Source organism: Citrobacter sp. Cpo126 (genome assembly GCF_030332445.1).
In the GTDB taxonomy this organism is placed as follows: domain Bacteria; phylum Pseudomonadota; class Gammaproteobacteria; order Enterobacterales; family Enterobacteriaceae; genus Citrobacter; species Citrobacter portucalensis.
The window spans coordinates 114,229-171,899 of the sequence record NZ_JAOWHT010000027.1 but is presented as its reverse complement, the minus strand read 5'-3'; the positions used below and the strand labels follow the sequence as shown (position 1 = coordinate 171,899).

52 protein-coding genes and 7 tRNA genes (1 of these 59 running past the window's edge) are annotated in these 57,671 nt (G+C 52.0%); 13 read left to right on the top strand and 46 right to left on the bottom strand.

Going from position 1 to position 57,671, the window contains the following annotated elements:
• The 4 genes in view from citF to citC are tightly spaced (at most 9 nt apart) and all read right to left on the bottom strand, a layout consistent with a single transcriptional unit that may run on beyond the window.
• Window positions 1-1,445, bottom strand: partial view of a citrate lyase subunit alpha gene (gene citF / locus OGY17_RS05880; RefSeq protein ID WP_057067702.1) — the 5' portion only. It extends 88 nt beyond the left edge of the window; the window shows 1,445 of its 1,533 coding nt (coding positions 1-1,445); it begins with the start codon at window positions 1,443-1,445; the stop codon falls past the left edge of the window.
• A gap of 9 nt (window positions 1,446-1,454) precedes the next feature.
• Window positions 1,455-2,363 carry an aldolase/citrate lyase family protein gene (locus OGY17_RS05875; protein ID WP_003831275.1) on the bottom strand — a complete coding sequence of 303 codons (909 nt, stop codon included), beginning with the start codon at window positions 2,361-2,363 and terminating at the stop codon, window positions 1,455-1,457.
• Window positions 2,360-2,656 (bottom strand): citrate lyase acyl carrier protein, encoded by a 297-nt coding sequence (gene citD / locus OGY17_RS05870; RefSeq protein WP_003831276.1) that lies wholly within the window; start codon window positions 2,654-2,656, stop codon window positions 2,360-2,362. Before citD ends, OGY17_RS05875 begins: the two co-directional genes overlap by 4 nt.
• A complete protein-coding gene (gene citC, locus OGY17_RS05865) occupies window positions 2,653-3,729 on the bottom strand; it encodes a [citrate (pro-3S)-lyase] ligase (protein WP_003831277.1) in 1,077 nt (358 codons plus the stop codon). The genes citD and citC overlap by 4 nt, the downstream gene beginning before the upstream one ends.
• A 391-nt stretch (window positions 3,730-4,120) precedes the next feature.
• On the opposite strand from citC, the gene dpiB reads away from it, so the two are divergent.
• Together dpiB and dpiA are read left to right on the top strand one after the other, a co-directional pair.
• Window positions 4,121-5,782: a sensor histidine kinase DpiB gene (dpiB, locus tag OGY17_RS05860; RefSeq protein ID WP_008784080.1), complete on the top strand. Its 1,662-nt coding sequence runs from the start codon at window positions 4,121-4,123 to the stop codon at window positions 5,780-5,782.
• On the top strand, window positions 5,751-6,431 hold the full coding sequence (dpiA, locus tag OGY17_RS05855; protein ID WP_003831279.1) for a two-component response regulator DpiA: 681 nt from the start codon (window positions 5,751-5,753) through the stop codon (window positions 6,429-6,431). Before dpiB ends, dpiA begins: the two co-directional genes overlap by 32 nt.
• A gap of 116 nt (window positions 6,432-6,547) precedes the next feature.
• On the opposite strand, the gene dcuC is transcribed toward dpiA, so the two are convergent.
• The gene (dcuC, locus tag OGY17_RS05850) at window positions 6,548-7,933 is read right to left on the bottom strand and encodes an anaerobic C4-dicarboxylate transporter DcuC (RefSeq protein ID WP_003022136.1); all 1,386 of its coding nucleotides are present in this window, start codon (window positions 7,931-7,933) and stop codon (window positions 6,548-6,550) included.
• Between the two features lie 462 nt (window positions 7,934-8,395).
• On the opposite strand from dcuC, the gene pagP reads away from it, so the two are divergent.
• Both pagP and cspE read left to right on the top strand, forming a co-directional pair.
• On the top strand, window positions 8,396-8,959 hold the full coding sequence (gene pagP / locus OGY17_RS05845) for a lipid IV(A) palmitoyltransferase PagP (protein ID WP_003831280.1): 564 nt from the start codon (window positions 8,396-8,398) through the stop codon (window positions 8,957-8,959).
• Window positions 8,960-9,148: 189 nt separating this feature from the next.
• Window positions 9,149-9,358, top strand: a complete 210-nt coding sequence (cspE, locus tag OGY17_RS05840) for a transcription antiterminator/RNA stability regulator CspE (protein ID WP_000034825.1) — start codon at window positions 9,149-9,151, stop codon at window positions 9,356-9,358.
• Window positions 9,359-9,410: 52 nt separating this feature from the next.
• Here the strand turns inward: cspE and crcB are convergent, their stop codons facing one another.
• Window positions 9,411-9,794 (bottom strand): fluoride efflux transporter CrcB, encoded by a 384-nt coding sequence (gene crcB / locus OGY17_RS05835; RefSeq protein ID WP_003831281.1) that lies wholly within the window; start codon window positions 9,792-9,794, stop codon window positions 9,411-9,413.
• A 90-nt stretch (window positions 9,795-9,884) separates the two neighbouring features.
• On the opposite strand from crcB, the gene OGY17_RS05830 reads away from it, so the two are divergent.
• The gene (locus OGY17_RS05830) at window positions 9,885-10,673 is read left to right on the top strand and encodes a deaminated glutathione amidase (protein WP_126955860.1); all 789 of its coding nucleotides are present in this window, start codon (window positions 9,885-9,887) and stop codon (window positions 10,671-10,673) included.
• Window positions 10,674-10,801: 128 nt separating this feature from the next.
• The gene (gene tatE / locus OGY17_RS05825) at window positions 10,802-11,005 is read left to right on the top strand and encodes a twin-arginine translocase subunit TatE (protein WP_003022699.1); all 204 of its coding nucleotides are present in this window, start codon (window positions 10,802-10,804) and stop codon (window positions 11,003-11,005) included.
• A 98-nt stretch (window positions 11,006-11,103) separates the two neighbouring features.
• On the opposite strand, the gene lipA is transcribed toward tatE, so the two are convergent.
• The 10 genes from lipA to OGY17_RS05775 form a co-directional block, all read right to left on the bottom strand.
• Window positions 11,104-12,069: a lipoyl synthase gene (gene lipA, locus OGY17_RS05820; protein ID WP_003022702.1), complete on the bottom strand. Its 966-nt coding sequence runs from the start codon at window positions 12,067-12,069 to the stop codon at window positions 11,104-11,106.
• A gap of 206 nt (window positions 12,070-12,275) precedes the next feature.
• Window positions 12,276-12,917, bottom strand: coding sequence for a lipoyl(octanoyl) transferase LipB (lipB, locus tag OGY17_RS05815; protein WP_003831286.1), 642 nt, complete (start codon window positions 12,915-12,917; stop codon window positions 12,276-12,278).
• Window positions 12,918-13,031: 114 nt separating this feature from the next.
• Complete coding sequence (ybeD, locus tag OGY17_RS05810; RefSeq protein WP_003022706.1) at window positions 13,032-13,295, bottom strand: DUF493 family protein YbeD; 264 nt, start codon at window positions 13,293-13,295, stop codon at window positions 13,032-13,034.
• Window positions 13,296-13,401: 106 nt separating this feature from the next.
• Window positions 13,402-14,613 (bottom strand): D-alanyl-D-alanine carboxypeptidase DacA, encoded by a 1,212-nt coding sequence (gene dacA, locus OGY17_RS05805; RefSeq protein ID WP_003022711.1) that lies wholly within the window; start codon window positions 14,611-14,613, stop codon window positions 13,402-13,404.
• 142 nt (window positions 14,614-14,755) lie between these two features.
• Window positions 14,756-15,865: an endolytic peptidoglycan transglycosylase RlpA gene (gene rlpA / locus OGY17_RS05800; protein WP_128316850.1), complete on the bottom strand. Its 1,110-nt coding sequence runs from the start codon at window positions 15,863-15,865 to the stop codon at window positions 14,756-14,758.
• A gap of 10 nt (window positions 15,866-15,875) precedes the next feature.
• Window positions 15,876-16,988: a peptidoglycan glycosyltransferase MrdB gene (mrdB, locus tag OGY17_RS05795; protein WP_003022718.1), complete on the bottom strand. Its 1,113-nt coding sequence runs from the start codon at window positions 16,986-16,988 to the stop codon at window positions 15,876-15,878.
• A gap of 2 nt (window positions 16,989-16,990) precedes the next feature.
• Window positions 16,991-18,892: a peptidoglycan DD-transpeptidase MrdA gene (gene mrdA, locus OGY17_RS05790; protein WP_003831292.1), complete on the bottom strand. Its 1,902-nt coding sequence runs from the start codon at window positions 18,890-18,892 to the stop codon at window positions 16,991-16,993.
• 30 nt (window positions 18,893-18,922) lie between these two features.
• Window positions 18,923-19,390, bottom strand: a complete 468-nt coding sequence (rlmH, locus tag OGY17_RS05785; protein WP_003022725.1) for a 23S rRNA (pseudouridine(1915)-N(3))-methyltransferase RlmH — start codon at window positions 19,388-19,390, stop codon at window positions 18,923-18,925.
• A gap of 3 nt (window positions 19,391-19,393) precedes the next feature.
• Complete coding sequence (gene rsfS / locus OGY17_RS05780) at window positions 19,394-19,711, bottom strand: ribosome silencing factor (RefSeq protein ID WP_003022728.1); 318 nt, start codon at window positions 19,709-19,711, stop codon at window positions 19,394-19,396.
• A 254-nt stretch (window positions 19,712-19,965) separates the two neighbouring features.
• Window positions 19,966-20,577, bottom strand: a complete 612-nt coding sequence (locus OGY17_RS05775; RefSeq protein WP_286588022.1) for an adenosylcobalamin/alpha-ribazole phosphatase — start codon at window positions 20,575-20,577, stop codon at window positions 19,966-19,968.
• Between the two features lie 96 nt (window positions 20,578-20,673).
• Between OGY17_RS05775 and cobD the strand changes: the two genes are divergently transcribed.
• The gene (cobD, locus tag OGY17_RS05770) at window positions 20,674-21,768 is read left to right on the top strand and encodes a threonine-phosphate decarboxylase CobD (RefSeq protein WP_286606607.1); all 1,095 of its coding nucleotides are present in this window, start codon (window positions 20,674-20,676) and stop codon (window positions 21,766-21,768) included.
• Here cobD and nadD read toward each other — a convergent pair.
• From nadD to leuS, 4 genes are read right to left on the bottom strand one after another with little or no spacing between them, the layout of a single operon-like run.
• Window positions 21,743-22,384, bottom strand: coding sequence for a nicotinate-nucleotide adenylyltransferase (nadD, locus tag OGY17_RS05765; protein ID WP_100247219.1), 642 nt, complete (start codon window positions 22,382-22,384; stop codon window positions 21,743-21,745). The genes cobD and nadD overlap by 26 nt on opposite strands.
• A gap of 1 nt (window position 22,385) precedes the next feature.
• Window positions 22,386-23,417, bottom strand: a complete 1,032-nt coding sequence (gene holA, locus OGY17_RS05760) for a DNA polymerase III subunit delta (RefSeq protein WP_032942687.1) — start codon at window positions 23,415-23,417, stop codon at window positions 22,386-22,388.
• Window positions 23,417-24,013: an LPS assembly lipoprotein LptE gene (gene lptE / locus OGY17_RS05755; protein WP_286606605.1), complete on the bottom strand. Its 597-nt coding sequence runs from the start codon at window positions 24,011-24,013 to the stop codon at window positions 23,417-23,419. The genes holA and lptE overlap by 1 nt, the downstream gene beginning before the upstream one ends.
• Window positions 24,014-24,027: 14 nt before the next feature.
• Complete coding sequence (leuS, locus tag OGY17_RS05750; protein WP_095533124.1) at window positions 24,028-26,610, bottom strand: leucine--tRNA ligase; 2,583 nt, start codon at window positions 26,608-26,610, stop codon at window positions 24,028-24,030.
• A gap of 235 nt (window positions 26,611-26,845) precedes the next feature.
• Here leuS and OGY17_RS05745 point away from each other — a divergent pair, with 235 nt between their 5' ends.
• A complete protein-coding gene (locus tag OGY17_RS05745) occupies window positions 26,846-27,328 on the top strand; it encodes a zinc ribbon-containing protein (protein ID WP_003022748.1) in 483 nt (160 codons plus the stop codon).
• 96 nt (window positions 27,329-27,424) lie between these two features.
• Here the strand turns inward: OGY17_RS05745 and rihA are convergent, their stop codons facing one another.
• From rihA to miaB, 10 genes are all read right to left on the bottom strand, one after another.
• Complete coding sequence (gene rihA, locus OGY17_RS05740) at window positions 27,425-28,360, bottom strand: pyrimidine-specific ribonucleoside hydrolase RihA (protein ID WP_008784092.1); 936 nt, start codon at window positions 28,358-28,360, stop codon at window positions 27,425-27,427.
• 116 nt (window positions 28,361-28,476) lie between these two features.
• Window positions 28,477-29,202 carry a glutamate/aspartate ABC transporter ATP-binding protein GltL gene (gltL, locus tag OGY17_RS05735; RefSeq protein WP_003022754.1) on the bottom strand — a complete coding sequence of 242 codons (726 nt, stop codon included), beginning with the start codon at window positions 29,200-29,202 and terminating at the stop codon, window positions 28,477-28,479.
• The gene (gltK, locus tag OGY17_RS05730; RefSeq protein WP_003831315.1) at window positions 29,202-29,876 is read right to left on the bottom strand and encodes a glutamate/aspartate ABC transporter permease GltK; all 675 of its coding nucleotides are present in this window, start codon (window positions 29,874-29,876) and stop codon (window positions 29,202-29,204) included. Before gltK ends, gltL begins: the two co-directional genes overlap by 1 nt.
• Window positions 29,876-30,616, bottom strand: coding sequence for a glutamate/aspartate ABC transporter permease GltJ (gene gltJ, locus OGY17_RS05725; RefSeq protein ID WP_003831316.1), 741 nt, complete (start codon window positions 30,614-30,616; stop codon window positions 29,876-29,878). Before gltJ ends, gltK begins: the two co-directional genes overlap by 1 nt.
• Before the next feature lie 159 nt (window positions 30,617-30,775).
• Complete coding sequence (locus tag OGY17_RS05720; protein ID WP_286606603.1) at window positions 30,776-31,684, bottom strand: amino acid ABC transporter substrate-binding protein; 909 nt, start codon at window positions 31,682-31,684, stop codon at window positions 30,776-30,778.
• A 412-nt stretch (window positions 31,685-32,096) separates the two neighbouring features.
• Window positions 32,097-33,635 carry an apolipoprotein N-acyltransferase gene (lnt, locus tag OGY17_RS05715; protein ID WP_008784094.1) on the bottom strand — a complete coding sequence of 513 codons (1,539 nt, stop codon included), beginning with the start codon at window positions 33,633-33,635 and terminating at the stop codon, window positions 32,097-32,099.
• 24 nt (window positions 33,636-33,659) lie between these two features.
• Window positions 33,660-34,538: a CNNM family magnesium/cobalt transport protein CorC gene (gene corC / locus OGY17_RS05710; RefSeq protein ID WP_003022770.1), complete on the bottom strand. Its 879-nt coding sequence runs from the start codon at window positions 34,536-34,538 to the stop codon at window positions 33,660-33,662.
• Window positions 34,539-34,696: 158 nt separating this feature from the next.
• Window positions 34,697-35,170 (bottom strand): rRNA maturation RNase YbeY, encoded by a 474-nt coding sequence (gene ybeY, locus OGY17_RS05705; protein WP_048214688.1) that lies wholly within the window; start codon window positions 35,168-35,170, stop codon window positions 34,697-34,699.
• Complete coding sequence (locus tag OGY17_RS05700) at window positions 35,167-36,213, bottom strand: PhoH family protein (protein ID WP_003022776.1); 1,047 nt, start codon at window positions 36,211-36,213, stop codon at window positions 35,167-35,169. Before OGY17_RS05700 ends, ybeY begins: the two co-directional genes overlap by 4 nt.
• Window positions 36,214-36,419: 206 nt before the next feature.
• On the bottom strand, window positions 36,420-37,850 hold the full coding sequence (miaB, locus tag OGY17_RS05695; RefSeq protein WP_003831327.1) for a tRNA (N6-isopentenyl adenosine(37)-C2)-methylthiotransferase MiaB: 1,431 nt from the start codon (window positions 37,848-37,850) through the stop codon (window positions 36,420-36,422).
• Between the two features lie 145 nt (window positions 37,851-37,995).
• Between miaB and ubiF the strand changes: the two genes are divergently transcribed.
• Complete coding sequence (gene ubiF / locus OGY17_RS05690; protein WP_286606601.1) at window positions 37,996-39,171, top strand: 3-demethoxyubiquinol 3-hydroxylase; 1,176 nt, start codon at window positions 37,996-37,998, stop codon at window positions 39,169-39,171.
• A gap of 120 nt (window positions 39,172-39,291) precedes the next feature.
• Here ubiF and OGY17_RS05685 read toward each other — a convergent pair.
• From OGY17_RS05685 to nagB, 12 genes are all read right to left on the bottom strand, one after another.
• Window positions 39,292-39,366, bottom strand: a tRNA-Gln gene (locus OGY17_RS05685).
• A gap of 36 nt (window positions 39,367-39,402) precedes the next feature.
• Window positions 39,403-39,477 (bottom strand) — tRNA-Gln (locus OGY17_RS05680).
• Between the two features lie 43 nt (window positions 39,478-39,520).
• Window positions 39,521-39,597, bottom strand: a tRNA-Met gene (locus OGY17_RS05675).
• 21 nt (window positions 39,598-39,618) lie between these two features.
• A tRNA-Gln gene (locus tag OGY17_RS05670) sits at window positions 39,619-39,693 on the bottom strand.
• Window positions 39,694-39,731: 38 nt separating this feature from the next.
• A tRNA-Gln gene (locus tag OGY17_RS05665) sits at window positions 39,732-39,806 on the bottom strand.
• 23 nt (window positions 39,807-39,829) lie between these two features.
• Window positions 39,830-39,914: transfer RNA gene (locus tag OGY17_RS05660), tRNA-Leu, on the bottom strand.
• 8 nt (window positions 39,915-39,922) lie between these two features.
• Window positions 39,923-39,999: transfer RNA gene (locus OGY17_RS05655), tRNA-Met, on the bottom strand.
• Between the two features lie 223 nt (window positions 40,000-40,222).
• Complete coding sequence (gene asnB / locus OGY17_RS05650) at window positions 40,223-41,887, bottom strand: asparagine synthase B (RefSeq protein WP_008784099.1); 1,665 nt, start codon at window positions 41,885-41,887, stop codon at window positions 40,223-40,225.
• 251 nt (window positions 41,888-42,138) lie between these two features.
• A complete protein-coding gene (nagD, locus tag OGY17_RS05645) occupies window positions 42,139-42,891 on the bottom strand; it encodes a ribonucleotide monophosphatase NagD (protein ID WP_003022792.1) in 753 nt (250 codons plus the stop codon).
• A 166-nt stretch (window positions 42,892-43,057) separates the two neighbouring features.
• Complete coding sequence (gene nagC / locus OGY17_RS05640) at window positions 43,058-44,278, bottom strand: DNA-binding transcriptional regulator NagC (RefSeq protein WP_008784100.1); 1,221 nt, start codon at window positions 44,276-44,278, stop codon at window positions 43,058-43,060.
• An 8-nt stretch (window positions 44,279-44,286) separates the two neighbouring features.
• Window positions 44,287-45,435 carry an N-acetylglucosamine-6-phosphate deacetylase gene (gene nagA / locus OGY17_RS05635; RefSeq protein WP_003831339.1) on the bottom strand — a complete coding sequence of 383 codons (1,149 nt, stop codon included), beginning with the start codon at window positions 45,433-45,435 and terminating at the stop codon, window positions 44,287-44,289.
• 61 nt (window positions 45,436-45,496) lie between these two features.
• On the bottom strand, window positions 45,497-46,297 hold the full coding sequence (gene nagB, locus OGY17_RS05630) for a glucosamine-6-phosphate deaminase (RefSeq protein WP_003022803.1): 801 nt from the start codon (window positions 46,295-46,297) through the stop codon (window positions 45,497-45,499).
• A gap of 342 nt (window positions 46,298-46,639) precedes the next feature.
• Here nagB and nagE point away from each other — a divergent pair, with 342 nt between their 5' ends.
• The 4 genes from nagE to OGY17_RS05610 all read left to right on the top strand — a co-directional run bounded on the left by nagE (window position 46,640) and on the right by OGY17_RS05610 (window position 52,669).
• Window positions 46,640-48,589, top strand: a complete 1,950-nt coding sequence (gene nagE / locus OGY17_RS05625) for a PTS N-acetyl glucosamine transporter subunit IIABC (protein ID WP_008784102.1) — start codon at window positions 46,640-46,642, stop codon at window positions 48,587-48,589.
• Window positions 48,590-48,776: 187 nt separating this feature from the next.
• The gene (gene glnS, locus OGY17_RS05620) at window positions 48,777-50,444 is read left to right on the top strand and encodes a glutamine--tRNA ligase (RefSeq protein WP_008784103.1); all 1,668 of its coding nucleotides are present in this window, start codon (window positions 48,777-48,779) and stop codon (window positions 50,442-50,444) included.
• A 436-nt stretch (window positions 50,445-50,880) separates the two neighbouring features.
• Window positions 50,881-52,287 (top strand): chitoporin ChiP, encoded by a 1,407-nt coding sequence (gene chiP, locus OGY17_RS05615; RefSeq protein ID WP_008784105.1) that lies wholly within the window; start codon window positions 50,881-50,883, stop codon window positions 52,285-52,287.
• A gap of 49 nt (window positions 52,288-52,336) precedes the next feature.
• On the top strand, window positions 52,337-52,669 hold the full coding sequence (locus OGY17_RS05610) for a ChiQ/YbfN family lipoprotein (protein WP_008784106.1): 333 nt from the start codon (window positions 52,337-52,339) through the stop codon (window positions 52,667-52,669).
• A 50-nt stretch (window positions 52,670-52,719) separates the two neighbouring features.
• Here OGY17_RS05610 and OGY17_RS05605 read toward each other — a convergent pair whose 3' ends face one another.
• The 4 genes from OGY17_RS05605 to tcuR all read right to left on the bottom strand — a co-directional run bounded on the left by OGY17_RS05605 (window position 52,720) and on the right by tcuR (window position 57,622).
• Entirely contained in the window at window positions 52,720-54,015 is a 1,296-nt protein-coding gene (locus OGY17_RS05605) for an MFS transporter (protein WP_008784107.1), read from the bottom strand.
• 53 nt (window positions 54,016-54,068) lie between these two features.
• Complete coding sequence (gene tcuB, locus OGY17_RS05600) at window positions 54,069-55,208, bottom strand: tricarballylate utilization 4Fe-4S protein TcuB (protein WP_267441608.1); 1,140 nt, start codon at window positions 55,206-55,208, stop codon at window positions 54,069-54,071.
• Window positions 55,195-56,598, bottom strand: coding sequence for an FAD-dependent tricarballylate dehydrogenase TcuA (gene tcuA / locus OGY17_RS05595; RefSeq protein WP_267441609.1), 1,404 nt, complete (start codon window positions 56,596-56,598; stop codon window positions 55,195-55,197). Before tcuA ends, tcuB begins: the two co-directional genes overlap by 14 nt.
• A gap of 97 nt (window positions 56,599-56,695) precedes the next feature.
• Window positions 56,696-57,622, bottom strand: a complete 927-nt coding sequence (gene tcuR, locus OGY17_RS05590) for a tricarballylate utilization LysR family transcriptional regulator TcuR (RefSeq protein WP_043015590.1) — start codon at window positions 57,620-57,622, stop codon at window positions 56,696-56,698.
• Window positions 57,623-57,671 lie beyond the last annotated feature (49 nt).

Genomic DNA, 57,671 nt, shown 5'->3' with positions numbered 1-57,671 from the left:
CATGGCTGACCGGTGAGCTGCTGTGCACGTTCGCGCAGCCATTCAATGGACACCACTTTCATACCGGCTTCTTTCAGACGTTCTGCCAGTTCCGGACGTGCAGGGTTGACGGCGATACCGTGGTCAGTGACCAGAATGTCAACGCTGGAGCCTGGGGTTACGCAGGTCAGCACGTTATCAACCAGGGTCGGGATGCGTCCGCGAACCAGCGGCGCGACGATGATAGACAGCGCAGCGGCAACCGCGGTATCGCAGTGACCGCCGGATGCGCCGCGCAGTACGCCGTCAGAACCGGTCAGTACGTTGACGTTGAAGCTGGTATCAACTTCCAGCGCGCTGAGCACCACGACGTCCAGACGATCGACGGATGCGCCTTTTGAGCCCCAGTTGGCATACTGGTTGGCACTGATCTCAATGTGGTTTGGATTGCGGGCCAGCGATTCTGCGGCGTTACGGTCAAAACTCTGAACGTCCAGCAGTTTGCGAATCAGGCCTTTTTCGTGCAGGTCAACGATGGTAGCGGTAATGCCGCCCAGCGCGAAGTCGGCACGGATATCGCGGCTGCGCATTTTGTCTTCCAGGAAACGCGTAACGGCCAGAGAAGCGCCGCCGGTTCCTGTCTGCAGTGAGAAGCCTTCGTTGAAGTAGCCGGAATTAGCAATGACCTCAGCCGCGCTACGGGCGATTAACAGTTCACGCGGGTTGGTGGTCATGCGGGTCGCATCGGCACCAATTTTGTCCGCATCGCCGACCTGATCGATCTGCACGATCAGATCTACCTGATCCTGCGTAATGCTGGCCGGGTTATGCGGATAGGTCAGCAGCTGTTCAGTCAGCAGGACAACCTGTTTCGCGTTTTCGGCGTCTACGCGGGCATAGCCCAGTGAGCCGCAGCACGCTTTACCGGTATAACCGTTGGCGTTGCCAAACTGGTCGCAGGACGGCACGCCGAGGAACGCCACATCAATGCTGAGCTCGCCACTTTGCACCAGGTGCACACGGCCACCGTGGGAGTGAATTTGTACCGGTTCGGCTAGCAGGCCACGTGAGATTTCTTCCGCCAGCGGGCCACGCAGACCGGAGGTATAAATGCGGCTAACCACGCCCTGACGGATGTGCTCAACCAGTGGAGCATGGCAGTCGCTCAGAGAGCTGGAGGCCAGCGTCAGATTTTTAAAGCCCATATTGGCGATGGCGTCCATCACCAGGTTAATCGTCAGATCGCCACCGCGAAAAGCGTGATGGAAAGAGATGGTCATACCATCCTGTAAACCAGAACGACGAATGGCGTCTTCCAGGTTAGCGCACAGCTTTTTGTCGCGCGGTTTTTGCGCCTGCAATTCTACTTTTGCGGTGCTCTGATAAGCGGAAAGCTCACTTTCTGCATGACGGCTCCAGGTCGCCACGCGATCCTGGCGTTGAGACTGTTCGATTTTCTGCGTCATTTTTTTGCCTTATTCTTCGCGAATGCCGGAAAGTTCTGCACGGGAGATAACCAGAAGGGCGCGCTCGATAACCGGGCTGTCGACCATTTTGCCGTTCAGGGAAACTACGCCACGACCTTCGCGAGCAGCGGCTTCAGCGGCTTCCACAACCAGACGGGCGTGAGCCAGTTCTTTGCGCGTTGGGGCGTACAGGTTGTGCAGGAGTTCGATCTGGCGCGGGTTGATGAGCGATTTGCCGTCAAAACCCAGTTGCTTGATATGTGCGGCTTCGTGCAGGAAACCCGCTTCGTTGTTGGCATCGGAATACACGGTGTCGAACGCCTGAATACCGGCAGAACGTGCAGCCTGCAAAATAGAGCAGCGGGCAAACAGCAGTTCAGTACCTTCCGGTGAGCGCTCAGTGCGCAGGTTACGTACATAGTCTTCCGCACCCAGGGCAATACCGATCAGACGTTCGGAAGCATGGGCAATTTCTACCGCGCGGGTAATGCCTAACGGCGATTCGATGGCGGCTAACAGACCGGTGCTGCCTGGCTCACGGCCACAGGCGTTTTCGATACGCAGAATTTCGCTTTCGATGTCGATGACATCCTGCGCGGTATCGGTCTTCGGTAAACGTACGATGTCAGCACCGCCACGTACCACGGCTTCAAGGTCGTTGATACCCCATTCGGAGTCGAGGGCGTTTACACGCACGATGGTTTCAACGTCGTGATACAGCGGATGCTGCAGCGCGTGGTACACCATGCGGCGAGCGGTATCTTTTTCACGCAACGCGACGGAGTCTTCCAGGTCGAACATCAGTGCATCTGCCGGGTAGATGAACGAGTTGCTGACCATGGCGGCATTGGCGCCCGGTACGAACAACATGCTGCGGCGAGTACGAGTTTTACGTTGTTGCAAAGATTCGGAAATCACTGGCAATCCTCCCATGGCAGTGCCGGAATACCGCCAGCGCGGGCCAGTAGTGCTTCCAGTCGCGCACGTAAAATGCAGTCCAGTGCGCCTTTATCATCAACATTCAATTGCACGCCGCGTACGTTGTAGCGGGACAGAACGTCCAGAATGGTGGCCCGGATGGCATCACCGAACTGCTTTTCGACGCTACTGTTAACCTGCAGGTCAATATCCTGCGAATCGAGTGGGGCGATGCGAATCATCACATCACCGGACTCGAGTGTGCCTGCGACGGCTGCCTGGTTTATTTTCATTTTTCACCTGTTGCTAATGCGGGGGTATTTTGGCGGACTGCCGCACCCGATGAGGCTCGCTCAACCATGCTTTGCAGATACTGCAGCGTGGCGTCAGGGACCAGGGATGCGATAGCCGTGAGATCTTTTTTAACCAGCAGCTTGCGCACCCAGGAGGCGGAAATCGGCATCTCCTGGAAGCACAGCCGCTCAATTTCCACCAGTTCAATCGGCGGGGCGGGAAGCGTTGGGGTCTCCAGCCAGTAACGCATGTCGTTGTTATACTGGGAGGTGACGGTGCAATACGGCTCAGTACCGACGAAGCGGTGCGTGACGCCGAGAGCCGGAGCCAGATACTGGCGGAAGATTTTCAGGTCTATTTCGGTGTAGCAGTGGTTAATAACGCTCTGTTCTTTGATGAAGTAACACGGGAACGTGGCGCGGGAAATGATGTACTCCGAACCGCGATGCACGGTTAAACGTGGAATGTCTTTTGTTCCTTTAAGCACCAGATCCAGGCGGTCTTCATACGGAAAACGTGAGGTATCTTCTTTCACCAAAAACAGATGCAGCCAGTCACATTGCGCGGCCGCCTGTTGGATCAGAAAACGGTGTCCGTTGGTGAAGGGGTTGGCGTTCATGACGATACAGCCAATTTTTTTCCCATCATGACGCTGTTTTGCCAGTGATTCGGCGTAGCGTTTCAGACGTGTGGTGCTGTTTTCCATCAATACCATAATGCCGGGAACGCTGGTGAGCGTAGAAAAACCGCACTGTTTAAACAGCGATTCGTACTCGGTTTTGGTATAGATGAAGAGGTGCGTACAATGGCGTTCATAGGCAAGGTTGATTAACTCAGTCGCCAGCGTCAGCGCTAAACCCTCGCCGCGGACAGATTCACAGATTGCGACACACTTAATAATATTCCCAGCGATACCACCGCAGGCAATCAGACGGTCGTCACGGGTGACGGTGATAAATACTTCGACGGTCGTATCTACGCTCAAATCATTCTCTTTCAGAAATTGCGCGATAGCCGCCATCTTTTTATTTTCTGAGCGTTTAACTTGCGTGAATATATTATTACCGAACATAGTGAATAGAGCCCCGATGCTATATTTGTTACTGGGTTTCTGTTTTTGTTGCTCTGTTTAGCAACCTGATAACGTTTTGTTTGCAATTGAAGGGAATGGTTTTTTATTACGGAGTATTTCTTTTTTTCCCTGCTGCATACATCGTAAGGGGTATTTTGGAGGTAATTTTTGATTTATTTCACAATAAGTTAGAAGGTTTTAATGTGTTTTATGGTTTTAAGTTTTTTAATTAATTTAACCCTAAAATAAGGTGTGGTTTTAATTTGTTTAATTGATTTAAGGTGGGGAATCTGCAACGATCTTGTTTTATACCATAACGTGTAAATAGAACATTTTAATTACAACTACAATGAGAAATTAGTTTTAGTTAACGTCGGTGAGGAAAAATGTGATGGCAGAACAGAAAAATAAAACACGGTTTCCTTTTTTCCGCAGTCTGGCGTTTCCTTTACGTATCTTTCTGCTCATTCTGGTCGTTTCTGTTTTTATCATCGCCGCCCTGGCACAATACTTCACCGCCAGCTTTGAAGATTATCTGGCAACGCATGTCCGCGATATGGCAATGAATCAGGCCAAAATCATCGCCTCTAACGACAGTATCATCACGGCGGTTAAGCATCGTGATTACAAGCGGTTGGCGACGATTGCCGACAAACTGCAGAGCGGAACTGACTTCGACTATGTGGTTATCGGGGATACCAACTCCATTCGTCTATATCATCCGAACCCGGAAAAGATTGGCTATCCGATGCAGTTCACCAAACCCGGTGCGCTGGAAAAAGGCGAGAGCTACTTTATTACCGGTAAAGGGTCTATCGGGATGGCAATGCGCGCTAAAACGCCCATCTTTGATGACGATGGCAAAATCATTGGCGTAGTCTCAATTGGTTATCTGATCAGCAAAATCGATAGCTGGCGATCGGACTTCTTACTTCCGATGGCCGGCGTGTTTATCCTCCTGTTGCTGGTACTTATGCTGCTCTCCTGGTTTTTCGCTGCCCATATTCGTCGGCAGATGTTGGGTATGGAACCGAAACAAATTGCGCGTGTGGTACGTCAGCAGGAAGCGTTGTTCAGTTCGGTATATGAAGGATTGATTGCCGTGGATCCTGATGGATATATCACCGCAATAAACCGCAGTGCGAGGAAAATGCTGGGGCTGTCTTCACCTGGGAGAAAGTGGCTTGGAAAACCGGTGAGTGAGGTGGTTCAGCCAGCGGACTTTTTCACCCAACAGATTGCGGAAAAACGACAGGACGCGATGGTCAACTTTAATGGACTGAGCGTTATCGCCAACCGTGAGGCGATTCGCTCCGGTGACGAACTGCTTGGGGCAATCATCAGTTTTCGTAGTAAAGATGAAATTGCTACTCTTAATGCGCAGTTAACGCAAATCAAACAGTATGTAGAGAGCCTGAGGACGCTGCGTCATGAGCACCTGAACTGGATGTCGACCATCAATGGTCTGCTGCAAATGAAAGAGTATGACAAGGTTCTGGCCATGGTGCAGGGAGAATCCCAGGCGCAACAGCAACTGATTGACAGCCTGCGCGGCGCGTTTGCCGATCGTCAGGTAGCCGGTCTGTTGTTTGGCAAGGTGCAGCGCGCGCGGGAACTGGGTCTCACCATGACTATTGTTCCGGGCAGCCAACTGCATCAACTCCCCGAGGGGCTGGATAGCACAGAGTTTGCAGCAATTGTTGGCAATCTGCTTGATAATGCATTTGAAGCGAGCTTGCGCACCCAGCAAGGCAACAAGGTCGTCGAACTCTATTTGAGCGATGAAGGGGATGACGTGATCATCGAAGTTGCCGATCAGGGATGCGGTGTGCCGGAAGCATTGCGTGAAAAAATATTTGAACAGGGTGTGAGCACCCGTACCGATGAACCAGGTGAACATGGCATCGGTTTGTATCTTATTGCTAGTTATGTGAGGCGCTGTGACGGGGTGATTACGCTCGAAGATAACTCCCCCTGCGGCACCTTATTTTCTTTATTTCTTCCGAAAGTGAAAAAAAACAATGACGGAACCATTAACGCTATTGATCGTTGAGGATGAAACGCTACTGGCGGAAATGCATGCTGAATATATCCGCCATATACCCGGCTTCAGCCAGATTTGGCTGGCGGGTAATCTTGCGCAGGCGAGGATGATGATTGAGCGTTTTAAGCCCGGTTTGATTCTGCTCGATAACTACTTGCCGGACGGCAAGGGAATTACCTTATTGCATGAGCTAACCCAGGCGCGTTATCCGGGCGGTGTGGTGTTTACCACGGCGGCCAGCGACATGGAAACAGTCTCCGAAGCTGTGCGCAGCGGCGCGTTTGATTACCTGGTCAAACCCATTGCCTACGAGCGACTGGGGCAGACCCTGACGCGTTATCAACAGCGTCGACGCATGTTGGCGGGTAATGATAGCGCCAGTCAAAAGCAGATAGATGAGATGTTTAATGCCTACGCGCGGGGCGAGCCGAAAGGGGATTTACCGACTGGGATTGATGCCTTAACGCTGAATGCAGTGCTGAAATTATTCGCCGATCCGACGGTACACCATACAGCAGAAACGATCGCCCAGGCGCTCACCATCAGCCGAACGACTTCCAGACGCTACCTGGAGTACTGTGCCAGCCGTCATTTGATTATTGCGGAGATTATTCACGGTAAGGTGGGTAGGCCGCAGCGTATCTATCACGGCGGCTAAATGCTGATTTCTGACGTAGGCCGGATAAGATGCTTTAGCATCGACATCCGGCAACGTTGCAGTCGAAATGCCGGATGCGGCGTGAATGCCTCATCCGGCCTACATTTCTCTGAGTATCAGCCGCCAACGACGGCTGAAGAAGAACCTGGTACCATCACTTCAGTTGCGATAATCACAACCAACAGCCCAACCAGAACTGGAACCGAAGTACGTTTCACCACTTCGAACGGAGAAATCTTCGCCATACCTGCAACAGCAACCACCACGCCGGAGACCGGGGAGATTGTGCGTCCAAGGTTTGACGCCTGCAGCATCGGGATAACAAGGTAAGCTGGGTTAATGCCGGAGGAATGCGCCAGCTTAGGGATCATCTCAACGAAGGCATAGAACGGAGCGTTACCGGAACCCGTAGTCATTGCCGCCAGCATAGTCAGGATCACCAGCACCATCATCAGAATAATGCTCGCCGAACCAAACGAGGTGGCGATAGAAATCAGACTCTGAATAAAGCCGATTGTGCTCAGGCCCTGAGCAAAAACACCCGCAGCGACTAACAACATCACCACGTTAGCAAAGGCATCCGCCATGCCACGGTAAGCGACTTCCAGACCAGAGAAAACCTTTTGGGTGTTGAACCCACGTACGAACTCCAGAATAGCCGCGATGAGCATGCACAGAACCAGAATCGTAATGATATGCAGCTGTGGACCCCATTTACCATCAAAAATCAGGACGCCAACAATCGGAGTAAACGGCAGAATGGCGTAAAATGACGGAGCAGTCGTGGTGATTTCAGCCACATCTAACATTTCATGAGAAATGTTCTCTTTTTTATCCAGAAAACGCTGCCAGAAAAAGTGGGCAATCGCCATAGCAATGATGGCGGCAATGGAAATTGGCAGCGTGGTTTTAAAGGCGAAATCGATCAGCGGCATTTCCGCAGCTTTTGCCGCCAGCACCACATCACCGGATGTTGGTGAAAGAATAATTGCAGCAGGGGAGGCACAAATGGCCGCTGCGGCGCCACGGCTGATCCCAACGTTAACCATGACCGGGAACAGTGTTGCCATCAGCAATACGCCCAGACCGGTTGCTGACGAAACCGCCAGTGACATCAGGCAGGCGACAAAATAGGCGGCAATCATTAGCAGATAAGGAGAGTTGATGTATTGCAGAGGCTTGGAGGCCAGCTTAACGACCATATCGTTCGCGCCAATGTGGGTCATATAAGCGGCAAAACCACACAGCATCATGATCATCATGCCGAGATCGCCACCACGGCTCATCAGCAAAATTTTAATATATTCAACAATGTCTGTTGCCGTATAGCCCGTTGATGCCGCGCTGGACGGCAAAACTTTATGCCCCATCAGCGCACTGATAATCAGCAAAACCAGACCACCAACAAACAGTACGCCTGTCGCGGAATAACCTTTAATGATGTAGCGCGCTACACCCACAATAACCACAACCCCAATAAGGAGTTCAATAAATGTCAACATCGTTTCCCCTGTCGCATTGCTGCCCAGAAAGTAAAAAAACTAAAAAAAGTAAAAAGTGGTGACAGAATGTGCCTAATAAACCGATAACTCTTGCTGATTAAAATCAATAAAAATACGGATTCAAGCGATGGTTAAGCCGTTTTTTCAGCATCGCGGTTTAAAAAAGAATCTCACAATAAGAAACTGTGAAGCGCAGCGCTGATGTGTGTGTTTTGTGGCAATGATGAATGTTAATTGTTAATTTATTGTGATGATATTTAACTTTTTTCGCAGGAAAGAACAATTTATTGGCAATAAAGAGAAAATAGTTCCTATTAGATGGCTCAATAAACTCATGGATAATTATCTTAAAAATTATAGGCTGAGGATTATTCTGATTTTTTAGCTGCGCATTTTTGTTAAGCTAACATTAAGGTTGGGTTTGCTACAATTAATAATAAATCCCAGGATGGTAATTAAGTTGTGATTGTCGCTAAACGATATTTTCTCATTTTTTCATTTCTTTTTATTCAGTTAGCTTTCATTCCCCAGGGCGCTGCTGAAGATAAAGGCTGGTTCGCTACTTTTAAAGACAACGTCAGTGAAACCTGGCAGCAGCCAGAACATTATGATCTGTACGTGCCGGCTATTACCTGGCATGCTCGTTTTGCTTATGATAAAGAAAAAACGGATCGCTACAATGAACGCCCATGGGGGGCGGGCTTTGGTCAATCCCGTTGGGATGATAAAGGTAACTGGCACGGGCTTTATATAATGGCCTTTAAGGATTCCTACAATAAATGGGAACCTATTGGTGGTTATGGCTGGGAAAAAACCTGGCGACCGCTGGCAGATGAAAATTTCCATACCGGACTTGGTTTTACCGCCGGTTTTACCGCGCGCGATAACTGGAACTACATTCCGGTTCCCGTGCTGTTACCGCTGGCATCGATAGGGTATGGTCCGGCAACGTTCCAGATGACCTACATTCCGGGAACGTACAACAACGGTAACGTCTACTTTGCATGGATGCGTTTCCAGTTTTGATGGACTACCTGTATTGTTAGGTGGATTATTAAAAAGTCTTTTAAAAACAGTGCGATATTAACTTTAACTGAAAAATAACGCGACATTTATCACTTTTTGATAAAGTTCGACTGGACAAAGTCCACCACAATTGTTGTACTGATACCCGACACAGCATTTGTGTCTATTTTTCATGTAAAGGTAATTTTGATGTCTAAGATTAAAGGTAACGTTAAGTGGTTTAATGAGTCCAAAGGATTCGGTTTCATTACTCCGGAAGATGGCAGCAAAGACGTGTTCGTACACTTCTCTGCAATCCAGACCAATGGTTTTAAAACTCTGGCTGAAGGTCAGCGTGTAGAGTTCGAAATCACTAACGGTGCCAAAGGCCCTTCTGCTGCAAACGTAATCGCTCTGTAAGCATACGACAGCAAGCATTCAAAACCCGCTTAATTGCGGGTTTTTTTTCGCTTCAGTGCGCGGGAGAGGCCGAAACCAGCCAGAATGCCAGGGCGGTCATCGCAAATGATCCCAACAGATTAACCAGTACATTCACCATAGCCCAACCAAAGCGTCCTTCCTGTAGCAAAAACACCACCTCAGCTGAGAAAGTGGAAAACGTTGTTAGTCCCCCGCAAAAGCCAGTGGTAATCAGTACCTTCCACATTGGATCAATGTTAGTCATGCGATTAAACCACGCCAGACCCATACCAATGATAAATGCGCCAAGTAAGTTTGCAGCCAGCGTACCGAATGGGATGGCCTGATGTAGCGGGTTAAACCTCATGCTCAACATCCATCTTGCTACACTACCTGTACCACCACCGATAAAAACCGCTAAAAGGAGTTGTAACACTGCATAATCCTGCTATTTGATTGTATATAGGATGAGTGTAACGCTGAATAATCGTGGTTGGCGAGCCTAACAATGTTTTCTGGAGGGAATATGTTCGTTGCAGCAGGGCAATTTGCCGTGGGACCTTCATGGGAAAAAAATGCAGAAACCTGCGTCTTATTGATGTCACAGGCTGCAGGAGAGGGGGCGTCGCTGCTGGTATTACCGGAGGCGCTTCTGGCCCGTGACGATCTGGACCCAGACCTGTCAGTGAAATCAGCTCAACTGCTGGAGGGCGGATTTTTGACGCGCTTGCTGCGAGAAAGCGCGCAAAACGAGATGACGACAATCCTGACGATTCATGTTCCTTCTGTGCCAGGCCGGGCGTTTAACATGCTGGTGGCGCTACGGGCAGGTCAGGTCGTGGCCCATTACGCTAAATTACATCTCTATGATGCCTTTTCGATTCAGGAGTCACGAAATGTGGATGCAGGGGACGCCATAGCGCCGCTGCTGGACGTAGACGGGTTAAAAGTAGGGTTAATGACCTGTTATGATCTGCGCTTTCCTGAGTTGGCGCTGGCGCACGCATTGCAGGGAGCGGAAATTCTTGTCTTACCCGCAGCCTGGGTTCGGGGATCGCTTAAAGAACATCACTGGGCTACGCTTTTGGCGGCAAGAGCGTTAGATGCGACGTGTTACTTGATTGCGGCGGGAGAGTGCGGTAACAAGAATATCGGCCAAAGCAGGGTCATCGACCCCTTTGGTGTGACCATTGCTGCTGCGGCAGAAACGCCCACGCTAATTATGGCCGAGGTTTCCGCCGAGCGGGTGAGGCAGGTTAGGGCACAACTCCCGGTGTTAAGTAACCGACGCTTTGCGCCACCGCAATTATTATGACGTTTTTTTAAACAAGGCTTGATTCACCTTGTTACAGATTGCTATTGTGTGCGCGCGTCGAAAGGCCGTTAATATTCTCAGGTTAATATGGCGCTTTATGCAGCCTGGTTTAAGTCAAGAAGGTATCTATGGGTGAGATTAGTATTACCAAACTGCTGGTGGTTGCCGCACTGGTTGTTCTGCTGTTTGGTACCAAGAAGTTACGTACACTGGGTGGAGACCTGGGAACGGCAATCAAGGGCTTCAAGAAAGCAATGAACGACGATAATGCCGATGCTAAGAAAGATGCTGATGGTAGCGTTCAGGCTGAGAAGCTTTCTCATAAAGAGTAATGTCAGGAGCATGATGCTCATACTGCATACTCTGCATGAAAAAAAACCGGCAATTTGCCGGTTTTTTTATTGCTGATATGTAAGTGAGTATTACACGATTACTTCACTTCCAGCCCTTTGGCCTGCATGTCAGCATGGTAAGAAGAGCGAACGAATGGACCGCAGGCTGCATGGGTAAAGCCCATTGCCATAGCTTCGGCTTTCATCTCATCGAACTCATCCGGGCTCACATAGCGTTGAACCGGCAGGTGATGGCGGCTTGGCTGTAAATACTGCCCCAGCGTCAACATAGTTACACCATGACTGCGCAGGTCACGCATGACCTCAATGATTTCCGCATTGGTTTCGCCCAGACCGACCATCAGACCTGATTTAGTCGGAATCTCCGGGTGCGCTTCCTTGAAACGTTCCAGAAGCTTCAGTGACCAGTTGTAGTCAGCCCCGGGGCGTACATTGCGATAAATACGTGGTACGTTTTCGAGGTTGTGGTTAAACACATCCGGCGGGGTGGCCGTGAGGATATCCAGCGCACGATCCATACGACCACGGAAGTCAGGCACCAGCGTTTCGATTTTAATCGACGGGCTTTTCTCACGAATAGCGGTGATGCAGTCAGCAAAGTGCTGAGCACCGCCGTCACGCAGATCGTCGCGGTCAACGGAGGTAATGACGACATAGCGCAGCGCCATGTCAGCAATCGTCTGAGCAAGTTTTAACGGCTCGTTAGCATCAGGAGCAACCGGACGGCCATGGGCAACGTCACAGAATGGGCAACGGCGGGTACAGATTGCGCCGAGGATCATAAAGGTTGCAGTTCCGTGATTGAAACATTCAGCCAGGTTAGGGCAGGAAGCTTCTTCGCAGACAGAGTGCAGGCCATTTTTGCGCATTGCCGCTTTGATGCCCTGGATGCGAGTGGAGTCCGCTGGCAGTTTTATTTTCATCCATTCCGGTTTACGCAGCAGGGCTTCACGCTCTGTTGCCACATTTTTTACCGGGATAAGAGCCATCTTATCGGCATCGCGGTATTTAACACCGCGTTCCATCACAATGGGTTTACTCATAGCTTGCGTGTTCCAGTTGCGAATTACGAAGGAAAGCGTTTCAATTCAAGGGAATGTTGCATTTATCAACTATTTTTGAATTAGTGATACGCAGTATATCATTGAAACGGGCCAGAAAGCAGCCTGACAGGCTGGCAAAATGTAAAATAGTTGTTGTTTTGTGCCATTTGCCACAACATATGCCGTGGCAAAGTATGCGCGTATTTTCAGTCCGCGATGTACTCGTGCGGTGGGTTACCCAACAGCGCCAGAATGTTGGCCAGCAGCCTTGGGCGAATGCTCTCGGTAGTGGCGGTGCTATCCCACTGCGATACCTTCGCCATTTCCATTCCGGCATAACCACAAGGATTGATACGCAGGAAAGGCGACAAGTCCATATCCACATTGAGCGCTAAGCCGTGAAATGAACAACCTTTACGAATACGTAACCCCAAAGAGCAGATTTTCTTCTCTCCAACGTATACGCCTGGCGCATCGGCTCGCGGGTGGGCGTCAATACCGATTTCCGCAAGGGTATTCACAACGGTTTGCTCCAGCAGCGTAACCAGTTCGCGAACGCCAAGTTTACGACGCTTCAGGTTCAACAGCACATACATGACCTGCTGGCCCGGCCCGTGATAAGTCACCTGACCGCCACGATCGCTCTGGATCACCGGAATATCTCCCGGCATCAGTACGTGCTCTGCTTTACCTGCCTGACCCTGGGTAAAAACAGGATAATGCTCTACCAGCCAGATTTCGTCATAACTGTTTTCATCGCGGGTATCGGTGAATTCGTGCATGGCCAGAGAAACTGGCTCGTAAGGTTGAAGACCGAGCTGGCGGACAAGAATTTTATCCTGATACAAAACGGCATCTCCGTAGATACTCACATAGAGTAGAGAATATAAAAGAGGGGAAAAAGTATATCACAGGAGGGAGGGGTTACCCGAGCGGGGATGCAGCGGGTAACCAACAGGTTTTTACAGCACCATGCGAACGATATCGATATTGCCTAATTCTTCGTACAGCGTTTCAACCTGCTCAATGTGTGTAGCAGTAATAGTGATTGAGACCGAGTGGTAGTTGCCTTTGCTGCTCGGTTTTACCGTCGGAGAGTAATCACCTGGCGCATGGCGCTGTACCACTTCAACCACCTGATCAACCAGCTCAGGCAACGCCTGCCCCATTACTTTGTAAGTAAATGGAGTAGGGAATTCAAGCAGTTCGTTAAGTTTGGTTTTCATGTCAGCTCCGGCGTTACATCAATAAATAATAACTCCCACAGCGCGTGGGAGTTATCTGGATACCTAGTATATGGGGACGTAAATCACACTTTCAAGTGTTCGATTTTTAGCCAAACCAGTGATGGAACATTAATTTAATGTAATCAATGATTTTCCCAAAGAAGTTGCCTTCAGGGATTTCCTGCAGGACTACCAGCGGGCGCTGCTCAATGGTTTTGCCATCCAGCTGGAAGTTGATGGTGCCGACAACTTGGTTTTTCTGCAGCGGTGCGTGCAGTTCTGTGGTGTTCAGCACATAGCTTGCTTTCAGATCTTTCATGCGGCCGCGCGGAATAGTCAGGTAGACATCTTTATCTACGCCTAACGATGCACGATCGGTATTACCAAACCAGGCGGGCTCTGAAGCAAACTCTTTACCGACTTTCAGTGGGTTCACGGTTTCAAAGAAACGGAAGCCCCAGGTCAGCAGTTTTTTACTTTCGGTTTCACGACCTTTATAGGTGCGGCCACCCATGACGGCGGAGATCAGACGCATCTGACCTTCGGTTGCGGATGCAACGAGGTTATAGCCAGCCTTGTCGGTATGACCGGTTTTGATACCGTCGACATTCAGGCTGTTATCCCACAGCAGGCCGTTACGGTTTAACTGACGGATGCCGTTAAAGGTGAACTCTTTTTCTTTATAGATAGAGTATTCGTTAGGCACGTCGCGAATCAGCGCCTGACCAATCATCGCCATGTCGCGAGCCGAGCTGTATTGACCGTCAGCATCGAGACCATGAACGGTCTGGAAGTGGGTGTTTTTCAGGCCCAGCGCGTTCACATAGCTGTTCATCAGACCGACGAAAGCATCCTGGCTACCGGCTGCGAAGTCCGCCATTGCCACGCACGCGTCATTCCCGGATTGCAGGTTGATACCACGGATAAGCTGAGAAACAGGAACCTGCATGCCAGGTTTCAGGAACATCAATGATGAACCTTTAAAGACCGGGTTACCTGTAGCCCAAGCGTCATTGCCGACGGTGACCAGATCGGTTTCTTTGAATTTCCCGGCTTTCATCGCCTGGCCGATGACGTAGCTGGTCATCATTTTGGTCAGACTGGCGGGATCGCGGCGAGTGTCAGCGTTCTGTTCTGCCAGAACTTTACCTGAATTGTAATCAATCAGGATATATGACTCCGCATCGATCTGCGGAACACCCGGGATCATGGTTTTAATATTCAGGTCATCGGCATGGGCAGCAGAGAGAGAAGCTGCGCAGAGAGCCGCGGTGAGCGCCATACGCTGCACGAAACGAGCGGAAAAAGTGGTCTTCATGGTCTGAACTACGACGTCCGTGATGAAATTAAAAAAAGTGCCCTACTATAGCAAATGCAAAACGGGCAGGCATCTGACTTTCCGCGTGACTTTGTTAATGTCATTTACAGAAACTGACAGTTCAGATACCCGATTTACGTTATTACACGCCGGTGATGAAGGACTGTAATTGCGCCTCGGCTTGAAGACGCTGCTGCAATGTGGAGGCTTCAGCTTTGCTGGCGAACGGCCCCATCTGGATACGCCAGACTGCGCCGTTTTGTACCACCCGACCTGGGACGCCAAATTGCTGGCTTAAACGTTTTTGATACTGCTGCGCACGCGACTGCTCGCTGACTGCGCCAACCTGAACCACGTAGCGTCCGTTGGCTACTGCCGCTGGCGCAGGTGCTGCGACGGCGGCTGGTGTTGCTGCTGGTGCGGTTGGTGTTACCGGTGCGGTGGTGGTCGGTTGCGGAGCCGGAGGCGGCTCGCTACCTTCCAGCACGCCTGCAGCGAGCGTGGTCGGCGCACCGAGGAATCCACTGCTGTTCACTGGCGCACCGGTTGTATCATCGCTTTTCAACGTGGAATTGCTGATCGGACGAATATCGCCTTGCGGCTGACCCGCATCCGATGGCGCAGGCATGCTGCCCATATTGCCACCGCCGCTTAAATCAGGACGCGCGGGCAGGGCATAGGTTTGTTTCGCTACCGTGGTACAAGCCATTCCCGGCCCGGACAATGAACCATCCTGGGCGACGATGATCGGGTCGATACGCACTTTGGTATTGTTGGAGGTATTCAGACGGTCGGCTGCTGCACGTGAAAGTGAAATCACGCGATCGTTGCCATAAGGGCCGCGATCGTTAATGCGCACGACAATCATCCTGCCATTTGCCAGGTTAGTTATTCTGGCATAGCTTGGGACTGGCAGCGTCGGATGCGCTGCGGTTAACTGCATCGGGTCGAACGCTTCACCAGACGCGGTTAAGTTGCTTCCGGGTTCCGCATCATAGATAGCGGCAAGCCCTGCCTGGCTAAAGCGGGAAGGGTCCTGGACGATTTTGTAGCTCTTACCATCACGCTGATAGTCCTGATTCGCCGTTGGGTTCAGGGGTTCAAAGCGCGGATCGGCCCCGCTGATTTCAACAATCGGACCATTACACACCGCAGGCTGCGGCGCGACAGCACCCTGTTGCTGACCATCATCACTCGAACACGCCGCGAGCATTCCTGCTGCGATGCAGATACCAAGCCACTGCTTACGCATTGCGTACCCCTTACACGCTTTTCGACAACATTTTTCTATGGGTATGGATCGACATAACAATCCCGAACCCAGCCATCAGCACGATAAGTGCCGAGCCTCCGTAACTAACCAGTGGGAGAGGAACGCCAACCACGGGCAGAATACCGCTCACCATACCAATATTTACGAAGACATAAACGAATAATATCAACATTAAACCACCCGCCATGACGCGACCAAAGGTGGTTTGCGCGTGGGCAGCGATCCATAATCCGCGCATAATCAGCAAAATGTACAGCGCCAGCAGAATTAAGATCCCTACCAGACCCAGTTCTTCCGCTAATACCGCGAAGATAAAATCTGTATGACGTTCGGGTAAAAACTCAAGCTGTGACTGCGTACCGTGTAGCCAGCCCTTACCACGTAGACCGCCGGAGCCAATAGCAATTTTAGACTGAATGATGTGATAACCCGCACCCAGCGGATCGGTTTCCGGATCGAGTAACATCATGACGCGCTGGCGTTGATAATCATGCATCAGGAAGAACCACAGTATCGGGATAAACGCCGCAACCAGGACTACCGCAACACCGATTAAACGCCAGCTCAAACCAGAAAGGAACAGAACAAACAGACCGGAAAGAGCGACCAGTATTGAAGTTCCGAGGTCTGGCTGGGCGGCCACCAGCAGGGTGGGCATAAATATCAGCACCAACGCAATGGCGGTATTTTTTAGCGATGGCGGGCAAACATCACGGTTGATGAAGCGCGCGACCATCAGCGGCACGGCAATCTTGGCGATTTCGGAGGGCTGAAAACGCACAATCCCCAAATCCAGCCAGCGCTGCGCACCTTTGGAGATAGCGCCGAAGGCATCTACTGCCACCAACAAAATGATGCAAAAGATGTAGAGATAGGGAGCCCAGCCTTCATAAACTCGGGGCGGGATTTGCGCCATCACCACCATGATGACCAGGCCCATTGCGATCTGACCGACCTTGCGCTCCATCATGCCAATATCCTGGCCGCTGGCGCTCCAGATGACCAGCGAGCTGTAAACCAGCAGCGCCAGCAAAATAAGCAACATCGTGGGATCGATGTGGATTTTGTCCCAGAATGTTTTTTTGTTCGGATTATCCGTCACGATTATTGGTCCTCCGCTGCTGCAACCGCGGGGTTTTCTGCAGGCAGATTGGTGTTATTGTCGCCCAACATAATGTGGTCAAGGATCTGGCGCATAATGGTACCCACAGCCGGGCCCGCGCCACCGTTCTCAAGAATTATGGCGACAGCAACCTGGGGCTTATCATAGGGTGCGAAGGCCGTCATCAGCTTGTGGTCACGTAAGCGCTCGGCGATCTTATGTGCGTTATAGGTTTCATTGGCTTTCAGGCCAAAGACCTGTGCAGTACCGGATTTCGCCGCAATTTTGTAAGGTGCGCCAGCGAAATATTTGTGTGCAGTACCGTTAGGACGGTTGGCTACACCGTACATGCCGTCTTTTGCGATTTCCCAATAACCGGAATGAATGTCACCAACGGGTGGTTCGTGCGGCTGGATCCACGGCACTTGCTTGCCGTTTTCTGCTGTGCTCATCAGCAGATGCGGGACTTTTACCAAACCGTCGTTGATAAGGATCATCAGCGCTTTACTCATCTGGATAGGGGTTGCCGTCCAGTAACCCTGACCGATGCCGACCGGAATGGTATCACCCTGGTACCATGGCTTTTTAAACCGTTTTTGCTTCCACTCGCGGGTTGGCATGTTTCCGGCGCGCTCTTCGGCAAGATCGATACCCGTATATTGGCCGTAGCCAAACTTGCTCATCCACTCTGAAAGGCGGTCTATCCCCATATCATAGGCGATTTGATAGAAAAACGTATCCGCCGACTCTTCCAGAGAACGGGTGATGTTCAGATGGCCGTGCCCCCATTTTTTCCAGTCGCGGTAACGTTTTTCAGAGCCCGGTAATTGCCACCAACCCGGATCGAACAGACCAGTATTGCGGGTGATGACGCCTGCACTTAATGCAGAAACCGCGACGTAAGGTTTAACCGTCGAAGCAGGAGGGTAGACACCCTGAGTCGCGCGGTTAACCAATGGGGTATTCGGGTCATTGAGCAATCCAGAGTAATCTTTGCTGGATATGCCATCCACAAACAGGTTCGGGTCGTAGCTCGGCATGGACACCAGTGCGAGAACGCCACCGGTACGCGGGTCGGTGACTACCACCGCGGCACGACTGCCCGCCAGCAGCGTTTCGATGTACTGCTGGAGTTTCAGGTCAAGGGTGAGATAGATATCGTGCCCGGCCTGCGGCGCCACTTCTTTCAGTTGGCGAATGACGCGGCCACGGTTGTTCACTTCAACTTCTTCATAACCCGTCTGGCCGTGAAGTACGTCTTCATAATAGCGTTCAATACCCAATTTACCGATGTCGTGCGTCGCCGCGTAGTTGGCCAGCTTGCCGTCTTTGTCCAGGCGGTCCACGTCTTTATCGTTGATCTTCGATACGTAGCCAATGACGTGGGTCAGCGCAGAGCCGTAGGGGTAATAGCGGCGTTTATAGCCTTTAACTTCGACGCCGGGAAAGCGATATTGATTAACGGCGAATCGGGCCACCTGCACTTCACTGAGGTTAGTTTTTACCGGAATGGAGGTGAAGCGGTGTGAACGGGCGCGCTCTTTTTTAAAGGCGGCAATGTCGTCGTCCGTCAGGTCTACGACGTTACGCAGCGCGTCGAGGGTATCCTGAACGTTGTCGACCTTTTCCGGCATCATTTCTATCTGATAAATGGTGCGGTTAAGGGCGAGCGGAATTCCGTTACGGTCATAAATGATGCCGCGACTGGGGGCGATAGGCACCAGTTTGATGCGGTTTTCGTTCGAGCGAGTCTGATAATCAGTAAAGCGAACGATTTGCAGATTATAAAGGTTGGCGATCAGCACGCCGGTGAGCAGCAAAATCCCCAAAAAAGCGACCAGCGCCCGGCGCACAAACAGCGCGGACTCAGCCGAATAGTCGCGAAAAGAATTCTGTAGTTTCATCCGCTGCTTAATCTACTCAAGAATCAATGATCACTCACGGTGATAAGGATGGTTGGTGGTGATGCTCCACGCCCTGTACAGACTCTCCGCGACCAGAACTCGAACAAGAGGGTGAGGAAGGGTTAACGCAGAGAGTGACCAGCTTTGTTCCGCTGCCGCTTTACAGGCAGGGGAGAGACCTTCCGGCCCGCCAATCAACAGACTGACGTCACGACCGTCCAGTTTCCAGCGTTCCAGTTCAGTCGCCAGCTGCGGCGTGTCCCAGGGTTTACCAGGGATATCAAGGGTGACGATGCGGTTTTTGCCTGCGGCAGCCAGCATCTGCTCACCCTCTTTGTCGAGAATGCGTTTAATATCCGCGTTCTTGCCGCGTTTTCCTGCCGGGATTTCGATCAGCTCAAAGGGCATATCTTTCGGAAACCGACGGAGATACTCCGTAAACCCGGTTTGCACCCAGTCAGGCATTTTCGTACCCACAGCGACAAGTTGCAGCTTCACGCATTAACTCCAGAGTTTTTCCAGTTCATACAGGCGACGGCTTTCTTCCTGCATCACGTGGACAATCACATCACCGAGGTCAACGACGATCCAGTCTGCAACGTTCTCGCCTTCTACGCCGAGCGGCAGCAGACCAGCAGTGCGGGACTCCTGAACAACGTGGTCTGCGATAGACATTACATGACGGCTGGACGTGCCGGTGCAGATAATCATGCAATCAGTGATGCTGGATTTGCCCTGAACGTCTAAGGCGATGATGTCTTGACCTTTCAGGTCATCAATTTTGTCGATTACAAAATCCTGAAGTGCTTTACCCTGCAAGTGTTCCCCCTGGGTGAAAAGAGTTAAAAACGTCTGTTAGTATACCTGAACCAGAGGCGATATCGGGACAAATGTCTCCGAAAGCGCTTTTGAAGTGCGCTATCATCCCACCCCACGCCGCAGAATGCATCGCCATTTTTGTAAAACAATTTCTGCAAAGCTCTGAAGGGCGGGAAAAGTCAGGTTGCGGAGAATAACAGCCTGTCATGGGGTGTCAATGGGAGAGAAGCCCTTCGGCAGAAAAAACAGGGCTTTCACTCCCCGTCGTGCCATACAGCCCGGCTGTTGAGCACTTTCAGAACCGCAAAATCGTCGCAAAAATCAATTGCGCTCCAGCAACCTTGTTCGACGCGAAAATGCCACATTGCTGCAGCCGGCATGGACAGCAGACGGGCGATCAACACGCTCAGAACACCCTGATGGCTCACCACCAGTAGGTTTTGGCACGTTTTGTAATCAGCGAGCTGAGCAATAAAGCGTTCCACGCGCAGGGAAAACGCCTGAAAACCTTCACCATTGGTTGGCGTCGCATTCTGCCAGTCGTTACACCACACGGCGTAGTTTTCGGCGTCTTCTCGCGCCAGATCGCGATGATGGCGCATTTCCCAGTCACCAAAAAACATCTCATTGAGCTCAGGCATGTTGCGCACAGGAACCTCGCGATCGCCTAAGATCAACTGCGTTGTATGGCGGGCACGTTCCAACTCGCTGCACAGAACGTTGTCGACAGGCACATTGCGTAACAGCGTACCCAGTGTTTGCGCCTGAGCGATACCCCGTTCCGTTAGCGGTGTGGGGGCGTGACCGCTGTATAAACCAGCGACATTGGCTTCAGTTTCTCCATGACGTACTAACCAGAGTCTCATTTTTTCCTCTTGAGGTTATTCGCACAAAACATGATGTTTGCCCTGATTGCGCAGAGATTTTTCACTAAAATACCTTTTTTTGCGTGGAGCGGCACGATGTCTTTATTGAAGAGCGCGCATGGTGGCAATACCCGAGAAGCCGCCGAACTGTTGGGCATCTCGCCTGAACAATTGTTGGATTTTAGCGCGAATATTAATCCGCTGGGTATGCCGGCAAGTTTAAAACGCGCGATCGTCGACAACCTGGACTGCGCGGAGCGTTACCCGGATGTTGATTACGCTAAATTGCATGCGGCGCTGGCGGAGCATCATCAGATTCCTGCCTCATGGATACTTGCCGGAAACGGCGAGACTGAGTCGATTTTCACTTTGGTGCAAGGACTTAAACCACGTCATGCGATGATCGTGACGCCCGGGTTTGCTGAATATCGTCGGGCGCTGCAATGGGGAGACTGTACGATCCATGAGTTTGCGCTGCGCGAAGACGATGGCTGGCAGCTTACCGATGCAATCCTCGATACGTTAACCTCAGAGCTGGACTGCCTGTTTCTCTGTACGCCCAACAATCCCACTGGCTTGCTGCCCGATAACCGCCTGCTGCGCGAAATAGCCGCGCGTTGTGAGTTGCTTGGGATCAATCTGATCCTTGATGAAGCGTTTATCGATTTTATTGCCGGGGAGCAGGGGTTTATTCCGCTGCTTCGGGATAACCCGCATATTTGGGTGCTGCGCTCGCTAACCAAGTTCTATGCGATACCGGGGCTGCGGTTAGGGTATCTGGTCAACAGTAATGAACAGGCTGTTGCACAGATGCGCCGTCGACAAATGCCGTGGTCAATTAACGCATTTGCTGCACTGGCAGGCGAGATTATTTTACACGACAGCGCATATCAGCAGGCAACATGGAAGTGGCTGGAGCAAGAGGGCGCGAGGTTTGATCGGCAGTTGAAAGAACTGCCCGGCCTGACGGTGTATCCTGGCAGGGCAAATTATCGCTTATTGCGCTGCGATCGGGCGGATTTTGATCTGCAACGCGCAATGCTGAAACAACATGTCTTGATTCGCAGTTGTGCTAATTATCCGGGGCTGGATGCGCGCTATTATCGGGTAGCCGTTCGCAGCCAGGAAGAGAATAACCGCCTGTTGGCGGCTCTACGCAAGGTGCTTAGCGGTACAACCCCTGCTGATTGATATAGTCAAGCACTGCAGCTGGCATCAGGTCGTCGCACGGCTCGCCTTTTTCCAGACGCTCACGGATGAGCGTGGCGGAGATGTTAAACCACGGCGTTTCAGCCAGATAAATTTTCCCGCAAGGCAAGTTGTGCAGGTCATCTGGCGAATGGGTCAGATGATCCTCCAGCCACTGCTGGTGCTTTTCCTGCGCCATTTCGAGCGGATAGCCCGGACGTCGGCAGACAATGAGGTGGGTGTTACCCAGAATCGTGTCGTAGTCATGCCAGGACGGAAAGGTAAGCAGTGAGTCCTGGCCAATAATAAACGCTAATGGCACGTCCGGTCCTTGCTCCTCGCGCCACTCTTTGAGCGTTTGCGCGGTGTAGGAGGCGGTATCGCGTTTCAGTTCGCGTTCATCAAGGGAGAACAGCGGCTTATCGGCAATGGCCAGTTCAACCATGCGTTGACGTTGTTCGCCGGACGCTTCGGGTTGCGCACGATGCGGCGGCACATTATTGGGCATGATAATAACCCGGGAAAGGCCAATCAGATTCGCCAGAATTTCAACCGGTTTAAGATGACCATAATGCACCGGATCAAAGGTGCCACCGAACAGAGCCTGCAATGATTTCATATCAACCATCAATAAAAACATCGGCCAGCGATTTATGGCAGAGCAACAGGGAAAGCCCCTCAAGTTCCGCCCACACTGACTGACCATAGTCTTGTTTAAGCGTAATTTCAGTACGCGTTAACAGCGTTACAGCCTGACGCAACTGCGCAGGATTCAGCCGGTTTAGCGCGTCTCCCATCATACCCCGGCGATTTTGCCACACCCGGTGTTTATCAAACAACGTGCGCAAAGGCGTATGGGCTGACTGCCGTTTTAAGTTGACCAACAGCAGTAATTCACGCTGTATCGTGCGCAGCAAAATAACCGGCTCACTGCCTTCCAGGCGTAACTGTTGCAGAATGTGCAGCGCGCGTTTGCTTTTGCCCATCAGCAGCGCATCCACCCAATGGAACGGGGTAAAGTGCGCGGCATCGTTAACGGCTTTCTCCACGCGAGGCAGCGTTAGTTTGCCATCAGGCCAAAGCAATGCTAGCCGTTCCAGCGCTTGCGCCAGCGCTAACAGATTACCTTCATAGCAATAGCACAACAGCTGATTGGCTGCGTCATCCAGTTGTAGATTGTTAAGCTTCGCTCTGGCGGCGACCCAACGAGGAAGCTGTGCTTGCTCCGGCGTCTGGCAGCTTACCTGCACCGCATTATTGGCAAGTCCGGTATACCATGCGGCGTTTTCCTGCGCTTTAGTCAGTTTGTTGCCGCGAACGATCAGCAGCAGGTCGTCATGTAGCAGTGTGACGAGTGAAGCGAGCTGTTCGTTAATGGCGGCATTGGGGCCATTTTCAGGCAACTGCAAAAGTAGGGTTTGACGGCTGGCAAACAGGCTCATTGCCTGGCAGAGTGAAAAAATCTCTCCCCAGTCGGTGCTATTGTCCAGGGTGAAAGCGTGGTGTTCTTCGAACCCTTGTGTGGCGGCAGCCTGACGGATAGCGTCCTGGCTTTCCTGCAACAAGAGAGGATCGTTACCTAAGAGCAAATACGCCGCGCGCAGCCCTTCATTGAGCTGTGCGCGGAGTTGTTCAGGGTACAACTTGAGCATCAGTTAGCCAGCGTGGTGGAAACACGCGCCGGAGATGACGCAGGCTCTGCGGCTTTTGTCGCCGCTGGCTTAGCATCATCAGCATTGGATGACAGAGTATCGGCCAGATGTACGCTTGGCAGCTTACGAATTAACTGTTCAGCCGCTTTGTCATACATCTCTTTGATGATCATCTCTTGCTCGTTATCCTTCGCCAGTGCAGCCTGTGGGTTGTCAAAGAACGAACGATAAACTTTGGCGCTGATTGGATAAATATCATGACCTGGAATCAGCACAGTAGCACTTACGGACATCACCATCTGGTATTCAGCCGTTTGACCGTTCTGGAATACCGACGCCGTATCCTGCGAAATGCTGACTGCGCCAAGACGTAAGGACGTCACATCTTTACGCATTGTACCGTCTTCAAGCAGCGTAACGCCGTTCAGGCGCAGCTGATTACGAACCGCGCGGCTTAATGGGCCGTTCGGATCACCAGAGTTCAGGATCATGGTTTTCATTGAGGGTGGAACCTGCGTAGTATTACGCAGATGCCAGCCACACCCGGCGGTGACAAGCACCGCCAGAGATAACAACAATGTTGTCAGAAGTCGCACGCTTCCTCCCGCGCTTAGCCAACGACCAGATTGAGGAGTTTACCTGGTACATAAATCACTTTACGTACGGTAACGCCATCAAGATATTTTGCCACCAGGTGCTCCTGGCCAGCACGTTCACGAACCTGTTCTTCTGTCGCATTTACCGGAACGGTAATTTTGCCACGGACCTTACCGTTCACCTGAACAACAACCAGCGTCGAGTCTTCAACCATTGCCGCTTCATCCGCCACCGGCCACGGTGCGTTGTCGATATCGCCTTCGCCTTTCAGTGCTTCCCACATCGTGAAGCAAACGTGTGGGGTGAACGGGTTCAGCATGCGAACGACGGCCAGTAACGCTTCCTGCATCAGGGCTCTGTCTTGTTCGTCTTCCTGCGGTGCTTTCGCCAGCTTGTTCATCAGCTCCATAATCGCCGCAATTGCGGTGTTAAAGGTCTGACGACGACCGATATCATCGGTAACTTTAGCAATGGTTTTATGTACGTCGCGACGCAGCGCTTTTTGGTCTTCGCTCAACGCATCAACGTTCAGGGCAGCAACATCGCCTTTGGAAGTATGTTCGTAAACCAGCTTCCATACACGTTTCAGGAAGCGGTTCGCCCCTTCAACGCCGGATTCCTGCCATTCCAGCGTCATATCAGCCGGAGAAGCGAACATCATGAACAGACGTACCGTGTCAGCGCCGTAACGTTCAACCATGACCTGCGGGTCGATACCGTTATTTTTCGACTTGGACATTTTGCTCATGCCGGTATAGACCAGTTCATGGCCTTCTGCGTCCTGAGCTTTGACGATACGACCTTTTTCGTCGCGCTCAACGATGGCATCAACCGGAGAAACCCAGTTACGCTCGCCGTTTGCACCAACGTAATAGAACGCATCAGCCAACACCATACCCTGGCACAGCAGCTGTTTGGCCGGTTCGTCAGAGTTGACCATGCCCGCATCGCGCATCAGCTTGTGGAAGAAGCGGAAGTAGAGCAGGTGCATGATGGCGTGTTCAATACCACCAATGTAGATATCAACTGGCAGCCAGTAGTTTGCAGCTTCTGGATCCAGCATCCCTTCGTTGTACTGCGGGCAGGTGTAGCGCGCGTAGTACCAGGAGGATTCCATAAAGGTATCGAAGGTGTCGGTTTCGCGCAGCGCAGGCATGCCGTTAACGGTGGTTTTTGCCCACTCCGGATCGGCTTTGATTGGGCTGGTGATGCCGTCCATAACCACGTCTTCCGGCAGAATAACCGGTAATTGATCTTCTGGCGTCGGCAGTACGGTACCGTCTTCCAACGTCACCATCGGAATTGGCGCACCCCAGTAACGCTGACGGGAAACACCCCAGTCACGCAGACGGTAGTTCACTTTACGCTCACCCACGCCTTTCGCTACCAGCTTGTCAGCAATGGCGTTGAAGGCAGCTTCGAAGTCGAGGCCGTCAAACTCGCCGGAATTAAACAGCACGCCTTTTTCGGTCAGAGCTTGTTCGGACAGATCCGGCTCTGCGCCTTCAGCGGTCAGAATTACTGGCTTGATGGTTAGGCCATATTTTGTCGCAAACTCGTAATCGCGCTGATCGTGGCCCGGAACGGCCATGACTGCGCCCGTACCGTATTCCATCAGGACGAAGTTTGCTGCCCAAACGGGGATTTCTTCGCCAGTCAGCGGGTGAACGGCTTTAAAGCCCGTGTCGACGCCTTTCTTCTCCATGGTTGCCATTTCGGCTTCAGCAACCTTGGTATTGCGGCATTCGTCAATGAAGGCGGCCAGTTCTGGGTTATTTGCAGCAGCTTTCTGCGCCAGCGGGTGACCTGCGGCAACGGCCAGATAGGTCGCACCCATAAAGGTGTCCGGGCGGGTGGTGTAAACGGTTAGCGTGTTGTCGTAACCGTTCACATCGAAGGTGATTTCCACGCCTTCAGAACGGCCAATCCAGTTGCGCTGCATCGTTTTCACGGTGTCAGGCCAGTGATCCAGGTTATCCAGGTCACGCAGCAGTTCGTCAGCGTAAGCGGTGATTTTGATGAACCACTGTGGGATCTCTTTACGCTCGACTTTGGTATCGCAACGCCAGCAGCAGCCGTCGATAACCTGTTCGTTCGCCAGTACGGTCTGGTCGTTCGGGCACCAGTTGACCGCAGACGTTTTCTTGTACACCAGGCCTTTTTTGTACAGCTCGGTGAAGAATTTCTGTTCCCAACGGTAGTATTCCGGGGTGCAGGTCGCCAGCTCACGGCTCCAGTCGTAACCGAAACCCAGCATTTTGAGCTGGTTTTTCATGTATGCGATGTTGTCGTACGTCCACGGTGCTGGTGCGGTATTGTTTTTAACCGCAGCGCCTTCTGCAGGCAGACCGAACGCATCCCAGCCAATTGGCTGCAGTACGTTTTTGCCCAGCATGCGCTGGTAGCGGGCGATCACGTCACCGATGGTGTAGTTACGTACGTGGCCCATGTGTAGTCGACCAGAAGGATAGGGAAGCATAGACAGGCAGTAATACTTCTCTTTGCTCTCGTCTTCGGTAACTTCAAATGTGCGCTTCTCATCCCAGTGAAGCTGTACTTTGGATTCTATCTCTTCCGGGCGGTATTGCTCTTGCATGGCAGCCAGTGGTCCTGTTTTCAATACAGCTACAAACGTAGCTTTAGATGTGGTGTTTCAGATCCGCATAGCATAGCCCAAACGCCCGCGCCAAAACAGCCTTTCGCGCATTCAGCGTTGAATTCCCGCAAGGATAATTCTTGCACGAATTTACACACTCTGTGGACAGTCTTGCAAAGCGTAGCGTAAATAACGTCTATTATTATAGACAGTTAACGACCCAGGAGGCGAAGCGATGAACAAGGTTGCTCAATATTACCGTGAACTGGTGGCTTCACTGAGCGAACGTCTGCGTAATGGCGAACGCGATATTGATGCGTTGGTGGAGCAGGCGCGTCAACGAGTTATGCAGACCGGGGAGTTAACGCGAACCGAGGTAGAAGAGCTCACCCGGGCCGTCAGACGTGACCTGGAAGAGTTTGCTCTGAGCTATGAAGAAAGTCTTGATGAGGAGACAGACAGCGTCTTTATGCGGGTTATCAAGGAGAGTATCTGGCAGGAACTGGCCGATATTACCGATAAAACGCAGCTCGAATGGCGCGAGGTGTTCCAGGACCTCAGTCATCACGGGGTTTATCACAGCGGTGAGGTGGTCGGATTAGGTAATCTGGTCTGTGAGAAGTGCCACTTCCATTTAGCGGTTTACACCCCGGATGTGCTGCCGCTGTGTCCGAAATGCGGGCACGATCAGTTTCAGCGCCGACCGTTTGAGCCGTGATCGCTTATTGCCGGATGGCGACGCAAAGCGTCTTATCCGGCCTACAAATTGCACGATTTTGTAGGCCGGATAAGCGTTAGCGCCATCCGGCGTGTATTAGGCGTAAAACTTCAGCCGTTCTGCCAGCAAATCGACAAACCCTTCGCGATCCACGTCTACCATTACGGTGGCGTTTGGCTTATTGCCGCTCAGGAAGTAGTAATCCACCACGGTCATTCCCTGGGTATATTTACCCTGAGTTTCCACGCCGACCCAGCGTTCAACGGTGGTAAACAGTTCAGGTTTCAGCAGCCAGGCAATGGTGCATGGATCATGCAGTGGTGCGCCGATGAATCCCCATTTTTCATCTTTGTGATATTCAAAGAAGAAGTCGAGTAGTTCAGCCACGATCGTCGAAATGGGATTGCCGATAGCGCGGAACCGCTCGGTATCTTCGCGATGTATTTGCGCTTTATGCGTGACGTCCAGACCAGCCATCACCACTGGAATGCCAGACTGGAATACGATTTCAGCGGCTTCAGGATCCACGAAAATATTGAACTCGGCGGCGGGCGTCCAGTTTCCGAGGCCCATCGCACCACCCATAATTACGATACGGGCGATTTTGGCGTGCAGCTCAGGATGGCTATTCAGGAGCAATGCGACGTTAGTTTGCGGCCCGGTGGAGACAATCGTCATCGGTTCCGGGCTTTCACGCAGGGTTTTCGCCATCAGTTCCACGGCGGTACAGTCTTGTGGCGCAAAAGCGGGTTCCGGTAGCGCCGGGCCATCCAGCCCACTCTCGCCGTGAACGTTATCGGCGATAATCAGATCGCGCATCAGTGGCTTCACTGCGCCACCAGCTACTGGTATATCCGTACGGTTGAGCAACGTTAACATGCGCAACACGTTACGCAGTGTTTTGTCTGGTGTCTGGTTACCGGCTGATGAGGTTATCGCTTTCACATCCAGTTCTGGTGAGGCGAGGGCGAGCACAATTGCGATAGCGTCGTCATGACCCGGATCGCAATCAAACAGGATAGGAAGTGCCATTGTTGCTCCTTGTAAGTGGGACTTTGTGACAAGGTTAACGCTGGGCTGTATGTGTTTCGAGAGGCGAAGGGATAAAGCGTGAGGTGGCGCGCACATGGAGGTGCGCGCCAGCAAGATTAGTGCAGTATTTTCGCGAGGAAGTCTTTGGCGCGGTCCGATTTCGGATTAGCGAAGAACTCTTCTTTCGGCGAGTCTTCAACAATTTTCCCTTCATCCATGAAGATCACCCGGTTCGCCACTTTACGCGCAAAGCCCATTTCGTGGGTTACCACCATCATGGTCATCCCTTCATTGGCCAGTTCAACCATAACATCCAGTACTTCGTTGATCATTTCAGGATCAAGCGCCGACGTTGGTTCGTCAAACAGCATGGCGATAGGATCCATGCACAGCGCCCGGGCGATAGCGACACGCTGTTGCTGGCCCCCTGAGAGCTGAGCTGGAAACTTCTCCGCATGTGCTGACAGACCAACGCGTTCCAGTAACTTTTGCGCTTTATCACGGGCCGGCTTTTTATCGCGCTTGAGCACTTTTACCTGCGCCAGAGTCAGGTTCTCAATGATCGACAGGTGAGGGAACAGTTCAAAGTGCTGGAACACCATACCAACGCGAGAACGCAGTTTGGCCAGATCGGTTTTTTTATCATTCACCACTGTACCATCAACGGTGATGACGCCTTGTTGTACCGGCTCCAGCCCGTTCACCGTTTTGATAAGCGTTGATTTACCGGAACCTGAAGGGCCGCAGACCACCACCACTTCCCCTTTTTTCACTTCCGTGGAGCAGTCGGTCAGCACCTGAAAGTGACCATACCATTTAGAAACATTTTTCAGGGTAATCATTAAACTGTCCTTTTCTTCAAATAGCTGACCAACAACGATGCGCTCAGACTGAATACAAAATAAACGGCGCCAGCAAACAGGATCATTTCAACCTGTGTGCCGTCACGCTCGCCAATGGTAGAGGCGGTACGGAAGAAGTCTGCCAGACTTAATACGTAGACCAGCGAGGTATCCTGGAAGAGTACGATGCCCTGGGTTAGCAGCAGCGGTACCATCGCGCGGAATGCCTGCGGCAGAATAATGAGCTTCATCGACTGCCAGTGGGTCATCCCCAGAGCCAGCGCGGCGCTGGATTGCCCACGAGAAATACTCTGGATACCGGCACGGATAATCTCGGAATAGTACGCGGCTTCAAACATCGAAAACGCGACCATTGCTGAGATCAGGCGAATATCGGTTTTTGGCGACAGACCCAGTACGTTTTGCAGGAAGCCGGGCACAATCAGGTAGAACCACAGCAGCACCATGACCAGCGGAATAGAACGAAATACGTTGACGTAGCCTTTCGCAAACCAGGCAATCGGCGCGAAGCTGGACAGACGCATTACTGCAAGGATGGTTCCCCAGACAATACCAATGACTACCGCCGTAACGGTGATTTTCAGCGTGATGATCAGCCCGTCCAGCAGATACGGCAGGGAAGGGATGATAGAACTCCAGTCAAATTCGTACATTATTTGCCTCCCAAATTGCCAGGCAGGCGGATTTTACGTTCAACGAGATTCATCACCAGCATGATGACGGCGTTAATCAGGACGTAAGCCAGAGTGATAGCGGTAAACGATTCCCATGCGTGGGCGGAGTAATCCAGCAGTTTGCCTGCCTGTGCCGCCATATCGACCAGGCCGATGGTGGAGGCGATCGCGGAGTTCTTCACCAGGTTCATCATCTCTGAGGTCATTGGCGGAACAATCACGCGGTATGCGTTTGGCAACAGAACATAGCGGTAGGCCTGCGGTAACGTCAGCCCCATCGCCAGTGCGGCGTTTTTCTGCCCACGAGGCAGAGACTGAATAGCGGCGCGAACCTGTTCGCAGACGCGCGCGGCGGTAAACAGCCCCAGACAAAGCATTGATGAGAGGAAGAACTGGATGTTGGGATCCAACTCAGCCTTGAACCACATCCCAATGTTTTCCGGCAGCAGTTCCGGAATAACCAGATACCAGGTAAAAAACTGGACGATGAGCGGAACGTTACGAAACAGCTCAACGTACAGCGTGCCGATCCCAGAAAGGAAACGATTTGGAACGGTACGTAAGATGCCGAATAAAGAGCCTATGAGGAAAGCGATAATCCATGCGGTGATGGATAACGCGACAGTGACCTGGAAACCACTCCAGAGCCAGCCGAGATAGGTGGTGTTGCCGAACGGGGCTTGTTGTAAAAAAATACCCCAGTTCCAGTCTATAGACATAAATCTACTCCAGAAAAAAAAGGGTAGCAGCGCTACCCTCGAAGATTGTTATTCGGCGTTTTGCGGTTTTCAGGCCTGATGGGGAACGACCATCAGGCTTATAGTCTGTCCGTGCCGAGTAACAATCGAGAGGGAGGGGAAGCCTCCCATTTATTTTAGTTAGTTAAGCGCTTTATCATTCGGTTCTTTGAACAGGGCTTTCATCTCGTCTGACAGTTCGAAATTCATGTTCAGGTTCTTCGGCGGAATTGGATTTTTAAACCACTTATCAAACCATTTCTCAGCTTCGCCTGAGGTTTGCGCCTTGGCGATAGTGTCGTCCATCAGCTTTTTGAACTCAGGATCATCTTTGCGCAACATACAGCCGTAGGCTTCCTGAGACTGTGGCTTGCCGACGATCTCCCAGTTGTCTGGTTTCTTCGCTTTCGCGCGCTCGCCAGCCAGCAGGGCGTCATCCATCATAAAGGCAACGGCACGACCGCTTTCCAGAGTACGGAAAGAGTCACCGTGGTCTTTCGCGCTGATGATGCGCATATCCATTTTTTGTTCTTCATTCAGCTTGTGCAGCAGAACTTCGGAGGTGGTACCCGAAGTCACGACTACGGCTTTACCTTTCAGATCGGCGAAATCTTTGACGTCGCCGCCTTTTTTCGCCAGCAGACGGGTGCCGACAACGAAAATGGTGTCAGAGAAAGCGGCTTGTTTTTGGCGCTCGATGTTGTTGGTGGTGGATCCACATTCAAAATCGAAGGTGCCGTTTTGCAGCAGCGGGATACGGTTTTGTGAAGTAATCGGGATCAGTTTCACCTGCAGATCAGGCTTGTTCAGCTTTTTCTTCACGGCGTCAACGATCGCGTTGGAGTAATCCTGTGAATAACCGACCACTTTTTGCTGATTATCGTAGTAAGAAAACGGTACTGATGATTCACGGTGGCCGACAACGATCACGCCATTTTTGGCGATCTTATCCAGCGTGCTGCCTGCCGCTGGTGCTGCGTCTTCTGCGTGCGCCAGACCGGCGGACATTCCCATGACCAGCATGGCAGTGGCGAGCTTACGTAATTGCATATCCAACTCCTTTATCGTCTGCGCCAGGGACGCATTGATACCCATTGTGATGTTGTTATTGTTTGCTACTAAAACGTGCAGTCTTGTATGTGTTTGTTAACATTTAGTTTGGATGAATGTAAAGAATTTGCTGTGTTATTGTTTATTTTTGCGAAGTGCGCCGCACCATTTGGGGGCAAAAATATCTTGTTGCACTTTTCAGGTGCTACCGGCGCTCAACTTTGGTGCGACCAGGTTGCACATTCAGCCAAAACAGCGTTTGCCTTGTAGAACAAAGCAATAGACGTGCCAGAATGGTCTTTTGGATGGAGGGAGTAGGCCTGATAAGCGTAGCGCCATCAGGCACGATGCTGCACAACTGCCGGATGGCGGCGTACCGCCTTATCCGGCCTGCATTTGATGGGGCACTGTTTTACTTACGACGTTGACGCAGACTCATTACCACTGCGCCAAAGCCAAACAGCGCGGTTAGCAGCCAGAGCGGCCAGTTTCCGGTACGGGCATAAGGGGTTAAGCCCGTCGTTGGCGTCACGCTGGTGGTCAGCACCTGACGGGTAAACTGCGGGATCATCGCCTGAACTTCGCCCTGCGGACCAATCACCGCCGTAATACCGTTGTTGGTGCTACGCAGCAGAGGTCGCGCCAGCTCCAGGGAACGCATACGCGCCATCTGGAAGTGCTGCCACGGGCCAATAGATTTACCAAACCATGCATCGTTGGAGATAGTCAGCAGGTAGTCCGTATCCGGGCGGAAGTTATCCCGTACCTGTTCGCCAAGAATGATTTCGTAGCAGATGGCAGCGGTCAGCTTAAAGCCGTGTGCATGCAACTGTGGCTGTACATAAGGACCGCGGCTGAACGAAGACATTGGCAGGTCAAAGAATGGTGCTAGCGGGCGTAGGATAGATTCCAGCGGGACAAACTCGCCAAACGGTACCAGATGGTTTTTGTTGTAGCGGTTGCTGGAGTCGTAATTGTATGGGCTGTCTTTACCCAGTGTGATGATGGTGTTGTAGGTGTCGTAACGATTCTGCTTGTTCAGACGCGCGTCTACAATACCGGTAATCAGCGTGCTATTTTTCGATTTCAGCAGGTCATCCATCATGCTCAGAAAACGCTGCTGGTTAATTTCCAGGTCCGGAATAGCGGATTCTGGCCAGATGATGAGCTGTGATTTGCCCATCTCAGGCTGGGTGGCGTCGAGATAAATCTTCAGGGTGTTGAGTAACTGGCCTTCATCCCATTTGAGCGACTGCGGGATGTCACCCTGCACCATCGAGACCTGGGTGGTTTTTTCCGGCTCCAGCGTGTACCACTGAATATAACGTAGCGGGAAGGGCAGAGCGAAAAGCACCACGGCGGCAGCCAGCGGCTTCCAGTTACGCGTTACCAGTGCAAGTGCCAGCAGGCCGCTAACCATCATCAGCAGGAAGTTTATCGCCTCAACGCCCATTACCGGCGCCAGCCCTTTTAACGGACCGTCGATCTGGCTGTAGCCGAATTGCAACCACGGAAAACCGGTCAGTACCCAGCCGCGTAGAAATTCAGTGATTTGCCAGACTACCGGCGCGGCAATCGCTACACGTATCCAGGTAGTTTTCGGCCACAGACGCGCCAAAACGCCGGCAAACAGGCCAGTGTAGAGGGAAAGGTAAGCAGCAAGCAGAACCACGAGGAAGACGTTAACGGGGCCCGGCATACCGCCAAACTGCGCGATACTGACGTAAACCCAGTTGATGCCTGAGCCAAACAGTCCCAGTCCCCAGAAATAGCCGATAGCGGCAGACTGGAGCGGACGGCGGTTGAAGGTGAGAGCCTGCAGGCCCATCAGCGAAACAATCGCAGCGGGCCAGATGTCATACGGTGAGAAAGCCAGTGTCCCGCAGGCACCGAATAATAACGCCAGCAGCAGGCGAATGCGCTGGCGTTCAATTAAAGGGGCAAATGCCATGTAGTCTTAGATCCAGTTTCGGGTTTATTCGTCCAGTTTGGGCTGGGGTGAGTCGTCCGGAATTCTGACATGAACCTGAATAATACGACGGCTGTCGGCCATTGCCACTTTGAACTGGTAACCATCAATGTCGATGGTCTCTCCACGCGCGGGCAGATGACCGAAGGCCTGCATGACCAATCCGCCAATGGTATCTACTTCTTCATCGCTGAAATGCGTGCCGAAAGCTTCGTTGAAGTCTTCAATCGGCGCCAGCGCGCGAATAGTCCAGGTGTGGCGACTGAGCTGACGGAAATCAATATCGTCTTCTTCGTCGTACTCATCTTCAATTTCACCGACAATCAGTTCAAGGATGTCCTCAATGGTCACCAGACCTGAGACACCGCCAAACTCGTCGATGACGATAGCCATATGATAACGCTGGGAGCGGAACTCTTTCAGCATGCGGTCAACCCGCTTGCTTTCAGGGACGACAACCGCCTGGCGTAACACTTTCTCCATGCTGAAGGCTTCGGCATCGCTACGCATAAACGGCAGCAGATCTTTGGCCATCAGAATCCCTTCAATGTGATCCTTGTCTTCGCTAATTACCGGGAAACGCGAGTGGGCAGACTCGATAATGACATCGAGGCATTCGTCCAGAGTTTGGTTGCGTTTCAGGGTAATCATCTGGGAGCGAGGGATCATGATGTCGCGAACACGTTGGTCCGCAATATCCATTACCCCTTCGAGCATATCGCGCGTATCTTCATCGATAAGGTCGTTTTGCCCGGAATCACGGATCAGCTCCAACAGTTCGTCGCGGTTTTTCGGTTCACCGTGGAAAAGTTGGCTCAGTAACAGGGAAAAAAATCCCTTTTTGCTGTTTAAGGTGTCACTACTGTGTGAATTGTCGTCGCTCATGGCGTCGTATGGGTTCTCATGTTAGTTAATACAAAGCGCGTCATGCGTTTACTCAGCTGTTGACGGCATGTTTTGCCTGATGGCGCTACGCTTATCAGGCCTACGAAAGGCATGAATGTAGGCCGGATTAGGCGCAAGTGCCGCCATCCGGCAAGCTACTATTCTGCAATCTTCTCGGCAATGTACGGATCCTCATAGCCCAGAGCAAGCATAATCTCTGTTTCGAGGGATTCCATCTCTTCCGCTTCATCGTCTTCAATATGGTCGTAGCCGAGTAAATGCAGGCTACCGTGCACCACCATGTGCGCCCAGTGGGCCTCAAGCGGTTTGCCTTGCTCCTGCGCTTCTTTCTCGACCACCTGACGGCAGATGATCAAATCGCCCAGCAGCGGCATCTCAATGCCCGGCGGAGCCTCAAACGGGAAAGAGAGCACGTTGGTGGATTTGTCTTTCCCGCGATAGGTCAGGTTCAGGTCGTGGCTTTCCGCGTCATCGACCAGACGAATCGTCACTTCAGACTCTTCCTGAAACTGCGGGATCACCGCATCCAGCCAGCCCTGAAACTGACTTTCTGTTGGCAAACCGGATTCGTCTTCACATGCCAGCTGTAAATCGAGGATAACCTGACTCATTTTTGTTCCTGCTCCTGAGCTTCGCGCTTGCGTTCTGCAGCCTGCTCGGCTTTGCGTTTCTGTTCTGCTTCTTCCCAGGCTTCATACGCCGTGACGATACGGGCGACCACCGGGTGGCGCACCACGTCTTCGCTATGGAAGAAATTAAAACTAATTTCGTCGACTTCAGCCAGCACTTCAATGGCATGACGCAGACCGGATTTGGTGCTACGCGGCAGGTCAATCTGGGTGATATCGCCAGTGATGACCGCTTTGGAGTTAAAGCCGATACGGGTCAGGAACATTTTCATCTGTTCGATGGTGGTGTTCTGGCTTTCATCAAGAATGATGAACGCATCGTTCAACGTACGACCGCGCATATAGGCCAGTGGCGCAACTTCAATGACGTTACGCTCAATCAGCTTTTCAACCTTTTCAAAGCCGAGCATTTCGAAAAGCGCGTCATACAGCGGTCGTAAATACGGATCGACTTTCTGGCTGAGATCTCCTGGCAGGAATCCCAGTTTTTCGCCCGCTTCCACTGCCGGACGGGTCAGCAGAATGCGACGGATCTCCTGACGCTCAAGCGCATCAACCGCAGCGGCAACCGCGAGATACGTTTTACCCGTACCCGCAGGGCCAACGCCAAATGTAATGTCGTGGTCGAGGATATTCGCAATGTACTGTGCCTGGTTCGGCGTGCGCGGCTTAATTACTCCACGCTTGGTTTTGATGTTCACCGCTTTGCCAAATTCAGGCACGCTGTCTGCGCTTTGCTCAAGCACACGCGCTTCTTTGATCGCCAGATGAATTTGTTCAGGCTCGATGTCCTGCGTCTGACCGCGCATTGGGGCGGTATCGACGTACAGGCTACGTAAAATATCTGCCGCAGCGGTGACGCAAATTGGACGACCGGTCAGTTTAAAGTGGTTATCACGGCGGTTAATTTCGATGCCGAGGCGACGTTCCAGCTGTTTGATGTTGTCATCAAATGGGCCGCAAAGGCTCAACAGGCGGGCGTTGTCTGCGGGTTCAAGGGTGATTTCGCGAGTGTCTATGTTCAAACTGTTCCTCTTATGCATGTCTCGCCGGACGCTGAACATTTACCGGCATCTAAGGAAATTATTCACGCCATGGGGGAAAGGCGCAAGCATTGCAGCAAATATGGGGATGATAGGGCAGATTACAAGACCCGCCGGGACAGCGAGCCCAGGATTGTAGGCCCGATAAGTGTAGCAGTATCGGGCCTTTTTTACGTTTTTCAGCAGGATTAAGGCTGATAAATACCGACGCCCAGATCGTTTTCTTTGCGGGTACGCGCAATGACCGATTCAGGGGATTCTGCGATACGCAGACCCATTTCGTCCTCGGTACGCACCACTTTACCGCGCAGGGAGTTAGTCCAGACATCGGTAATTTCTACGTCTACGAACTTACCGACCATATCCGGGTTGCCTTCAAAGTTCACCACACGGTTATTTTCGGTACGGCCTGACAGCTCCATGATGCTCTTACGCGATGTGCCTTCAACCAGAATGCGCTGGGTCGTGCCGACCATACGGCGACTCCAGGCCATAGCTTGCTGGTTGATACGCTCCTGTAGAATGTACAGACGCTGTTTCTTCTCTTCTTCCGGTACGTCGTCAACCATATCGGCGGCAGGGGTACCAGGACGCGCAGAGAAAATAAAGCTGTAGCTCATGTCAAAATTGACGTCAGCAATCAGCTTCATGGTCTGCTCGAAATCCTGCGTGGTTTCACCCGGGAAGCCAACGATGAAGTCGGAGCTAATCTGGATATCCGGACGCGCAGCGCGCAGTTTGCGGATGATCGCTTTGTATTCCAGCGCGGTATGGGTGCGCCCCATCAGGTTAAGTACGCGGTCTGAACCGCTCTGTACCGGCAGATGCAGGAAGCTCACCAGCTCTGGCGTATCGCGATAAACTTCAACGATATCATCGGTGAATTCGATCGGATGGCTGGTGGTGAAGCGGATACGATCAATGCCGTCGATCGCTGCGACCAGACGTAACAGATCGGCAAAAGATCCGATCGTGCCGTCGTAGTTCTCACCACGCCATGCGTTCACGTTTTGCCCCAGCAGGTTCACTTCACGCACGCCTTGGGCTGCAAGCTGGGCGATTTCAAACAGAATATCATCCGCCGGACGGCTGACTTCCTCACCGCGGGTGTAGGGCACCACGCAGTAAGTACAATATTTATTACAACCTTCCATGATGGACACAAACGCGCTTGGACCTTCAGCACGCGGTTCCGGCAGTCGGTCGAACTTTTCGATCTCCGGGAAACTGATATCAACCACCGGGCTACGGGTCGTGCTTCCACGCACTTTGTTGATCATTTCCGGCAGGCGGTGCAGCGTTTGCGGCCCAAAAATAATATCGACGTAATGCGCGCGCTGGCGAATATGATCGCCTTCCTGAGACGCAACACAGCCACCGACCCCAATGATGAGCTTGGGGTTTTTCTCTTTTAACAGTTTCCAGCGGCCCAGTTGATGGAACACTTTTTCCTGAGCCTTCTCACGGATTGAGCAGGTATTCAGCAGCAGCACATCCGCTTCTTCCGCCACGTCAGTCAGTTGATACCCATGAGTGGCATCCAGCAGATCGGCCATCTTCGATGAATCGTATTCGTTCATCTGACAGCCCCAGGTTTTAATATGGAGTTTTTTGGTCATCGACTTGCTCTTGCGAAATTGTGGCTGAAATGCAGGGCGCATAGTGTACTGCTTTGGCGCGGTTGTGACCAGTATGACGGATGTCAGCCTCAAGGGGTAAAAAATCCTGTAAACTTACACAATACATGTAACTGGATAATTGACCATGACAAATCAACCAACGGAAATTGCCATTGTCGGCGGGGGGATGGTCGGCGGCGCGCTGGCGCTTGGACTGGCGCAGCATGGATTTACGGTAACGGTCATCGAGCATGCCGTTCCCGCGCCGTTTGTGGCTGACGGACAGCCTGATGTCAGAATTTCTGCCATTAGTTCCGCGTCGGTGTCGTTGCTAAAAGGGCTGGGCGTCTGGGATACGGTGCAGGGGATGCGCAGCCATCCTTATCGTCGACTGGAAACGTGGGAGTGGGAAAATGCCCATGTGATGTTTGATGCCGCCGAGCTTAAGCTGCCTCTGTTGGGCTATATGGTGGAAAACACGGTCCTGCAACAGGCGCTCTGGCAGGCGCTGGAAGTTCACCCCAAAGTCACGCTGCGCGTACCGGCGTCCCTGATTTCTTTGCATCAACATAACGATCGACATGAGCTTGAGCTGGCAGGCGGCGAAACCATCAGCGCGAAGCTGGTCATCGGCGCCGATGGTGCCAACTCTCAGGTGCGAAAAATGGCCGGGATTGGTATCCATGCCTGGCAGTACGCGCAGTCCTGTATGTTGATAACCGTGCAATGCGAAAATTCACCGGGAGACAGCACCTGGCAGCAATTTACGCCTGACGGCCCGCGCGCGTTTTTACCGCTGTTTGATAACTGGGCCTCGTTGGTGTGGTACGACTCACCGGCTCGCATCCGCCAATTGCAAGCGCTGAATATGCCGCAATTGCAGACGGAGATTGCTAAACATTTTCCATCGCGACTCGGTAAGGTGATGCCAGTGGCTGCGGGGGCGTTCCCGCTTACGCGCCGTCATGCGCTGCAATATGTGCAACCGGGGCTGGCGCTGGTAGGTGATGCCGCGCATACCATTCATCCGCTGGCGGGGCAGGGCGTTAATCTGGGCTTTCGTGATGTCGATGCGTTGATTGATGTGCTGGTGAACGCGCGCAGCTACGGTGAATCCTGGGCCAGTCAGCCGGTGCTCAAGCGCTATCAGAATCGCCGTATGACTGACAATTTCATCATGCAAAGCGGTATGGATCTGTTCTATGCCGGATTCAGTAATAACCTGCAGCCGCTGCGCATCATGCGTAATCTCGGGCTCATGGCCGCAGAGCGCGCTGGCGTACTGAAACGTCAGGCACTGAAGTATGCGTTAGGGTTGTAGCTCGAGTGGTGCCTGATGGCGCTACGTTTATCAGGCCTACAAGTCATGTAGGCCGGGTAAGGCTTGCCGTCACCCAACGTTAGAAAAGCAAAAAGCTCGCCGAAGCGAGCTTTTTTAATATGGCTGGGGTACGAGGATTCGAACCTCGGAATGCTGGTATCAGAAACCAGAGCCTTACCGCTTGGCGATACCCCAACGGGCGCACCCACAGAGTGGACGACTTTTTGAAATTGGCTGGGGTACGAGGATTCGAACCTCGGAATGCTGGTATCAGAAACCAGAGCCTTACCGCTTGGCGATACCCCAACAATTTTTTGGATTTACCGAACGAGTCGATACGTCCTTAATATGGTGGCTACGACGGGATTCGAACCTGTGACCCCATCATTATGAGTGATGTGCTCTAACCAGCTGAGCTACGTAGCCAAATACTAACATTTTCTTCGATGGCTGGGGTACCTGGATTCGAACCAGGGAATGCCGGTATCAAAAACCGGTGCCTTACCGCTTGGCGATACCCCAATGACCGTTGCGGTGAACCGCTATATCGAAGAAAAAAATGGCTGGGGTACCTGGATTCGAACCAGGGAATGCCGGTATCAAAAACCGGTGCCTTACCGCTTGGCGATACCCCATCCGTGCAACGCTTACGGGTGAATGGTGCGGGAGGCGAGACTTGAACTCGCACACCTTGCGGCGCCAGAACCTAAATCTGGTGCGTCTACCAATTTCGCCACTCCCGCAAAAAAGATGGTGGCTACGACGGGATTCGAACCTGTGACCCCATCATTATGAGTGATGTGCTCTAACCAGCTGAGCTACGTAGCCATCTTTTTTTCGCGTAACCTTATCGGCGTTGCGGGGCGCATTATGCGTATTGAGCCTTGAAGCGTCAACCCCTTTTTCATTGAAAATAGCTGGAATGTGACTGTTTGGTTAGGTTGCGAACAGCATGACGCAATATTCGGCAATTATTAGTTATTAATTGTTTTTTTGCACAGAAAACAAACATAAAAAAAGAGCCCCGCAGGGCTCTTATCTAAGGATTAACTTATTTATAAGCGGACTGGTGTACGCCAACGGCACGGCCAGACGGATCGTTCATGGTTTTAAACGCCTCATCCCATTCGATTGCTTTGGCAGAAGAACAGGCAACCGACGGCCCGCCCGGCACGCATTCGGCAGCGCTTGCTACCGGGAACAACTCTTCGAAAATCTCACGGTACAAATACGCTTCTTTTGACGATGGCGTGTTGTACGGGAAACGGAAGCTGGCGGTTTCCAGTTGTTGGTCTGAAACTTGTTCTGCAGCCACCTCTTTCAGCGTGTCAATCCAGCTGTAACCGACACCGTCAGAGAACTGCTCTTTCTGACGCCATGCGACGCTTGCCGGCAGGTAGGACTCAAAACATTCGCGCAGAACGTGTTTTTCCATTTTGCCGTTGCCGCACATTTTGTCCTGTGGGTTGATGCGCATCGCCACATCAAGGAATTTCTTATCCAGGAAGGGCACGCGGGCTTCTACACCCCAGGCCGACATGGCTTTGTTGGCACGGGCGCAGTCGAACATATGCAGCGCTTGCAGCTTGCGCACGGTTTCTTCGTGCAGTTCTTTTGCATCTGGCGCTTTGTGGAAATAGAGATAGCCGCCAAACACTTCGTCCGAACCTTCACCCGACAACACCATTTTAATGCCCATCGCTTTAATTTTACGCGACATTAAGTACATTGGCGTCGAGGCGCGAATCGTCGTGACATCGTAAGTTTCGATGTGATAAATCACGTCGCGGATCGCATCCAGACCTTCCTGCACGGTGAAGTGGATCTCATGGTGCACGGTCCCCAGATGGTTCGCCACCTCTTGCGCAGCTTTCAGATCCGGAGCGCCTTCCAGGCCGACGGCGAAGGAGTGCAGCTGTGGCCACCAGGCTTCGCTACGTTCCTGATCTTCAACACGGCGTGCCGCGTATTTTTTAGTTATCGCGGAAATTACGGATGAATCCAGACCGCCGGACAGCAGTACGCCATAAGGAACATCTGACATCAGGTGACTTTTCACCGCATCTTCCAGCGCCTGGCGCAGCTCGTTTTTATCGGTAACGTTGTCTTTGACTGCATCGTATTCAAACCAGTCGCGCTGGTAGTACTGACGAATTTCACCGTCTTTACTCCACAAATAGCTACCGGCCGGGAATTCTTTGATTGTGCGGCAGACAGGAACCAGCGCTTTCATTTCAGACGCAACGTAGAAGTTACCGTGCTCGTCGTAACCCATATACAGCGGGATGATCCCGATATGATCACGACCGATCAGGTAGGCGTCCTGCTCGCTGTCGTACAGAGCAAAAGCAAACATGCCTTGCAGGTCATCGAGGAACGCGGGTCCTTTTTCCTGATACAGCGCGAGGATAACTTCGCAGTCGGAACCGGTCTGGAACTGGTAGCGATCACCGTATTCAGCACGCAGCGTCTGGTGGTTATAAATTTCACCGTTAACCGCCAGGATATGTGTCTTCTTCACGTTGTACAGCGGCTGAGCACCGGCATTGACGTCGACGATGGACAGACGTTCGTGCGCCAGAATGGCGTTATCACAGGCGTAAATACCTGACCAGTCCGGGCCGCGGTGGCGCATCAGACGAGACAGTTCCAGGGCTTTTTTACGCAGTTCAACTGCGTCAGTTTTAATATCGAATACGCCAAAAATAGAACACATAACCTTCTCCGTTAATCTGTTGCGTGATGCTTTTTACGTTTGCTTGATAAAGAAAATGCCGCAAAGCTGGAGAGGGCGCAAGCGAATTACGGGTCAGAAAATAAAAAACGCAATGGTCATTGCTGATTGATGAAAAAAGATTATGTAATGAGCGCTATTATTGATGAATCAACAGTGAAGTGGTGATTTTATTGAATGGATGTCTTTTTCAGGCCGGATAACTTGCAGATGTTGTTATCCGGCTAAAGAGATTAAATGACGTCTATTTCAGCAACGGACGGGTAAATCCAGCTTGGTCTGAACGGCATGTTGTCAATATCATCAAGCTTGGATACGCCAGACAGTACCAGGATAGTTTCCAGACCCGCCTGAAAACCTGCCAGAATATCGGTACGCAGGTTGTCACCAACGATAACGGTTTCTTCCGAGTGCGCCTGCATTTTGTTGAGCGCCGCGCGAATAATCCACGGGCTGGGTTTGCCGACATAAAACGGTTTACGACCTGAGATCTTCTCAATACCGGCACAGAGTGCTCCACAGGCGGGATAAAAGCCGCGACCGTGGGTATCCGGGTTAGTGGCGATAAAACGCGCGCCGTTGGCGACAAAATAGGCTGCTTTATGCATCATGTCCCAGTTATAGGAACGTGTCTCGCCAACAATCACAAAATCGGGGTTCACGTCGGTAATGGTAAATCCAGCTTTATACAGTTCGTGAATTAACGCGCCTTCACCCACCACGTAGGCCTTTTTCCCTTCCTGGCGACGAAGAAAATCAGCGGTAGCCATCGCGGAAGTATAAAAGACGCTATCAGGGACATTCACACCCGCGGTGGCGAAGCGGTTTGCCAGATCTTGCCCGGTCTGCGAAGGGTAGTTAGTCAGCAGGACTAACGGCAGGCCTTTTTCCAGGATCCCAGTCAGAAATTCTGCCGCACCTGGTACGGCAACATTGTCGTGCATCAGCACGCCGTCGATATCACAAATTACATTCTTAATGGCCATGGACAATCCGACATTAAAAAAAGAAGGCATTACTATACACAAAATACACTACATCATTCGAGTTGCATCAAGGCGGCAAGTCTGCGAACCCCTGGAGCTTACTGAAGTAAGTGACCGGGGTGAGCAGATGCAGCTAACGCAGAGGCAGCTCGAAGGATGACGTGTATTAGCTTTCCAGCAAACGTTGCAGCAATGTCCCGTTGAGCATTGCGCGCTTCACCAGCGCAAAGGCGCCAATGGCGGAGCGGTGATCCAGCGTGGACCGAACCACCGGTAAATTATGGCGAAACGCCTTCAACGCCTGCGTGTTGATACAGCTTTCTATTGCAGGCAGCAGCACCTTATCCGCCTCGGTAATTTCGCCCGCAATGACGATTTTTTGCGGGTTAAACAGGTTGATGGCAATGGCGATAGTTTTACCCAGATGGCGACCAACGTGCTCAATGACTTCTGATGCCAGATTATCGCCTTTATTTGCTGCCTTACAGATGGCTTTGATGCTGCAATCATCCAGCGTGAGTCGACTTGGATAACCCTGCTCCAGTAAGTTCTGCACGCGATGTTCAATAGAAGCATTGGCGGCAATGGTTTCCAGGCAGCCGAAATTACCGCAGTGACAGCGCTCACCCAGCGGCTCTACCTGAATATGACCAATCTCGCCGACGTTGCCATTGCGACCGATGAAAATTCGGCCATTGGAGATGATACCCGCACCGGTTCCGCGGTGCACTCGTACCAAAATGGAGTCTTCGCAATCCTGGCTTGCCCCGAAATAGTGCTCAGCCAGCGCAAGGCTGCGAATATCATGTCCAACAAAGCAGGTGACGTTGAAGCGTTTTTCGAGCGCTTCGACCAGTCCCCAGTTTTCGACCTGAATGTGTGGCATATAGCGGATGACGCCGCTTTCAGGGTCGACAAGGCCTGGCAGGATGACAGAAATTGCGATCAGCTCACGGATTTTCCGCTGGCAGCTCTCAATAAAGATGGCAATGGTGTTGAGCAGCGCATATTCCAGCGTTTCCTGGGTGCGCTCCGGGAGGGGGTAATGCTCTTCAGCAACCACTTTACTGCTCATATCATAGAGTGTGAGCGTCGTATCATGGCGACCCAGTCGTACGCCAATGGCGTGGAAATTGCGAGTTTCTGTGACGATAGAGATAGCGCGGCGGCCCCCGGTGGAGGCCTGCTGATCGACTTCTTTGATCAGCCCGCGTTCGATCAACTGACGCGTAATTTTGGTTACGCTGGCGGGGGCAAGCTGGCTTTGCTCGGCAATTTGAATTCGCGAGATTGGCCCGTGTTGGTCAATCAGGCGATAAACCGCCGCGCTGTTAAGCTGTTTTACGAGATCAACATTACCTATTTGAGCTTGTCCGCCTGGTGTCATTCTTTCTCTTACTCAGTAACGACCTCGTTGCCATTAACGATGGTCTTGATGATTTTAAAGTCGTGCGTGAACGCAGTCAGGTTGGCTACTTTGCCTGGCGCGATGCTGCCGAGTTGTTTGTCGACGCCAATGGCGCGAGCAGGGTAGAGCGTTGCCATGCGTAAGACTTCGTCGAGAGCGATATTCGCATGTTCGACCAGATTGCGTACGCCTTCAATCATGGTTAATGATGAACCGCTCAACGTACCGTTCTCATCAACACACAGTCCATTGCGGTAGTATATTGTTTTACCAGCGAAAATGAACTGTTCAATGTTTGCACCTGCTGGCGCGGTCGCGTCAGTAACCAGGCACAGCTTGTCGCCTTTCAGGCGCTTAGCATTACGAATGTTAACGTAGTCAACGTGCAGGCCATCGGCGATGATACCGCAGTAGATATCGGCTTCATCCAAGATAGCGCCCGCCAGACCGGGTTCGCGGCCGGTAATGTACGGCATCGCGTTGAACAGATGCGTTGCAAAGGTAATACCTGCACGGAATCCGATTTTTGCTTCTTTTACCGTTGCATTGGAATGACCCGCAGAAACCACGATACCCGCATTCACCAATTTGGTGATGACCTCTACCGGGACCATTTCTGGCGCCAGTGTGACTTTGGTGATCACATCCGCATTATCGCACAGGAAATCAACCAGTGCAGCGTCCGGCTGACGGACAAATCCCGGATTATGGGTGCCTTTTTTCACCAGGTTCAGCCACGGGCCTTCAAGATGAAGTCCTAATGCCTGATTCGGGTGTTTCGCCAGGTATTCACGCATCACGCGAACACCTTGTTTCATCAGGTCATCGCTGGTGGTGATAAGCGTTGGCAAATAGTTGGTGCAGCCAGATTTTTCATTGGCTTTCTGCATGATTTCCAGCGTTTCAACGGTTACGGCTTCTGCCGTATCGTTAAACTGCACACCGCCGCAGCCGTTCAGCTGTACATCAATAAAACCGGGGGAAACAATGGCCCCATTCAGTGAGCGCTGTTCAATCCCTGACGGTAATTCAGCCAGTGGGCAAACGCTGTCGATCAGGCCATTGGCGACAACAATCGCATGGTCATCAAGAATTTCGTGACCGGTAAAGATCCGGCCCTGGGTTAAAGCATACATTCCGACCCCCGATTTCAAAAAAATGCCGCCCTGCAACTTATCGACAGGGCGGAGACATCAATTACAGACCTTTAATATTTTCCGCTTCTAACTCGTTGAAGTATTTCAGCGTCTTCACTTTCAGTTCCATGGTGGAAGGCTCATCGCAGACCACAACGGCTTTTGGATGCAACTGCAGGCAGCTGATGGTCCACATGTGGTTAACGTTGCCTTCAACGGCGGCTTGCAGCGCCTGTGCTTTCTGGTGGCCCAGAACCAGGATCATCACTTCTTCAGCATCCAGCAGGGTGCCCACGCCAACGGTCAGCGCATATTTAGGCACCTGGCTTACGTCGCCGTCAAAGAAGCGTGAGTTAGCAACACGTGTGTCGTGAGTCAGCGTTTTGATGCGGGTACGGGAAGCCAAAGAGGAAGCGGGCTCGTTGAACGCAATGTGACCATCGTTGCCTACACCGCCCATAAACAGGTGGATTTTACCGTAAGAACGGATTTTTTCTTCATACTGACGGCATTCTGCATCAATATCCGGCGCGTTACCATTGAGGAGGTTGATGTTTTCTGCTGGAATATCAACGTGATCAAAGAAATTGCGGTGCATAAAGCTGTGGTAGCTTTCCGGATGCTCTTTCGGCAGGCCAACATATTCGTCCATGTTGAACGTAACAACATGCTTGAAGCTCACCTGGCCCGCTTTGTGCATTTCAACCAATGCTTTATAAGCTGTCAGCGGAGTACCGCCAGTCGGCAGGCCCAGAACGAACGGACGATCTGCCGTTGGTTTGAACGCGTTAATACGGTTAACGATATGGCGAGCAGCCCATTTGCCGACTTGTTCAGCGGTATTCAGGGGGATCAGTCTCATTCTTCACCTCAAAAGTAAAAGTAAGCAGTTGGCGGATTGAGTCTCTGTGCAGTAATAAGCGTAACCTGGTTTTGCATCGGTAAGGATCAATCCGTTTCGATTTTTTGAATGATAAAATAAGTTTTCGTAGTTAGCCAGTGAAAGGGAGGGTTAATAACGATATTTGGTGACTGGAATCACAAAAAACACGCGTTTAATTTGCGATACGAATTAATTTTTCACACACTCTGAATGTAGATGAATGGTTAATATCGTTGTTCCAGAATCTTGCTGTCAGGAATGGTCGCACAATAAAAATATGGCTTCAAAGAAGCCTAATCGGGGTCTCGTAGGGGGAATAAAATGAATATTTTAGGTTTTTTCCAGCGGCTGGGTAGGGCGTTACAGCTCCCCATCGCTGTGCTGCCAGTCGCGGCACTGCTGCTGCGATTCGGCCAACCAGATTTACTTAACGTACCCTTCATCGCGCAAGCGGGTGGGGCCATCTTTGATAACCTCGCGTTAATTTTTGCGATCGGTGTTGCTTCCAGCTGGTCAAAAGACAGCGCAGGAGCAGCAGCGCTGGCAGGTGCGGTCGGTTATTTCATATTGACCAAAGCAATGGTTACCATTAACCCTGCAATCAATATGGGCGTGCTGGCTGGTATCATCACCGGTCTGGTCGGCGGTGCCGTGTATAACCGCTGGTCTGGTATCAAACTGCCTGACTTCCTGAGCTTCTTTGGCGGCAAACGATTTGTGCCGATCGCCACTGGCTTCTTCTGTCTGGTGCTGGCTGCTATCTTCGGTTACGTATGGCCGCCGGTGCAGAACGCCATCCATGCGGGTGGTGAGTGGATCGTGGGCGCTGGCGCGCTGGGTTCCGGTATCTTTGGTTTCATCAACCGTCTGCTGATCCCAACCGGTCTGCATCAGGTGCTGAACACCATCGCCTGGTTCCAGATTGGCGAATTTACTAATGCTGCAGGTACCGTATTCCACGGTGACATCAACCGCTTCTACGCGGGTGACGGCACTGCGGGTATGTTCATGTCTGGCTTCTTCCCAATCATGATGTTTGGTCTGCCGGGTGCGGCGCTGGCGATGTACTTCGCGGCTCCGAAAGCACGTCGTCCGATGGTTGGCGGTATGCTGCTGTCCGTTGCGATCACCGCGTTCCTGACCGGTGTTACCGAGCCGCTGGAATTCCTGTTCATGTTCCTGGCTCCACTGCTGTACCTCCTGCACGCACTGTTAACGGGTATCAGCCTGTTCGTTGCAACACTGCTGGGGATCCACGCAGGCTTCTCCTTCTCCGCAGGTGCTATCGACTACGTGTTGATGTACAACCTGCCGGCAGCAAGCCAGAACGTCTGGATGCTGGTGGTGATGGGGCTGGTGTTCTTCGTTATCTACTTTGTGCTGTTCAGCGCGGTTATTCGTATGTTTAACCTGAAAACGCCGGGCCGCGAAGATAAAGAAGACGATATCGTTACTGAAGAAGCCAACAGCAACACTGAAGAAGGTTTGGCTCAACTTGCAACCAACTACATTGCAGCGGTTGGCGGTACTGATAACCTGAAAGCGATTGATGCCTGTATCACTCGTCTGCGTCTGACCGTTGCCGACTCCGGTCGCGTTAACGATGCGATGTGTAAGCGTTTAGGCGCATCTGGGGTAGTTAAGCTGAACAAGCAAACTATCCAGGTCATCGTGGGGGCGAAAGCCGAATCCATCGGCGACGAAATGAAGAAAGTTGTCGCGCGTGGCCCGGTGGCAGCAGCATCTGGTGAAAGTGCGCCAGCAGCAGCGGCTCCAGTAGCAAAACCGCAGGCTGTAGCGAATGCAGTCACCGTTGAAGCGCTGGTTTCTCCGATTACTGGTGACGTAGTTGCTCTGGATCAGGTTCCTGATGAAGCCTTCGCCAGCAAAGCAGTAGGCGACGGCGTGGCAGTGAAACCAACGGATAAAATCGTGGTTGCTCCGGCTGCGGGCACCATCGTGAAAATCTTCAACACTAACCATGCGTTCTGCCTGGAAACTGTTAAAGGCGCGGAAATCGTGGTCCATATGGGCATCGATACCGTAGCGCTGGAAGGCAAAGGCTTTAAGCGTCTGGTTGAAGAAGGTGCTGAAGTTACGGCAGGCCAACCGATTCTGGAAATGGATCTGGAGTTCCTGAACGCTAACGCACGTTCGATGATAAGCCCGGTTGTGTGCAGCAACAGCGATGATTTCGGCGCTCTGGTTATTAAAGCCGAAGGTCATGTGGTTGCCGGTCAAACACCACTGTATGAGATTAAAGGTAAATAACTGCTCCTGAGTAAAGTGAGTTAAGTGCCTTAAGCGGCGGGGGATATTCCTCCGCCGCTTTTTTTTGCAGCAAATGCCCTCATATATCCTGTTGAAACACCTTTTTTGTGCAACTAATAGTTGTCTCCTGACGTCGCTTATAAGATCATACTCCGTTATACGTTGTTTACGCTTTGAGGAATCCACGATGAGTGAGGCTGAAGCCCGCCCGAGTAACTTTATTCGTCAGATCATCGATGAAGATCTGGCCAGTGGTAAGCACACCACTATCCATACCCGTTTTCCGCCGGAGCCAAATGGCTATCTGCACATTGGCCACGCGAAATCCATTTGTCTGAACTTTGGCATTGCGCAAGATTACCAGGGCCAGTGCAACCTGCGTTTTGATGATACGAACCCGGTTAAAGAAGATATCGAGTACGTTGAGTCGATTAAAAACGACGTTGAATGGTTAGGTTTCCACTGGACTGGCGACATTCGCTACTCTTCGGATTACTTCGATCAGCTTCACGCCTATGCGGTAGAGCTTATTAATAAAGGCCTGGCGTACGTTGACGAACTGTCAGCGGACGAAATCCGCGAATACCGCGGCACGCTGACTCAGCCTGGCAAAAATAGCCCGTACCGCGATCGTAGCGTCGAAGAGAACCTGGCGCTGTTCGAAAAAATGCGTACCGGTGGCTTTGAAGAAGGTAAAGCCTGCCTGCGCGCGAAAATCGATATGGCGTCGCCGTTTATCGTGATGCGCGATCCGGTGCTGTACCGCATTAAGTTCGCCGAACACCACCAGACCGGCAACAAGTGGTGCATCTACCCGATGTACGACTTTACCCACTGCATCAGCGATGCGCTGGAAGGCATTACGCATTCCCTGTGTACGCTGGAGTTCCAGGATAACCGTCGTCTGTACGACTGGGTGCTGGACAACATCACCATTCCGGTTCATCCGCGTCAGTACGAATTCTCGCGCCTGAATCTGGAATATACCGTGATGTCCAAGCGCAAGCTGAACCTGCTGGTGACCGACAAGCACGTTGAAGGCTGGGACGATCCGCGTATGCCGACGATTTCTGGCCTGCGTCGTCGCGGTTACACCGCTGCCGCGATCCGTGAGTTCTGCAAACGCATTGGCGTGACCAAGCAAGACAACACCATTGAGATCGCTTCTCTGGAATCCTGTATCCGCGAAGATCTGAACGAAAACGCCCCGCGCGCGATGGCGGTTATCGATCCGGTTAAACTGGTTATCGAAAACTATCCGCAGGGCGAAAGCGAATTGGTCACCATGCCTAACCATCCGAACAAACCGGAAATGGGCAGCCGCGAAGTGCCATTTAGCGGTGAAATTTGGATCGATCGCGCAGACTTCCGTGAAGAAGCGAACAAGCAGTACAAGCGTCTGGTGATGGGCAAAGAAGTACGTCTGCGCAATGCTTATGTGATCAAAGCCGAACGTGTTGAGAAAGATGCGGAAGGGAATATCACCACCATTTTCTGCACCTACGATGCCGACACCCTGAGCAAAGACCCGGCCGATGGTCGTAAAGTCAAAGGCGTTATTCACTGGGTGAGCGCATCCCATGCGCTGCCGATTGAAATCCGCTTGTACGATCGTCTGTTTAGCGTGCCAAATCCAGGCGCGGCGGAAGACTTCCTGTCCGTTATTAACCCGGAATCGCTGGTCATTAAGCAGGGTTACGGTGAGCCGTCGCTGAAGGCAGCGGTTGCAGGTAAAGCGTTCCAGTTTGAGCGTGAAGGTTACTTCTGCCTGGACAGTCGTTATGCAACGGCTGACAAGCTGGTGTTTAACCGTACCGTTGGTCTACGTGACACGTGGGCTAAAGCGGGCGAATAAGCCGCAACACATCCTCTCTAAACGCCGCTTCATGCGGCGTTTTTTTTCGCAAAAAAACCGTGTTCCAGGCTCCGTTTGCGGAGCGAATTAATTACATGTCCGTAATAATGGACTGGGCGAATGTTTTTACGTTTAAATAACTTACCTCAATATGAAATGGGCTAAAACCGATTTCATCTCCATGGAAAACAAGCGATTTTTTCATTTTTTCAACGCTTTTTTATCTTCCGATGAAAATGTAACAGAAAGCAATCAAATATGTGCGGTTGCTCATACTATTACATACTCGTTACAGAAAGAGATTGATAATTCGCGTCGCGAAAAATAGTCTATTCATTGTAGTCACTGAGGTTTTCTTAGCGCTACTTTTTTATTTTTTGTTTTTTCGCTGTCCGCTTTTGTCGGCAGCATTTTATACGTCAAAGAGGATTAACATATGCGTACGTTTAGTGGCAAACGTAGTACGCTGGCGCTGGCTATCGCCGGTATCACAGCAATGTCGGGTTTTGTTGTCGCTCCACAGGTACACGCCGAAGGATTTATTGATGACTCAACCTTAACCGGTGGCATCTATTACTGGCAGCGTGAGCGTGACCGTAAAGATGTGACCGATCATGACAAATACAAAACCAACCTTTCTCACTCCACCTGGAACGCTAACCTCGACTTCCAGTCCGGTTATGCGGCCGATATGTTTGGTATTGATATCGCAGCATTTACCGCGATTGAAATGAACGAAAGTAGCGAAAGCGGCCATCCAAACGAAATCGCATTCTCTTCCAAAAATAAAGGCTATGACGAGGATTACTCCGGCGATAAGAGCGGGATTAGCCTTTATAAAGCAGCAGCTAAATTTAAATACGGCCCAACCTGGGCGCGCGCCGGTTACATTCAACCAACCGGGCAGACTCTGCTGGCACCGCACTGGAGCTTTATGCCAGGTACCTATCAGGGTGCTGAAGCCGGTGCCAATTTCGATTACGGTGATGCTGGCGCACTGAGTTTCTCCTATATGTGGGCTAACGAATATAAAGCACCGTGGCACACTGAAGTCGATAAATTCTATCAGGCTGATAAAAAGACCAGCGTTGATTACCTGCACTCAATTGGCGCGAAATATGACTTCAAGAATAACCTGTTGCTGGAAGCGGCATTTGGTCAGTCTGAAGGTTATGTCGATCAGTACTTCGCAAAAGCCAGCTATAAATTTGATTTAGGCGGTAACCCATTTACCACCAGCTACCAGTTCTACGGCGCACGCGACAAAGTTGATGATCGTACCGTGAACGATATTTATGATGGCACTGCCTGGTTGCAGGCGTTGACCTTTGGCTACAAAGTGGCAGAAGTCGTCGACCTTCGTCTGGAAGGGACCTGGGTTAAAGCGGACGGCCAGCAGGGTTACTTCCTGCAGCGTATGACCCCAACCTACGCCTCTTCAAACGGTCGTCTGGATGTCTGGTGGGATAACCGTTCTGACTTCAACGCCAACGGTGAAAAGGCAGTCTTCTTCGGCGCAATGTATGACCTGAAGAACTGGAATCTGCCGGGCTGGGCGGTAGGCGCGTCCTACGTTTACGCATGGGATGCTAAGCCATCAACCTGGCAGCTCAACCCGGATGCGTACTACGACAAAAACCGGACTATCGAAGAATCTTCTTACAGCCTGGATGCGGTCTACACCCTGCAGGAAGGTCGTGCGAAGGGCACCATGTTTAAGCTGCACTTCACTCAGTACGACAACCATTCAGACATTCCGAGCTGGGGCGGTGGTTACGGCAACATGTTCCAGGATGAGCGCGACGTGAAGTTCATCGTTATTGCTCCGTTCACCATCTTCTAATGCCAACAGCGGCAGGTCGGGTGCCTGCCGCATCGTTGAGGAAAGTGCTATGAAAAAACTGATACTCATCGCCGTTATGGCATCAGGGCTGGTGGCGTGTGCGCAATCTCCTGCGCCGAAAGAGGACAGCCGTCTGAAAGAAGCCTACAGCGCGTGTATTAATACCGCGCAGGGATCGCCGGAGAAAATTGAAGCCTGCCAAAGCGTGTTGAATGTGCTGAAGAAAGAAAAACAGCACCAACAGTTTGCCAATGAAGAAAGCGTACGCGTGCTGGATTATCAGCAGTGTATCCAGGCCACGCGCACGGGTAACGGTCAGTCCGTCAATGCTGATTGTGACAAGGTCTGGCAGGAAATACGCAGTAAGAATACTGCGCAGTAAATCGAAAAAAGAAAATACAACGGGCGGAGAATTCTCCGCCCGTTTGCATGTCAGAGTTTCTGTTCGGCCGGTTGATAATGACGACTCAGGCGGACAAACAGCATTGCCGTGGCGGCGAGTCCGCAAAGTGCCGCGCACATCAGCCACCATCCCGGCGAGCTTTTATCTCCGGTTAGCTGGACCAGCGCCGTGGATATGACGGGTGTCAGACCGCCAAAAATCGCCGTAGCCAGACTGAAGGCCAGTGAAAAACCCACCGTACGGACATAGACAGGCATCACCTCGGTGAGTGCCGCGACCATTGCCCCATTGTACATACCAAAAAAGAACGAGAACCAAAGCAGAACCAACGTCATGCGCATAAAATCTGGCGCGGCGGTGAGCCAGTGCATGACCGGCCAGGTGGTGAGCAGTGCGAGTACGGTAATCCCCATCAACACCGGGCGGCGACCAATTCGGTCAGAAATCGCTCCGCCAATCGGCAGCCAGATAAAGTTAGAAATACCGACCAGCATGGTGACGACCAGGCTATCGCGCGCGCTCAGGTGGAGTACAGCCCTGCCATAGGTCGGGGTATAGACGGTAATAAAGTAAAACGTCGTTGTGGTCATCGCCACCAGCAGTGTACCCGCTGAGATCAGACGCCAGTTTTTGATGATAGTGGTGAAAATTTCCCTGGTGTCGGGACGGTGTGTACGTTGTAAAAATGCGTCCGTTTCCTGAAGCGAGCGGCGCAGGACGAAGATCAACGGAATAATCATACAACCAATAAAGAACGGAATGCGCCAGCCCCATTCAGAGATTTCATCGTGCCCCAGCGTGGCATTCAGGCCGTAGCCAATCAGCGCTGCCACCACAATGGCAACCTGTTGGCTGGCAGACTGCCAGCTGGTGTAGAAACCTTTATTGCCAGGCGTGGCGATTTCAGAAAGATAAACCGAAACGCCGCCCAACTCTACGCCCGCAGAGAAGCCCTGCAATAATCGACCGACTAATACCAGCACAGGAGCCAGCAGGCCAATACTTTGATAACCGGGAACCAGGGCAATCAACAGGGTCCCGCAGCCCATGATCGCCAGCGTCACCATCAGTCCTTTGCGGCGACCAATTCTGTCGATATAAGCACCCAGCACGATTGCGCCAACGGGCCGCATTAAAAAACCCGAACCGAAAACCGCAAAGGTCAACATGAGCCCGGCAAACTCACTCTCCGCGGGGAAGAAAGTCTTTGCGATATAGGTGGCGTAAAACCCGAACAGAAAAAAGTCGAACTGTTCGAGAAAATTACCGCTGGTTACCCGCAGTATTGCGCCGAAAGTTCCGGTGCGCGATGGTTGTTGTGTCATTGGGTTTGCTCCACTGTCTTATCATAATATTTATAGAGGTAAGAGTTTGCGGGTTAGTCGCCTGAGACTCCCGCCTGTTTGCCGCGCCGTTTCTCAATCGCCCACTTGAGTAAGGCTGCGCAGCGGTAAAATCCGTGGGCAAATTTTCCGTAAGGAATGGTCAGAAAAAGCGCCATGACCACACCGAGATGAATGGCCAGTAAAATAGCCATCCATGAGGTATCTCTTCCCGCCAGCAGCGCCAGACCGGTCAGACTGGTCAGCAGCAGCAGCAAAATAAAACCGCGATCCATCGGTTTTTGCCGGGCGTCGCCGTGTAGCGGTGAGCGCCTGAGATTAAGCCATAGCAAGCCAGCCGGACCGACAACCAGGCCAATGCCACCCAACGTGCCCAGCATGACCGGAATGCTGAAGAACGGGTAGGGTGCTTCTATGCCTGCAAAGTAGTGATAGCCCGTTGCCACCACGGTGGCGGCAAAGCAGAGCATAAAACCATAGAAGGTAAAGTGGTGGAAACGGCGACGCATCAGGGTGAAAGCATCATCCGCTTCGTTACAACCTTTGCCATGGCCTCCATCGAGATACTTCAGCGTCAGCGCATTGTGCGAGGCTTCAGCAATCTCGGCGGAACGCGGCATGTCCGGAGAAATCTCGCGCCAGAAGCGGATAACGCCTGCCATCAGCAAACCGATCGCCAGAATAAACACCGAACCAAACATCCAGGCCAGCAGGTTATGCGGGAAAATTTGATAGAAATCCCCGGCCAGTGGAGGATGGAATAATGAACCTTTCAAACCTATAGCGAGGAGTAAAAACAGGATCAGACCGAAAACCAGCGCCAGCGTCACGGTTACGCCTGCGCGACGATAAAGCGTGCCAAAGGCGGCGGGTTGCGCGTAATGCTGATAGGTTTCGAGCCGGACTTCCGCCATCGCTTTCGGCACGTTGATGGCAAATTCATGAGGCGGGGCATACTGACACGCGTGCAGGCAAGCGCCGCAGTTATGGCACAAATTTGCCAGATAATTGATATCCGCTTTACCGAATTCCAGACGCTGCGTCATGGCCGGGAACACGGCGCAAAAGCCTTCGCAATAGCGGCAGGCGTTACACACCTGCATTACACGTTCAACTTCCGCTTCCGGTTCGGTGATAATTTGCGCTTCGATGATCAGTTTCTCAAGCTGCTTCATGACGTGTCTCCTTACGTGCGGCCAGCGCGGCTTCTTTTCCGGCAATGCGGCCAAAGGTCGTGCCGATCGACATCCCCACGCCTGCGGTGTAACCCTTGCCCAGCACGTTGCCCGCCATCATCTCTCCGGCGACGAATAGGTTACGGCTTGGAAGCCCTGCAAAATGCACAGCGGCGCGTTCGTTCACTTTTAACCCAAGATAAGTGAAGGTGATTCCTGGCCGAAGGGCGTAGCCGTAGTAAGGCGGTTGATCCAGCGGTCGCGCCCAATGCGTTTTCGCGGGTAGCAAATCTTTAGTGGCGCAGTTATCCAGAACGGTATGGTCGAACTGACCTGGCTGGCAGGCGTTGTTGTACTCTGTCACGGTGTGGGTAAAGCGTTCGGCATCCAGTCCTAACTGAAAGGCCAGTTCAGCCAGCGTATTGGCCTGCGTGCCAGGAAAGACCGGAGGCATGAAGTGTCCGATAGCTTTACTGTCGATGATGGAGTAGCCAATCTGTCCTGGCTGTTGAGCGACCAGACGTCCCCAGATGGCGTAGCGTTTCGGCCAGAAATCTTCGCCTTCATCATAAAAACGATCTGCGTCCCGGTTCACCACAATACCGAGCGAGACGCAGTCCACGCGAGTGCAAATTCCGCCATCATATAATGGTGCTCTGGCATCAATAGCAACACAGTGTGACTGGGAGGGATCGCCGATAATGTCTGCGCCAGCATCCATCATAAATTTGAGCAGTACGCCCTGATTAAAACGCGTGCCGCGAATCAGAAAGTTATCCGCAGGCCACTCGCCGCGGGCATTTTCCCCCCAGGCTTCGCGCAACCACTCCCGGTTAGATTCGAATCCGCCAGCGGCAAGCACGCAGGACTTAGCGGTGATGCGCTCTTCGCCTGCCAACGCCGCCACGAACTCGCCATTACGCAGTTCAAGCGCCTGAACGGGGGTGTTATAGCGAATTTGAACGCCCAGCTTTTCTGCGCTGCGATAATAGGCATTCACCAGGGCCTTTCCACCGCCCATAAAAAAGGCGTTGGTTCGCGCCACGTGCAAAGCGCCGGAGAGAGGAGGTTGAAAGTTAACGCCGTGCTGACGCATCCAGTCACGGCATTGTGAAGAGGTACGGATCACCAGACGCGCCAGCGCTTCGTTGGTATTCCCTTCCGTGACGCGCCACAGATCCTGCCAGAATTCTTCTTCAGGATAGCTTTCCACCAGCACATCCTGCGGCGCGTCATGCATACAACGTAAATTACGTGTGTGTTGGGAGTTTCCTCCGCGCCATTCACGGGGAGCCGCTTCGAGCAGGAGTACCGAAGCTCCTTGCTCGCGGGCAGACAAGGCAGCGCATAACGCGGCATTGCCACCACCAATCACCAGAACATCAACCATCGTATACTCCATTACCATTTAACCATTTGTTAAATTTGTAATTGAAATGTATACGCACGGCTTGTGCGGGCGCTATGACGTAGCGCTAAAGAGGGCTTTAGTTATTGTAAAGGATGGCACCTGGCCAGCTTCCTGCTTCTACCAGTTGATGCATCACTTTCGTCAGTACCACGCGGGCAGCGAGGCCCGCCGGGGTGAGCTCATCGTCAGAGAGGCTCACCAGAAAGTTGGGGCGGCTAAGTATCGGATTATGGACGCCGATCACTCTTAGCGTCTCTTTATCGAGATGGGAAATCGCCGCTCCGGGTTGAAGAGTGGCGCCAATGCCACTGCGCACGGCGCGCATCAGCAGCGCCAGACCATCAATTTCTGTCGCGATCTCAATGTTCAGCGCGTGTTCCTGACTAATTGCCTCCAGCCTGCCGCGCAGACCGTGGCCTGGGCTTGGCATTATCAATGGAATACTCGCCAGTTGGGCAGGCGCAATATTGTCATCGGCAATATCAGCCAGTAGGGCATGGGTCCCAATCAAAAACAGCCGTTCTTCGAGAATCGGTCTGGCACTCCAGCGCAGGATCTTTTCTTTTTGAAACACCACAGCCAGATCAATCTGGCGGGTATTAATCATCCGTTCCAGATTACCAGAGAGACTTTCCACCACGTGCAGGCGAACATCGCTATAGCTTTCCCGCATGGCGTGAATAAAAGGCATACCGAGAACGGAAGCGGTACTGGGAGCCATACCGACGCTGACGTGCCCGGAAAGCCGGGACTCTCGTGCGGCGAGGATCGCATCGTCTGCGTGACGGAGCGCCAGCTGCGCCTGGGAGTAAAAAGCCAGCCCGGCGCTGGTGGGCGTCACGCCTCGCGAGGTGCGCTGCAGCAGGCGAATAGCGAGTTCGTTTTCCAGACGCGACATTTGCTGGCTGAGTGCCGAAACCCCGATATTGAGATCGAGTGCCGCGCTACCCATGCTGCCGGTTTCTACAATGCGCACAAAATAGCGTAGCTGGCGAAGTTCCATTTCGACTCTCCGGAAGGGGCAATTGATTTTACATTAAAGCAACACAGGA

Excerpts from the sequence above, each read along its gene's own strand:
- citD (WP_003831276.1), bottom strand. The coding sequence starts at position 2,656 with ATGAAAATAAACCAGGCAGCCGTCGCAGGCACACTCGAGTCCGGTGAT.
- citC (WP_003831277.1), bottom strand. The coding sequence starts at position 3,729 with ATGTTCGGTAATAATATATTCACGCAAGTTAAACGCTCAGAAAATAAA.
- dpiB (WP_008784080.1), top strand. The coding sequence starts at position 4,121 with ATGGCAGAACAGAAAAATAAAACACGGTTTCCTTTTTTCCGCAGTCTG.
- dpiA (WP_003831279.1), top strand. The coding sequence starts at position 5,751 with ATGACGGAACCATTAACGCTATTGATCGTTGAGGATGAAACGCTACTG.
- dcuC (WP_003022136.1), bottom strand. The coding sequence starts at position 7,933 with ATGTTGACATTTATTGAACTCCTTATTGGGGTTGTGGTTATTGTGGGT.
- cspE (WP_000034825.1), top strand. The coding sequence starts at position 9,149 with ATGTCTAAGATTAAAGGTAACGTTAAGTGGTTTAATGAGTCCAAAGGA.
- OGY17_RS05830 (WP_126955860.1), top strand. The coding sequence starts at position 9,885 with ATGTTCGTTGCAGCAGGGCAATTTGCCGTGGGACCTTCATGGGAAAAA.
- tatE (WP_003022699.1), top strand. The coding sequence starts at position 10,802 with ATGGGTGAGATTAGTATTACCAAACTGCTGGTGGTTGCCGCACTGGTT.
- lipA (WP_003022702.1), bottom strand. The coding sequence starts at position 12,069 with ATGAGTAAACCCATTGTGATGGAACGCGGTGTTAAATACCGCGATGCC.
- ybeD (WP_003022706.1), bottom strand. The coding sequence starts at position 13,295 with ATGAAAACCAAACTTAACGAACTGCTTGAATTCCCTACTCCATTTACT.
- dacA (WP_003022711.1), bottom strand. The coding sequence starts at position 14,613 with ATGAAGACCACTTTTTCCGCTCGTTTCGTGCAGCGTATGGCGCTCACC.
- rlpA (WP_128316850.1), bottom strand. The coding sequence starts at position 15,865 with ATGCGTAAGCAGTGGCTTGGTATCTGCATCGCAGCAGGAATGCTCGCG.
- mrdA (WP_003831292.1), bottom strand. The coding sequence starts at position 18,892 with ATGAAACTACAGAATTCTTTTCGCGACTATTCGGCTGAGTCCGCGCTG.
- OGY17_RS05775 (WP_286588022.1), bottom strand. The coding sequence starts at position 20,577 with ATGAGACTCTGGTTAGTACGTCATGGAGAAACTGAAGCCAATGTCGCT.
- cobD (WP_286606607.1), top strand. The coding sequence starts at position 20,674 with ATGTCTTTATTGAAGAGCGCGCATGGTGGCAATACCCGAGAAGCCGCC.
- nadD (WP_100247219.1), bottom strand. The coding sequence starts at position 22,384 with ATGAAATCATTGCAGGCTCTGTTCGGTGGCACCTTTGATCCGGTGCAT.
- holA (WP_032942687.1), bottom strand. The coding sequence starts at position 23,417 with ATGCTCAAGTTGTACCCTGAACAACTCCGCGCACAGCTCAATGAAGGG.
- leuS (WP_095533124.1), bottom strand. The coding sequence starts at position 26,610 with ATGCAAGAGCAATACCGCCCGGAAGAGATAGAATCCAAAGTACAGCTT.
- OGY17_RS05745 (WP_003022748.1), top strand. The coding sequence starts at position 26,846 with ATGAACAAGGTTGCTCAATATTACCGTGAACTGGTGGCTTCACTGAGC.
- rihA (WP_008784092.1), bottom strand. The coding sequence starts at position 28,360 with ATGGCACTTCCTATCCTGTTTGATTGCGATCCGGGTCATGACGACGCT.
- gltL (WP_003022754.1), bottom strand. The coding sequence starts at position 29,202 with ATGATTACCCTGAAAAATGTTTCTAAATGGTATGGTCACTTTCAGGTG.
- gltK (WP_003831315.1), bottom strand. The coding sequence starts at position 29,876 with ATGTACGAATTTGACTGGAGTTCTATCATCCCTTCCCTGCCGTATCTG.
- gltJ (WP_003831316.1), bottom strand. The coding sequence starts at position 30,616 with ATGTCTATAGACTGGAACTGGGGTATTTTTTTACAACAAGCCCCGTTC.
- OGY17_RS05720 (WP_286606603.1), bottom strand. The coding sequence starts at position 31,684 with ATGCAATTACGTAAGCTCGCCACTGCCATGCTGGTCATGGGAATGTCC.
- lnt (WP_008784094.1), bottom strand. The coding sequence starts at position 33,635 with ATGGCATTTGCCCCTTTAATTGAACGCCAGCGCATTCGCCTGCTGCTG.
- corC (WP_003022770.1), bottom strand. The coding sequence starts at position 34,538 with ATGAGCGACGACAATTCACACAGTAGTGACACCTTAAACAGCAAAAAG.
- ybeY (WP_048214688.1), bottom strand. The coding sequence starts at position 35,170 with ATGAGTCAGGTTATCCTCGATTTACAGCTGGCATGTGAAGACGAATCC.
- miaB (WP_003831327.1), bottom strand. The coding sequence starts at position 37,850 with ATGACCAAAAAACTCCATATTAAAACCTGGGGCTGTCAGATGAACGAA.
- ubiF (WP_286606601.1), top strand. The coding sequence starts at position 37,996 with ATGACAAATCAACCAACGGAAATTGCCATTGTCGGCGGGGGGATGGTC.
- asnB (WP_008784099.1), bottom strand. The coding sequence starts at position 41,887 with ATGTGTTCTATTTTTGGCGTATTCGATATTAAAACTGACGCAGTTGAA.
- nagD (WP_003022792.1), bottom strand. The coding sequence starts at position 42,891 with ATGGCCATTAAGAATGTAATTTGTGATATCGACGGCGTGCTGATGCAC.
- nagC (WP_008784100.1), bottom strand. The coding sequence starts at position 44,278 with ATGACACCAGGCGGACAAGCTCAAATAGGTAATGTTGATCTCGTAAAA.
- nagA (WP_003831339.1), bottom strand. The coding sequence starts at position 45,435 with ATGTATGCTTTAACCCAGGGCCGGATCTTTACCGGTCACGAAATTCTT.
- nagB (WP_003022803.1), bottom strand. The coding sequence starts at position 46,297 with ATGAGACTGATCCCCCTGAATACCGCTGAACAAGTCGGCAAATGGGCT.
- nagE (WP_008784102.1), top strand. The coding sequence starts at position 46,640 with ATGAATATTTTAGGTTTTTTCCAGCGGCTGGGTAGGGCGTTACAGCTC.
- glnS (WP_008784103.1), top strand. The coding sequence starts at position 48,777 with ATGAGTGAGGCTGAAGCCCGCCCGAGTAACTTTATTCGTCAGATCATC.
- chiP (WP_008784105.1), top strand. The coding sequence starts at position 50,881 with ATGCGTACGTTTAGTGGCAAACGTAGTACGCTGGCGCTGGCTATCGCC.
- OGY17_RS05610 (WP_008784106.1), top strand. The coding sequence starts at position 52,337 with ATGAAAAAACTGATACTCATCGCCGTTATGGCATCAGGGCTGGTGGCG.
- OGY17_RS05605 (WP_008784107.1), bottom strand. The coding sequence starts at position 54,015 with ATGACACAACAACCATCGCGCACCGGAACTTTCGGCGCAATACTGCGG.
- tcuB (WP_267441608.1), bottom strand. The coding sequence starts at position 55,208 with ATGAAGCAGCTTGAGAAACTGATCATCGAAGCGCAAATTATCACCGAA.
- tcuA (WP_267441609.1), bottom strand. The coding sequence starts at position 56,598 with ATGGTTGATGTTCTGGTGATTGGTGGTGGCAATGCCGCGTTATGCGCT.
- tcuR (WP_043015590.1), bottom strand. The coding sequence starts at position 57,622 with ATGGAACTTCGCCAGCTACGCTATTTTGTGCGCATTGTAGAAACCGGC.